Consider the following 56,056-nt stretch of genomic DNA (forward strand, 5'->3'; position numbering starts at 1 on the left):
GTCAGATACCGTTAGAACGGCAATATTTGCAGGTTGGAATTTGCTTTCAGCGTGACCCATTTGTTCACCTATTCTCTTAATTAGCTTTGATACGCTTGGTATCGATTCGGAAAAAGTTAGAGCCAGCTTATCAGTGAACTCGCTCTAAAAATTGAATGAAGTTAGCCGCCGATAGACGCGAGGTGTGGCGTCATACCAGTATTGCCATCATGCAAGAAATGGCTTACCGACTTGGTTTGTAACTGCGCCTGGATACGTTCAATAAGCTCACTCTCTTGCTCATCACGTTCCAAAAGATCACGCAATTCTACACCGTGGTCTCCAAACAGACATAGGTGCAGCTTACCCATCGCAGAAACGCGCAGTCGGTTGCAGCTTTCACAAAAGTCTTTTTCATAAGGCATGATAAGACCTATTTCACCCTTGTAATCAGGATGAACAAATACTTGCGCAGGACCATCATTATGCGAGCGCACTTTCAGCAACCAACCATTTGCAATTAGCTGGTTACGAATTGCCACTCCGGATACATGGTGCTTATTAAATAGCTCATCCATCTCACCCGTTTGCATCAACTCAATGAAACGCAGTTGGATTGGACGATCTTTTATCCAGTTAAGAAACGCTGGCAGCTCGTGATGGTTCAGATCTTTCATCAACACCACATTAACTTTTACTTGCTCATAACCGACCTCGAACGCACGTTCGATACCATTCATGACTTCAGTAAACTTATTTTCACCTGTGATTTGACGAAACATACGCGGGTCAAGGCTATCCACACTGACATTAATGTGGGTTAAACCCGCTTCACGCCAATCTGCGACTTGTTTTGCCATGCGATAGCCATTGGTTGTCGTTGCAACTTTTTGAATGCCAGGCGTCGCCACTACTGAATGGATAATGTCGGTAAAATCTTTGCGTAAGCTAGGCTCACCACCAGTGATGCGCACTTTTGACGTGCCACAATCAGCGAATGCTTTTACGACCCGTTTGATTTCAGGGAGAGATAAAAAAGACGAGTTTTTATTGCCCGAAGGCTTATAGCCATCAGGAAGGCAATAGGTACATTTGAAATTACATACGTCGGTCACAGACAGACGCAAGTAATAAAACTTACGATGAAATTTGTCTTCGAATTGTTGCGCCACGGAACACCTTTCCAAACACGGGAGGCATGGCCATTTCCAATCATGCCCTTGTGACAGTATGCCACTGGCTCAAAACGCCTATCCAAGGACTTAGCAATAGTGAGCTCGGAGTTATGGCAACCAGAGATATGAAATCTCTGATAGCTTTGCGGTGTAAAATACTTAATATTTGTAATGGAATCCAGACTTGAGTGATAAAAAACTCTCTAGAGACACAATTTACCGCTAAGTGAGTACCTTTAAGACACTCCTTAAGATAAATTGTAGCCGTTTTTTATTAGATTATTAGAAGAACATAATGAATATCTACACAGATAAAAAAGTGGTCGCTGTTGGCGGTGGTCATGGCTTAGGTCGAATGCTGGCCGCATTACGAGATTTTGGCAGCAATGCAACTGGGATTGTTGCCACGACTGACAATGGTGGTTCAACAGGAAGAATTCGTCACTGCCAAGGAGGAATCGCTTGGGGAGACACACGTAACTGTATTAATCAGCTCATTACAGAGCCTTCAATCAGTTCGATGATGTTTGAATATCGCTTCAAAGGCACTGGCGAACTTGATGGTCATAATCTTGGTAATTTGATGCTTACTGCACTCGATAACTTATCGGTCAGGCCTTTAGATGCCATTAATCTGATTCGCAATATGTTAAAAGTCGACGTTAACATCCTTCCTATGTCCGAACACCCTTCGGATCTTTCCGCGTTATCCGTAGATGGGAAGTGGGTTACGGGAGAAACAAATGTCGACGAAATGAAAGCAGACTTGCGACGTTTGGATCTTTCACCAGAAGTGCCTGCTACCAAAGAAGCCATCACAGCTTTGGCGGAAGCGGACGCGATTATTCTTGGCCCTGGCAGTTTTTTAACTAGTATCATGCCTCCTTTATTGCTGCCTGAACTCGGCAAAGCGATTGCAGCAAACACAAAAGCAAAAGTCATTTTTGTTGCTAACCTGAGTCCAGAATACGGCCCAGCGGGCCGAATGACGATGGCTCAAAAATTAGAATGGTGTGAACGTGCCTGTCAAGGAAGAAAAATAGACGTGGTTCTAGCAGAGAAAACCGAGCAAGACGTCTTAAGTCAATGGAATGTAGTGACGGAGTCACTCGCCTCCTCTAACCGAGACTGGCGTCACGATAGAAACAAGCTCAAACTAGCGATTGAAAGTCAGCTACAACTTTCTATTTAAGAGCACGTTACCTGGCTAGCGCCCTCTTTTAAGGTGTTTATTGATAATGAAAACCCTTCTGTCATCGAAGGGTTTTAGTTCAGGCATCCAGTAAGAACAGATGTTTACTAAGAAAAAATGGTTAATAGGAATAAATAGTTACTGTCGCCAAGAGCGATAAGCATCTCGAGTTTCGTGCAAAAGATCGAACATAACCTCTAACACCTCAGACTCAGCAGTTAACTCACCGGCTTTCGCTTTTTTGTCTATGGACATCGCCAGTTCACAAAGGCGATCTGCCCCAAAGCTCGCAGCACTACTTTTCAACGCGTGGCTGATTTCTTTTGAGTAAGCTAATCGCTCTGCCCCCTGCAGTTGGGATAAGTTCTCGATATAGGTATCCATTTCTCCTAGGAAGATATCGAACAGTACAGGTACGTTGTCACTGCCAATTTCCATCGACAGTTCATCTATTTTTTGCTGATTTAATACATTTACACTCATACTTTTTGCCGCTCTTCCTTGCCGTTCCATGCCTGTAACTTGCGGTAAATCGTCGACGGACTGACATCAAGGTATCCCGCCGCTCGAGGAATATTGCCATCACATGCTTCAATCGCTTGCTCGATTGCCATTTTTTCCGTCATCCATAATGGCATAATCTCAGATGCGGTCATCGCTTTCGGCTCAATTAATTTAGCCACAGACGACGGACGGTCAAGCGGTTGATTCAACGGTGGCGGTAACATGTCCAACGTAATCTCTTTACCGTTGTTTAGAACAACGATATTGCGTAGCACGTTTTGTAACTGACGAACGTTACCCGGCCACTCATAGCTGTTGAATCGCTCGATGACATCAGGCGCAAAACGTATGAAGCTTTTTCCTTCTTCGTGTGACATGTAACCTAGCAGTGAGTATGCAATTTCAATAACATCTTCGCCTCGTTCGCGTAAAGGCGGTAAATGCAAAGGAATGACATACAAACGATAGTACAAATCTTCACGGAATCGACCTTCTTGTACCTCTTTCCAGGGATCACGGTTAGTGGCACAAACAAAGCGCACATCCACGCTCTTCATTTTTGAGGAACCCACTTTTTGGAATGTGCCCGTTTGAATAAATCGTAGCAACTTGGTTTGTAAATCCAAGTCCATCTCACAAAGCTCATCTAGAAAAAGTGTGCCGCCATCCGCTAACTCAGCTGCCCCTTGACGATCATTCGCAGCGCCAGTAAAGGCCCCTTTTACGTGACCAAACAGTTCACTCTCAATCAAATCTTTTGGAATTGCAGCACAGTTAATTGCAATAAAAGGTTTGTCACCACGTTTACTTGCTGCGTGAATAGCCTCAGCACATACCTCTTTACCAGTACCACTTTCACCTGTGATAAAAATACTCGCTTTACTGCTCGCCGCTGAATCTATCGTACGGTAAACCTGCTGCATGGTTTGGCTACTGCCGATAAACCCCTGATAGCTCTGATTGCCTGGATTATCGGCTTCATTTTTTAGCTTGGTCGCTTTACGAATTGCATTGTTAACCGTGACACGTAAACGGTCTGCTTCACACGGTTTAATTAGAAAGTCTTGTGAGCCATGACGCATGGCCTCGACCGCGGTATCGATAGAACCATGCGCTGTCATAAAGATTATAGGTACGTCGGGATGACTCTTTTTAACGGCATGTAAAACGTCCATCCCCGTCATATCTGGCAGACGGAGATCGAGTAAAATAAGATCTGGAATTCGATGATTTAGGCTCTCAATGGCATCCCTACCTGTGCCGACAATATTGATATCTATGCCAAGCGGTGTCAGGTATGAGCGGTACAGAGCCGCAACAGATGCGGTGTCCTCGACCATTAAAAGGTAACGAGACTTTGGGCCTTCGGGTTTTTGTTGCATAACCTAGCTATTATTTTGTTGTGTTTTAAACAATAATCGCATTACGCTTTGCATTTTGCAAATAACATTAGCTAAATTATGGGCAAAGGAAAAAATTCAAAAATAATATCAATTATTTAAAAAGTGGCACAAACCATGCTGTAACCATAGTGACCCCTCGGGTCACCTAGCCAACTGACGTTGTTAGTGAACGATATGTTCACAAAACAAGCCAATAGACCCGACTGCCTATTGGCTTCTTTTTTTTACAAGCGACCTAAAATACTTAGATAGTTAAATCGGTAAGTTTGTTCAACTATTTGCGATGAACTGCGCTCGTAGTTTTTCAATCTCGTCACGCTTTTGTGCCGCTAACTCAAATTCTAAATCTTGCGCATGCTGATACATCGCTGCCTCCAGTCGACTGATTTCTTTTTCTAGCTGCTGAGGGGACAGTGCCTCGTAAGTTTGCGAAGGCTCCGCCACTTTCGATAATGGTACCTGTTTAGTGTTACGCTGGCGTTTAGACTTAGTGATATCGCCAAGTTCCATGATGTCTTTGATATTTCGTTTGAGCGCTTGTGGCGAAATACCCATTTCTTCGTTGTACGCTTCCTGCTTCTCGCGACGACGGTTAGTTTCATCCATCGCCTTTTTCATTGAGTTGGTGATTCGGTCAGCGTATAAAATCGCCTTACCTTCGATGTTTCGTGCAGCACGACCAATGGTCTGAATGAGTGAGCGTTCAGACCGCAAGAAGCCCTCTTTATCCGCATCCAAAATTGCAACTAACGAGACCTCTGGCATATCCAGGCCCTCTCTCAATAAGTTTATTCCCACCAGCACGTCAAATTCCCCAAGACGAAGGTCACGGATAATTTCCACACGCTCAACAGTATCAATGTCTGAGTGTAAATAACGTACCTTAACATCATGTTCGTGAAGGTATTCGGTGAGATCTTCAGCCATTCGTTTGGTCAGTGTTGTAACCAGAACTCGTTCATCTTTAGCAGCGCGAATACGGATCTCAGACAATAGGTCGTCGACTTGGGTCGCTACTGGGCGAACCTCCAACTCAGGGTCAAGCAAGCCTGTTGGACGAACGACTTGATCCGCCACATCACCCGCCGATTTTTCTAGTTCGTAATTTCCGGGCGTAGCAGAGACGAAAATCGTTTGTGGCGCTAGTGCTTCAAACTCCTCAAACTTCAGTGGACGATTATCCAAAGCTGAAGGTAACCGGAAACCAAACTCCACCAGCGTTTCTTTACGCGAACGGTCACCTTTATACATGGCACCTATCTGCGGTACTGTCACGTGAGATTCATCGATGATCAACAAGCCATCATGAGGTAAATAGTCAAACAGGGTTGGTGGCGGCTCACCTTCCGAGCGTCCACTGAGATAACGAGAATAGTTTTCGATACCGGAGCAAAAGCCCAACTCATTCATCATTTCGATATCGAATTGAGTGCGCTGGCTAATTCGCTGCTCTTCCAGTAGCTTGTTGTTATCTAGGAGCTGCTTTTTGCGCACTTCTAGTTCGACTTTAATATTTTCAATCGCTTCAAGAATGCGATCTCTTGGCGTCACATAGTGAGTCTTGGGATAGATGGTATAGCGCGGCAAGTCTCGTTGTTTGACCACGCCTGTCAATGGGTCGAACACACTGATGCAATCCACCTCATCGTCAAACATCTCAACGCGTACAGCGTCTTGGTCTGATTCAGCAGGGAATATATCAATCACCTCGCCACGGACACGGAACTGCCCTCGCTCAAAAGCAACATCATTGCGCGAGTATTGGAGCTCCGCTAGGCGACGAAGCATATCACGCTGATCAATCACATCTCCACGTCGCAAATGAAGCATCATTTGTAAGTAGGATTCCGGATCACCCAAACCATAGATAGCTGAAACCGAAGCAACGATAATAGCGTCTTTCCGTTCCAATAAAGCTTTAGTGGCAGACAGTCGCATTTGCTCAATGTGGGCGTTAACCGAAGCGTCCTTTTCAATGAAAGTATCTGTTGTGGGAACATATGCTTCAGGTTGGTAGTAATCATAGTAAGAAACAAAATACTCAACCGCATTATTAGGAAAGAATGACTTCATCTCACCATATAACTGAGCAGCAAGCGTTTTGTTTGGCGCAAGTAATATTGCAGGTCGTTGGGCTTGAGCAATCACATTCGCTAGTGTGAAGGTTTTACCTGAGCCTGTGACCCCCAACAAGGTTTGATGTGCTAGCCCAGCATCGAGCCCCTCAAGCAACTGATTGATCGCTCCTGGTTGATCGCCCGACGGCTGATAATCGGAGACCAATTCATAGACTTTACTCATACCCTTCCTCAATTTTACTGCGCTTTGGCTGTATATATATACACCTTAGCTAATGAAATCTACGTCTATCGAGAATTTAACCATCATTGTTAATAAATTTTCTTGTTTGTCTAGAATGCTATAGCCATACAAAAGTGACTCTGATATAGTACTTCGCCCTAGTTGAAGAGCTACACACATTCTTCACATTATAGTTTCCACAACTTTTCCCCAAAAACTAGCTTAAAACTTTCTTATCCCCAAAAGATTGATTTTCATCCACTTTGAATACCTTTTGATTAACATCGATAAATCTCTGTTTTATTTGCTTATTTTACGCATAATTCCGACTAAAAACTCATTAAATAAAAACTTAGTTGCATATCAATTTTCTTTGCCCAGATCTCATCAACATACTTATCCACAAATTTAGTGGATAACTAACCTCGAGCCTTTACTGGCAAGCCATACAGAAAAGTAAAGCCCTTAACTCAATATTTTTTGCTAAAAATGTATTTTTTTACTGTTGACAGTAGTTTGAGTGCTCGGTAAGATTCTTCCCGCTTTCAAGCAAAGCAATTCCTCCTTAGCTCAGTTGGTAGAGCGACGGACTGTTAATCCGCAGGTCGCTGGTTCGAGCCCAGCAGGAGGAGCCAGATTATAGAAAAGCCGTGTCGCAAGACACGGCTTTTTTTGTATCTTAATCGCCATGAAATCTAAGCCAATCTAGGCGTCATAAAATCACACCGAAATAAGTTCAAATTACAGAACTCATAACATTGTCATAGATAGTGTTCTCACAGCACCACACATTTAATTCTGTCTCTTTTCTAGCAAAACACAATCATAACTAGTTGAATCTATTATTAATGCAATTTAATCATTGAAAAAATGAAAAGCATTCATTTTACTCATAACAAATAAATCCATACGATTAAAAGGGTTAAGAATGGTTCCGTCCTACTCGTCGCCTCCATTCTAATTATCAATAACTTAGGGATTTACTTATGACTATTCCGACAACTGACATGCTAGATGCATGGGCTGGATTTACTGCTGGTGAATGGCAAAACTCTGTCAACACTCGTGACTTCATCCAAAAAAACTATACACCCTATGAGGGAGACGAGTCTTTCTTAGCCGAGGTTAGCAAATCCACTTCAGCATTATGGAACCAAGTGCTTGAAGGCATAAAACAAGAAAGCCGCACACACGCCCCTATTGATTTTGACACAGACTTGCCCTCAACAATCACTTCCCACGATGCAGGCTACATCAACAAAGATCTGGAAAAGATCGTTGGCTTACAAACTGATCAACCGCTAAAACGTGCAATCATCGCCAATGGCGGGATTCGCATGGTCAAAAACTCTTGCGAAGTTTATGGCCGCGAGCTGGATCCAACGGTTGAAAAAATCTTCACTGAATACCGTAAAACTCACAACAAAGCGTGTTTCGACCTTTACACCAAAGAAATCCTAGCGTGTCGTAAATCCGGCATCATTACGGGTCTTCCTGATGCCTATGGCCGTGGTCGTATCATTGGTGACTATCGCCGTCTCGCCCTATACGGTATCGACTTCTTAAAAGCAGACAAAAAAGAACAATACAATTCAACACAAACGTTCTTAGAACAAGGCAACGATCTTGAGAAAACACTTCGTCTTCGCGAAGAAATAGCCGATCAAGTTCAAGCACTTGAAGACATTCGTCAAATGGGTCTGAAATACGGCATTGATATGTCGCTACCTGCAAAAACAGCACAAGAAGCGATCCAATTTACCTACTTTGGCTACCTAGCGGCGGTTAAATCGCAAAACGGCGCAGCAATGTCACTGGGCCGTACTTCGACTTTCCTAGACGTCTATCTAGAACGCGATATCGCAAACGGTTTGATTGATGAGTCACAAGCGCAAGAAATGATTGACCACTTCATCATGAAGCTACGCATGGTTCGCTTCCTACGCACACCAGAATACGATTCATTGTTCTCTGGCGACCCAATCTGGGCAACCGAAGCCATGGCTGGTATGGGCGTTGATGGCCGTACGCTAGTATCTAAAACGACATTCCGGTACTTACATACACTACATACTATGGGCCCTGCTCCTGAGCCAAACATGACGATTCTTTGGTCAGAGCAATTACCTGAAGCGTTCAAGCAATACGCTGCAAAAGTGTCGATTGATACCTCTTCGGTTCAATACGAAAACGACGATCTAATGCGTCCTGATTTCAACAATGACGACTACGCGATTGCATGTTGTGTGAGCCCGCAAATTGTTGGTCAGCACATGCAATTCTTTGGTGCACGTGCCAACCTTGCAAAAGCGCTGCTTTACACCATCAATGGTGGTATCGATGAAAAATCGAAAGCGCAAGTGGGTCCGGTAGTGGACAAAGTTCAAGATGAAATTCTCGACTTTGACGCTTTGATGCCTCGTTTCGACAACATGTTGGAATGGTTAGCAACGCAATACGTCACAGCGTTGAACATCATCCATTACTCACATGACCGTTACAGCTACGAAGCGTCACTGATGGCATTGATGGATCGCGACGTGCACCGCACGATGGCGTGTGGTATTGCAGGTCTGTCTGTTGTTGCAGACTCTTTAGCAGCAATTAAATACGCAACCGTGAAACCCGTTCGTGATGAAGATGGCATCGCCGTTGATTTTAAAATCGAAGGTGATTATCCAAAATTTGGTAACAACGATGCCCGTGTTGATGACATCGCTTGTGATCTAGTTGAGCGCTTCATGAAGAAAATTCAGAAGATGCACACCTACCGCGAAGCAGTGCCAACTCAATCGATTTTAACAATCACATCTAACGTGGTTTACGGTAAAAAAACGGGTAATACACCTGATGGCCGTCGCGCAGGTATGCCTTTTGGACCGGGTGCAAACCCAATGCACGGTCGTGATGAAAAAGGGGCGGTTGCGTCTCTGGCATCGGTTTCTAAATTACCGTTTGCTTACGCTAAAGATGGTATTTCTTACACTTTCTCAATTGTGCCGAGCGCATTGGGTAAAGATGACTTGAGTCAGAAGAAGAACCTAGCTGCGCTAATGGATGGTTACTTCCATCACGAAGCAAGCAACGAGGGCATTGCGATTGAAGGTGGTCAACACCTTAACGTCAACGTTCTAGACCGAGAGATGTTATTGGATGCGGTTGAACATCCAGAGAAATACCCTCAGTTGACGATTCGAGTGTCTGGTTATGCGGTACGTTTTAACTCTCTAACGACAGAGCAACAGCAAGACGTCATCACTCGTACTTTCACAAGTAAGATATAAACATAGTCCATCAAGCACTCAGAAGATTTAAATAATTAGCTTGTAAATATGCATTGCCTGCCTCTCTTTTCTACCTGGGAGAGGCGGGCTTTTTTTAAAATCACACATTAGATGAAAATTAATAGGTAGTATCCTCTCGCTAACAATACATTCAGCAAACGATTCAATTTCTTATTGATTCATCAAAATAGATCAAATAGACGACTATTTTTCCATCGTGTATGTAAAACCACATCGTTCACTGGTTGTTATTGGTGTCACAAAACACGATAATATCAAGATCGGATTTTAAGAACGTAATAACTATGACCGAATATGTTTTGTTGTTGGTCGGCACTGTGCTGGTGAACAACTTTGTACTGGTGAAGTTTTTGGGCCTATGTCCTTTCATGGGTGTGTCCAAAAAACTGGAAACAGCAATAGGTATGGGCTTAGCGACAACTTTTGTGCTAACGCTCGCGTCAGTGTGTGCGTATTTAGTGGAAAGCTACATCCTTCGTCCACTAGGTATTGAGTACCTTCGAACCATGAGTTTTATTTTGGTGATAGCCGTTGTGGTGCAGTTCACCGAAATGGTTGTGCACAAAACCAGCCCGACGCTTTATCGCTTGCTTGGCATTTTCTTACCGCTGATCACAACAAACTGCGCAGTATTGGGCGTGGCACTTCTTAACATTAATGAAAACCATAACTTTATTGAATCGATCATCTACGGCTTCGGCGCCGCTGTTGGTTTCTCATTGGTGTTGATACTTTTTGCATCCATGCGAGAGCGCATAGCCGCCGCCGACGTTCCTGTACCTTTTAAAGGTGCATCAATAGCAATGATTACAGCAGGTTTAATGTCACTCGCCTTTATGGGCTTTACAGGTTTGGTGAAGTAAGCGATGAGTACGATTTTAATTGCGATTATCGCGTTAGCGGTTCTGGCTGCGATTTTCGGCGCGATACTTGGTTTTGCTTCTATTCGCTTTAAAGTTGAAGCGGACCCTATTGTGGATCAAATCGACGCCATTTTACCGCAAACTCAATGCGGTCAATGTGGCTACCCTGGTTGCCGCCCTTATGCTGAAGCAATTGCAAATGGCGACCACATAAACAAATGTCCCCCTGGTGGTCAGGCAACAATCGAAAAGCTCGCCGACTTAATGGGTGTTGAGCCAGAAGAATCTGCGCACGATCTCGACAGCAAAATTCCAACCGTTGCGTTTATTCATGAAGACATGTGTATTGGCTGCACTAAGTGTATTCAGGCGTGTCCGGTGGATGCAATTGTAGGCGGAACAAAGGCGGTCCATACCGTAATCAAAGACGAATGTACGGGCTGTGACTTGTGTGTTGCCCCATGTCCGACTGATTGTATTGAAATGATTCCTGTGGCAACGACCACAGAAAGCTGGAAGTGGCAACTTCACTCCATTCCGGTACTTAACATTACGGATGCTGCCGACAATGCAGCGAACGTGAAAGATTCAATTAAGTAAGGTTTCACATGTTGTCTTTGATTGAACAAATTCGTACAGGCGCGCTTTGGGATTTCCCAGGTGGTGTGCATCCGGCAGAAAATAAAAAGCAGTCCAACAAAACTGAACTCGCTCATGCAGCTATCCCGTCAGAAATTGTATTGCCGCTAAAACAGCACATTGGTAAAGCGGGTAACCTACTGGTTTCCGAAGGTGACTACGTATTAAAAGGTCAGCCATTAACGCAATCGGAGACCGGCTTTACGGTTCCAGTGCATGCTCCAACATCAGGTACGCTCACCGCGATTGAGCCACGAACTGTCGCGCACCCTTCTGGGTTAAGTGAATTGTGCGCTGTCATCACGCCTGATGGTAACGATGCATGGTGTGAAAGAAACCCCGTCGCAGATTACCAACAAGAAACCTCTGACGCACTGATTGATGTTATTCGTCTCGCTGGTATTTCTGGTATGGGTGGCGCAGGCTTCCCTACTGCAAAAAAAATCCAATCAGGTTTTGCTCGTACCGAGATTCTTATCGTTAATGCAGCAGAGTGCGAGCCATACATCACGTCTGATGACAAGCTCATGCAAGAACATGCCGAAGAGCTTATTCAAGGTATCGAAATTGTCGAACATATCCTGACACCAAAGCTCACGATTATTGGCATTGAAGACAACAAACCAGAAGCAATCAAAGCGCTAGAAGCTGCGGCTATAAACAAAGATATCGTTATTCGCGTTATCCCAACTAAATACCCTTCTGGCGGTGAAAAACAGCTGATCAAAATTTTAACCAATAAAGAAGTGCCAAGTGGCGCGATTCCAGCCGATATTGGTATTTTGGTCCAGAATGTTGGTTCTCTTTACGCTATAAAACGCGCAGTCATCGACGGTGAGCCGATGATAAAACGCATCGTGACTCTCACTGGTAAAACCTTCAAACAACCACGCAACGTTTGGGCATTATTAGGGACACCAGTACAAGCACTGTTGGATGAGTTTGGCTATAAAGCAGATAAGAAGTTACAGCGTTTAATTATGGGTGGGCCAATGATGGGCTTTACCCTTCCTCACTCCCAAGTGCCGATTACCAAGACAGCAAACTGTATCCTTGCTCCGACTCGTCGTGAGATCTCTCCGCACCAGTATGAGATGGAATGTATTCGCTGTAGCCAATGTGCCGAAGCATGCCCTGCTTCGCTGCTGCCTCAACAACTGCAATGGCATGCGAAAGCTGAAGAGTATGACAAACTCGAAGAATTAAACTTAAAGGATTGTATCGAGTGCGGCGCTTGTGCGTTTGTATGTCCAAGTGAAATTCCGCTTGTACAGTACTACCGCCAAGCGAAAGCAGAAATTAGAACTAGAACACAAGAAGCGGAAGCTGCAGAGCGAGCAAAACTGCGTTTTGAAGAGAAAAAAGCGCGTATGGAACGCGAAAAAGCAGAACGTGAAAATCGCTTCAAGAAAGCTGCCGATCAACGCCGAAAAGAGATGAAGTCTTCTGGTAGCGATGATGCGATAGCAGCAGCGATCGCACGAGTGAAAGCTCAAAAGACAGAAACCACTGAAAAAGCAGAGCCAGCAGTAAAACCAGCCGTAGCGGCAGCCATTGCCAAAGCGAAGGCTAAACAAGCGGCAGCAGCTAAAGCAGGCTCTAGTGAACCTGATAACTCAGAAATGGCAAAACTGCGCGAAGAACGCAAACGTCTTGCTCGCGAACGTAAAGCGCAAAAAGAACAAGGCGAAACGCCAGACAATAACGCTGATGATAAAAAATCGGCAGTTGCGGCCGCCATCGCCCGAGCTAAAGCGAAAAAAGCACAACAAGAAGATTCAACTGAATCTGTAGAATCGGAAACGTCTGCGCAGCAAGACGGCGATCCGAAAAAAGCCGCGGTTGCTGCTGCCATTGCACGTGCCAAAGCACGTAAAGCGAAGCAAGCAGACTCAACTGAAGCGGAAGAAGCTGACGCACCTGCTGAGCAAACCGACGATCCGAAAAAAGCCGCAGTTGCCGCTGCAATTGCTCGAGCCAAAGCGCGCAAAGCGAAGCAAGCAGACTCAACCGAAGCGGAAGAAGCTGACGCACCTGCCGAGCAAACCGAAGATCCGAAAAAAGCCGCCGTGGCTGCTGCGATTGCACGTGCCAAAGCACGAAAAGCGAAGCAAGCAGACTCAATTGAAGCGGAAGAAGCCGAAGCACCTGCCGAGCAAACCGAAGATCCGAAAAAAGCCGCCGTGGCTGCCGCGATTGCACGTGCCAAAGCACGTAAAGCGAAACAAGCAGACTCAACTGAAGCGGAAGAAGCTGAAGCACCAGCCGAGCAAACCGACGATCCGAAGAAAGCCGCAGTGGCTGCTGCCATTGCACGTGCCAAAGCGCGTAAAGCGAAACAAGCAGACTCAACTGAAGCGGAAGAAGCTGACGCACCTGCCGAGCAAACCGAAGATCCGAAAAAAGCCGCCGTGGCTGCTGCCATCGCTCGAGCCAAAGCGCGCAAAGCGAAGCAAGAAACGCAAACAGAGCCTGTTGAAGAAGCAACCTCCGAAGAACCAGAAGTGGATCCGAAGAAAGCCGCGGTTGCCGCAGCAATTGCGCGCGCGAAGGCACGCAAAGCGCAACAAGAAGCTAATAAAAATAATACTGAGGAGAACGAGTAGTGTCGTTTTTTATTGCCAGTTCACCGCATACCCACAGTCGTCGTAGTACGCCAGATTTAATGAAATGGGTGGCACTTTGCGCACTTCCAGGTTTAGTAGCTCAAACCTACTTCTTTGGCTGGGGTACGCTTATTCAGCTGATTTTTGCCATTGCAGTCGCTGTATCCCTTGAAGCCTTAGTCATGATCTGTCGTAAACGCTCACCAATGAGAGCGCTACGTGATAACAGTGCAATAGTTACCGCTTGGTTGTTAGCCGTTGCTATACCACCATGGTCTCCGTGGTGGATTATGGTGATCGGGCTTATTTTTGCGATAGTAATCGCTAAACACCTCTATGGTGGCCTTGGACAAAACTTATTCAACCCTGCAATGGTCGCTTATGTGGTCTTGTTGATCTCTTTCCCAGTACAAATGACGAGTTGGAGTGCACCGACATCACTCATACCTGATCATGTAAATTTTGCAGATACACTCTCTTTAATTTTTACGGGCTATGATTACGACGGCTTATCACTTCAGCAAGTTCGCTCAGGTGTTGACGGCGTGACAATGGCGACACCACTTGATGCATTTAAGACTGGCATTCTTACAGGTGCCACTCCAAGCGAAGTAATGTCGCAGCCAATATTTGATGGCTTAGGTGGTATTGGTTGGCAATGGGTAAACCTTGCTTACCTTCTTGGCGGCATAGTCATGATCAAAAAGCGTATCATCCAATGGTATATTCCAGCAGGTTTCCTTGCGAGTCTGACTCTGTTTAGCCTAGTGTTCACGTTGCTGACGCCAGGGGAAACTGCGTCGCCAATTTTACACTTGTTATCTGGTGCAACCATGCTTGGCGCATTCTTTATTGCAACCGATCCCGTTTCGGCGTCTACCACCGTCAAAGGACGTTTAATCTTCGGTGCGCTTATTGGTGCTTTGGTTTTTATCATTCGCAGTTGGGGCGGTTTCCCAGATGGTGTTGCATTTGCAGTGTTGCTTGCAAATATGTGTGTGCCACTGATCGATTACTACACCAAACCTAGAACTTACGGTCACTGAGGTAAACATGTTAACCGCTATTAGAAAAAATGGTCTGACACTCGCGATATTTGCATGTGCAACAACCGGATTAGTCGCCCTTACTCAGTACCTAACAAAAGACCAAATCAAGGTACAAGAGCAAAAACAATTACTTTCTGTTTTGAATCAAGTCATTCCAGAAAACATGCATGACAACGCACTCACGCAAGCTTGTACAATGGTCACGTCTCCAGATCTGGGGACATTACGTGCGATGCCAGCCTACCTCGCCACGAAGAATGGTGAACCAACAGCAATCGCAATAGAATCTATCGCGCCAGATGGCTACAATGGTGAGATAAAAGTGATTACTGGGATTGATAATCAGGGCAATATTTTGGGGACACGCGTCCTAAACCACCAAGAAACCCCTGGTCTGGGCGATAAAATCGATCTTCGTGTCACCGACTGGATCCTGAGCTTTACAGGAAAACAAGTCACGGAAAACAATTGGAATTCGTGGAAAGTTCGTAAAGATGGCGGCGATTTCGATCAATTTACTGGTGCAACGATCACGCCAAGAGCCGTCGTAAAAGTGGTGCGAAATACCGTTAACTACGTAAACCAATCTCGTGAAGACATTCTTAGCCAGCCGTTAGGCTGTGAAGGAGAGCAGTAATGAATGAGAATAAATTACTGATGAAAAACGGTATGTGGAGTAATAACCCCGCTCTCGTACAACTGCTGGGCTTATGTCCACTGCTAGCGGTTTCTTCCACGATAACCAATGCATTAGGTCTTGGTATTGCAACCTTACTCGTGCTAGTTGGATCCAACGTAACAGTTTCTCTTATCCGTAACTATGTGCCAAAAGAGATCCGTATACCTGTATTCGTTATGATCATTGCCTCACTCGTTACCTGCGTTCAGTTGTTAATGAATGCCTATGCGTACGGTTTGTACCTGTCTCTAGGTATCTTTATTCCTCTGATTGTAACGAACTGCATTATTATTGGCCGAGCAGAAGCTTACGCGTCAAAAAATGATGTTGCACCCGCTGCGCTAGATGGTTTGTGGATGGGCCTTGGTATGACGAGCGTCTTGGTTGTTTTAGGTGCCATGCGCGAATTAATTGGTAATGGCACACTATTCGACGGAGCAGACCTTCTCCTAGGAGACTGGGCTTCAGCTCTACGGATTCAAGTTTTCCAATTTGACAATAGCTTCCTGTTAGCGCTTCTCCCACCTGGTGCATTTATCGGTGTTGGGCTGTTGATAGCGCTCAAAAATGTCATAGATAATTCAATTCAGGCACGTCAACCAAAAGAAGAAAAACCAACCATAGAACGTGCTCGCGTCACTAACGCATAACAAGATAAGGCTCTGTCATAGGAGCCTTTTTCATAAACCGCAGAGACGGTATTGGAAGTCAGCAATGAACAAAATAAAAAGAATCGAAATTCTTGAGCGATTACGAGAAAACAATCCGAATCCTCAAACTGAGCTTAACTGGAGCTCCCCTTTTGAGCTGCTAATCGCTGTATTACTATCAGCTCAAGCAACCGATGTAAGCGTCAATAAAGCCACCGACAAGCTTTTCCCTGTAGCGAATACACCTCAAAGCATTCTTGATTTGGGAGTCGATGGCTTAAAAGAATACATAAAGACCATCGGTTTGTTTAACTCAAAGGCAGAAAACACAATCAAGACTTGTAAGATCTTGTTGGAAAAACACAATGGTGAAGTTCCTGAAGATCGTGCAGCGTTAGAAGCGCTACCAGGCGTAGGTCGCAAGACCGCAAACGTCGTGCTCAACACCGCTTTTGGTTGGCCAACTATTGCCGTCGATACGCACATTTATCGCGTGTCGAATCGCACTAAATTTGCGATGGGAAAAACGGTTGATGATGTCGAGCAGAAGCTATTAAAAGTTGTGCCAAAAGAATTCAAACTCGATGTGCACCACTGGCTCATTCTTCATGGTCGTTATACGTGCGTAGCAAGAAAGCCTCGCTGCGGTAGCTGCATTATCGAAGATTTGTGCGAATATAAAGAGAAAGTATACCCAGATAGCTAACGCTATTTGTAAATCAAAGCTAGGAGCAAAAAATGTCAAATGGTCGAATTCTCCACACTATGCTTCGCGTAGGTGATCTAGACAAATCCATCAAGTTTTACACTGAAGTTATGGGCATGCAGCTGCTTCGTACTAACGAAAATAAAGAGTACGAATACACGCTAGCGTTTCTTGGTTATGGTGACGAATCCCAAGGTGCAGTGATCGAACTGACTTACAACTGGGGTAAAACTGAGTATGACTTAGGTACCGCTTTTGGTCATATCGCCATTGGTGTTGATGATATCTACACAACTTGCGACGCTATCAAAGCGGCGGGCGGTAATGTGACTCGTGAGCCAGGTCCAGTAAAAGGCGGAAGCACGCACATTGCATTCGTAAAAGACCCAGATGGTTACATGATTGAGCTTATTCAAAACAAGCAAGCTTCAGCAGGTCTTGAAGGCTAAGCGGCACTTCTAATAATCACTTGTACTGCAAGTTGAACTCCGATTACAGGCAGGTCTGCGATCTGCCTGTCCTTTTATAAACAAAACTCTTTACTTGATAATAGTTATCGTTTAGATTTATCCGCAACTTCGATATGCGGGATTACGATAATGATCAGTGAATGGGAAAAACACACACTTCTAGCCGATACGGCACTTCAACTAGATGACCCTGTTCGCAGCATTCTTCATTACCAGCAAGCCCTAAGCCTGAGTGAAGATATCAGCGAATGTGTGGAAATTGAGGCGGACGAGCGATTATTAATTTCTGTGATTTCTTGTCATAACTTAGCTCAGTTCTGGCGTTGGGCTGGAGATACTGACTATGAACTCAAATACCTTCAACTGGCCTCTGAGAAAGTCTTAACACTTATCCCACAATGCCCAAATAAAGAGTGTGCAAGCTTTATCGACTCGATAGGATGCTGTACTAAGGCGTTGATAGACTTTATGAAGCGTCACCCTAATCCGGCTATTGCCAAACAGGTTGAAAAAATAGATACCGCAACCAATTGCGAAGTCATTGCCAAATTCCGCTTAAACTAACATTCAAATTATACAGCAAGAATCACCGAAAGGTGCTTGGCAAAATACCACTAAAATATTATTAACAACGTCAGTAAATCAAAAACGCCGAAGCTTTCAGCTTCGGCGTTTTTATATGCATCACACTTGGGTTCGCCCTAGAGATATCACGACTCGGCGGTTTTTGTCTTTTCCTATTGGCGAACCGTTATCTGCAATAGGACGACGCTTGCCGTACCCTTGCACTTGAATTCGATCTTCCGGTAGCCCTAGAGACTGAAAGTAATCACGAAGTGACTCTGCACGTCGCTCTGATAAACTTTGACTCGCACTTTTACCATCGGTTGAATCTGTGTACGTCGCCACCAGCACGAGATCGATATCTTGATTATGTCGGATATAATCTGCAATTTGTGATAAACGCTTTTTAGAAGCCTTGGTTAACTGATCACCTTGTCTTTCGTAGTGCAAAATCGTAAAAGCAATGTCCTCGAAACTGTATTTCAATAAGTTGGAAATACAGTCGCTAAACGCGTTGTACTTGTTTTGAAATAGTACTGATGACAATGCGACTTCAATTCTCTGATCTCGGCTCTGCCAATCTTGGTAACTAAAGGTCGGATAACGGCCTTTTTCCAGCTCAGACAAAATGCCCCATGCTGTTTGCCCTCCGACATAACCATCAAACTGTTTAAAAAACTTTAGGTTTGTAATTCGATCGGCGTGTTCACCTGGTCGCCAAGGTGGCGGCATAGAAATGAGACTGACGTTACGTGTTTCTCCCATCGGGCGACGCATTTTTAACTCAAAGTCTAAATTGATTTTTTTATTCGCACGAGATGAAAATACCGCATCTCCAAAGCTTGGAATGGGGTGTACAAGCTGACATTCTAATGGTGTATTGACCACCATTTCCCATTGAGATTGCTGTGGAGTTGCAGCATAACGTTTGCCCATCAAAGCGAAGCTGCTTGTGCTAAACAACGAAAATACAACACCACTGGTAATCAGCCATTTCTTCATCTAATACTGTCTCTTAAACGGCAGTCTGTTGCCGTCAATTTGCATCAATAAAACCACTTCAACCGGCATGCAAAAATCTCGCCAATATAGGGTTATCTGTCACACTGCCATTAATGTGAGCCACCGTGTTCCAATCACCTTAACCGCCACTTAGCGTTTTACTTACTCATGTTTTATCGGTTTACATGATGCAAAGTATGGCGAATAAACGTCTACATAATATGCAATACAAACTTATTGATTGGATGCAAAATAGAATTCCGGTTTTCTCTTAAATTGCGGTTTTTCTCATCGGTATAATCTGCAATAATGCAGCCTTCGTCACACAAAAATAAGCCAACATGACACTAGAAAATGAAGCTCTAACCTTGAAAAAACGCTTTCGTGGTTATTTCCCTGTGGTAGTAGACGTTGAGACCGCTGGTTTCAATGCTCAAACTGATGCACTTTTAGAAATCTGTGCCGTTACGTTGAAAATGGACGAACATGGCGTGTTGCATCCGGCCTCCACCATTCATTTTCATGTGGAACCATTTGAAGGCGCTAACTTAGAAAAAGAAGCGCTTGAATTCAATGGTATTCGTGACCCTTTCAGCCCTCTTCGTGGTGCTGTTTCTGAGCAAGAGGCGCTAAAGGAAATTTATAAGCTTATTCGCAAAGAACAAAAAGCCGCAGATTGCTCACGTGCAATTATGGTTGCTCATAACGCAGCATTCGACTTGGGTTTTGTAAACGCAGCAAATGAACGCTGTAAACTAAAAAGAGTCCCTTTTCATCCCTTTGCTACTTTTGATACGGCTACATTAAGTGGCCTTGCTTATGGCCAAACAGTTCTCGCTAAAGCATGCAAAACAGCCGGGATGGAATTTGATAACCGTGAAGCACACTCTGCGCTTTACGATACACAAAAAACAGCAGAATTATTCTGCGGAATTGTCAACAAATGGAAGGCCCTCGGCGGTTGGCCGCTTGTCGACGAAGAATAATAAGTAAACACAACATATTAGGAAAAGTATGAATCCTGTCGTTATATCAGTGTGCGTCATGCTCGTGTTAGCATTGATGCGCGTAAACGTGGTGGTTGCCCTCACGTTTAGTGCCATCGTAGGCGGCCTAGTCGCAGGCATGAGCCTTGGGGATACGGTTGCCGCATTTGAAAGTGGTCTAGGTGGCGGTGCAACTATCGCGCTAAGCTACGCCATGTTAGGTACTTTCGCTGTTGCCATCTCGAAATCAGGCATCACGGATCTACTGGCCAAAAGTGTTATCAAGCGCTTAAATGGTAAAGAAAACTCGGCGTCAACTACCGGGTTAAAGTACGCCGTGTTGGTGGCATTAGTGCTTGTCACGATGTCATCTCAGAACGTAATTCCGGTCCATATCGCCTTTATTCCAATTTTGATTCCACCTCTTTTGGGCGTATTCGCGAAACTTAAGCTCGACCGACGTTTGGTCGCGTGTGTTCTTACCTTCGGTTTGATCACACCTTACATGATCTTACCTGTTGGTTTCGGCGGTATTTTCTTAAACAACATTCTATTAAAGAACCTACATGACAACGGTTTGGAGAATGTGGTTGCAAGCCAAGTCCCAACCGCCATGTTACTGCCAGGTGCAGGGATGCTGTTTGGTCTATTACTGGCTATCTTTGTGAGCTATCGTAAACCGCGTGTCTACAAAGAAACTGAGTTGACTGTCGTTGACGAAACCGATCACGTCATTAATAAAAAGCACATCTTAGTTGCGGCACTTGGTATTGTCGCTGCTTTGGGTGTTCAGCTTTACACGGGTTCAATGATTATCGGTGCTCTAGCTGGCTTTATGGTGTTCACTTTCGGCGGCGTTATTGCATGGAAAGAGACGCACGACGTATTCACTAAAGGTGTACACATGATGGCAATGATTGGCTTCATCATGATTGCAGCGGCAGGTTTTGCAGCAGTAATGAAGCAAACTGGCGGTGTTGAAACACTAGTACAATCGCTATCAACCAGCATCGGTGACAATAAGCCTTTAGCTGCACTACTGATGCTGATCGTTGGCCTATTAGTAACAATGGGCATTGGTTCATCGTTCTCTACGATTCCAATCCTTGCAACTATCTATGTTCCTCTTGCGCTAGCATTCGGTTTCTCGCCGATGGCAACGATTGCACTGGTAGGCACTGCAGCGGCGTTAGGTGATGCAGGCTCTCCAGCTTCTGACTCTACATTAGGCCCTACATCTGGTCTAAATGCCGACGGTCAACATGAGCACATTTGGGAAACAGTCGTTCCAACCTTTATCCATTACAATATCCCTCTAATCATCTTTGGTTGGATTGCAGCAATGGTGCTTTAATACTATTGTTTGGATGGATGTACATTAGTTACGAAAAAGCCGCTCAATGAGCGGCTTTTTGTTATTCATAACTGTGGTTATTGCGCTGGCATATTGTCAATAATACGCTCACGAATCAGCTTCAAGGTTGGTTCTGTCGACAGGTAATCGATGGCAATCGGAAAATAAGCGTCGTTAATTTTAAGAACCAAGCTAGGGTAAGAGCTCACACCTAGGCTCTTTGCAAGGCTCAATTGATCTTCGAACACACCTTCTAAGAAAGAGCCATCCATGTCATTCTTGAATTGCTGAACATTCAAGCCAATTTCTCTCGCTAGTTGCAAGTGAGTGGCTTCTTCATGAGGAGGCATCGCACGTAAGTAATACGCATGCTGAATCGCTTCTAGCATCTGCTCATAAGAGTCTTGAAAGCCCGCTGCAAGAACCGCACGACAAGATTGGTAAGTGCTTCTTACTGGCGTACAAAGCTTCCAGAAATCGTAGTTAAACTTAGTGCCTAACTGGCGCTCAATCTGCTTCCAAATACCTTCGAGTTTTTGTTGCATCTCGGGCGGCATCGGTAAATTAGTATCTGGCGCAAGACCACCAACCACATACTCAAACTGAATCACACCTGGCAGTTGCTGTTTTAGTTTATCCAGCGTTGGTTTGTAACCCCAACACCAACTGCACATTGGGTCATGCACGTAGTAAAGCTTTATATCCACTTTAATTTTTTAACCTATAAAATCAATTAGTTAAATGAAACAAGAATAATAAATGGCGATAAAGTGGCGACACATTTAAATCTTATTGCTTGGTTTCTGCTTAAGAGTTAACGAGTTTTGCTTGTAACCCTGATAACAATATAGGTCCAGCACTCACTCGTTCCCCTCTTCTTCATCAACACGTAAACAGCGGTTTTGTCCCGTTAACTGCACAGTGATTTTGACATCTGAGTTTAATTATACCGTCTCATAAATTGAAAAACTGCTTTATCTTAATAATTCGCTCTAAAGCCTTATAGAGTAAGGCTCTATGCCCTCTTAATCAGATCTTATCTTCGCTCACCTGATCATCTATATTTCTCACAAAATTCTGAACAACACTTATTTTTCATGTACTTGCAAAAGTCATCTTGATCTTTCCAGATCATTAAAATTGGAATTTACTGAAAATATTTTCAATCTTTGAAATTTTCAAAACACTCTCAGTCTAGGCTCTAAGTAGCTCTATTCTCTCGCAAGCCCCGCTATATATATGGTTTCCCACGAGACACTCTAGGAACTCTCCCCACTAAATTTCAGTACACAAAAACTGAAAAAAAACTGATCGAAAAACCTCGCAGGCGGGTGAGGAGAGTGCGGATTTTGTCATCCGCTCAGTGTGTTTCGTGAGTCTACAACTACTCTTCGAGACACATCATTCAGTTAAAAGTTTAATTCGAGAGAAACAGAAAAAGCACAGCTGTATAGCTGCGCTAGAAAATTCAAAAGAAAACAATTAATTAGATTTCAACGCTTATTCGAAGTTATGTAGCATACTGCTTTAACGTTAATGGGGTTCTTTACCCTTTGAGTTTCTCCTGAGTAAAGTACGATTCGATTATATGAATTACAGTCTAATAGTTTTCCCCAGTGTATTTTTACATCAATGTCATCTGATCTGTTATTAGTAACCTCATACTTAAAGTCATCACCTTGAACTTCTACAAACCGATGTTTGATGTTCTTACATGCGTTCCCCTTGCAGTCAACATCAGCATATGTATAGCTAGACAGTAAGAGTAAAGATAGTATAGTTAACATAGGTAACTTTTTATTCATAATAACTCTCCTAGCTTTGCTTAATCACAACGCTTCCAGTTTAAGCTATACCTCCAATCCAAAGCTTCAGATGAGTAAAACTCTTCAATATAATTGGAGTTGGCTGTAAGCTCATATTTACCTACAGATTTTTTATGCCATTTTAAGTCACTCGTTGAAGTCAAACGAGAGTAGTCCTCTACCGTAATATGGTATGTACAGCGTTGTGAGCTAGAGTTCTCAATAATTAACCGTCCAATATCACCATCAGGTATAAGCTTTACACTTGAGAAGCATTGAGTGCTTAGTAACAAGCTTGAAAGTAACAATATGTGCTTCATCATAAACACCTCCGTGTTAAATATAGTTATGAGCATGAGTGAATCGCACTATTAATTATATGCCCTCAATTTCACATCGTTTTTTATTTGGATGACAATATTTTGATCATAATCAAAACGCATCCATTTATTGTTATATCGCTTTGAATAGCTCTGCCTACGTTTTCTCAAAGTTTTCTCCCACACTTAGCAATACTAAAAAGCCTTATTCAAAATGACTAATTCGAGAGCCCAAGTGACACATCTCAATATTTATATAATTTTATGAATAGCTTAATAAAATAGGGGGTTAAGTTGTTTCGGAGATTCTAAAGAGCGGAACTGTGACTAACTAGACATAGTTAAGGTTCTAAGTGGTTAACCTTCGTACTAACTTGTGCGAAAAATTAGGTACAATTAACTACTTTCAGCATGTATAGGAGATAATTATGCGTTTTTTTAGTTTCGAAAATGTCCACGGTACCACTATCAGCGTTAATATTGCGTTCATTGAGTCTGTAACAAAGAGTAAAGATAATCAGTACTTTATTCGTATGGCAAGTGGTGAAAAGCACTATGTGGAAGGCCAATACGCAAGAGCGATGAACGAGATCCGTGGTCAATAATCGAGCCTATTTAACTTAAGGGGCTTTAGCCCCTTTTCTAATGTTCAATTTAACACTTGAGCCTTATTAACAACCTACCGAACTAAGCACATCAATAACCAGCTAGTATATTGTTGCAAGTTAACCTTCCATGCTGGATACCTAAATTGTTTGTGTTATCACATCAAGCCTGCCCTTCAACTTCTCACTATCCTCCCCATGACCAGTAATATCATTCGCTTGCACTGGTGTTTTGGTACTTGCTCGTCCTGGTGCTATACCGCTGTGTGTATGCGTTGCTAAAGTGTCGGCCAATTCTTTAACCACCTGCATTAGCTCCGATAAAAGAATCAACACATTCTCTTGCTTAGAGCCTATCCAAGTCTTAGGTGATTGAAGCCATTGGTGCTCAGCGGCAATACTTCGGCGAAATTTTCCGATGGTCTCAATCAGTTCGCCAGCGGTAGCCGTTTGCATGTTACCCAAGCTTCCTAACACCAGATCATCTCCTGACAACAAATTAATAGCGCCAAGCGCTTCAATGAGCTTCTTACCATTCACTTCTTCAGTGCTGTGCTCATTTACAAAAAGCTGATGCTGGCCAAACTCACCTTTATACCGTTCAAATTGGTCTAACTTACCAAACGCTCTCTGATTTTGAGTTTGGTCAGTCTGCAGTGTTGTATTTCCTGCGGCATCGACTCGATAACTCACTTCTTCACGTTGCTGTTGTAGTTGTTCACCAGGCTCTATTGAGGGAAGCGCATATTCACGTCCATAAACGCCACGTATGATGGGTCTATCGCTTCGACCATAAGCGAAAGCAATTTCAACCAATGTCCCTTCTAATGGATACGCTAACAATCCGGACTCATGTCCGCTCATGTTAACTGGCAGTGGAATCGAGCGATAAACCGGTACGTTACTATCTGGTTGCAAATTCTCATCTAGAACTTGCACATCAACAGAGAGTCTTGGCCGAAATGGGTCAGATACTTTACCCGCCGTCGCACTGTCTCTGACCATTTCGACTCGCCCGAACTTTGGCAAGTGAAAGCCTGCTGCTAATTCAGGAAAATGCTGTAGTGTTTCTCGCTTTTTAGGTATGACTTCAGACTGTTCAGCTTTCCAATACGCCGTCATATCATCCTGTATTAAGTCAACCCGATTGACTCGCTTACCATTCACAACCCGACCTGGTCTAAGCATAGGAAACGGAACAAAGGTGACACTGTTACCATTTTGACGACTCGTAAACTCTTCAGGTAGTGGCATTGGTTTGTCGTTGAAATGGCTATCTTGATAGGAGCCAAAATAAACCACCTGGTCAGTATGTTGAAACCAAACACAGTCAGGAATAGAAAAAGCCTTAGCGACCTGATCTAAACATTGATAACCCGTTCCCTGGCAAACAAAGTTTGGGATCGCGGTCTTCATGTATTCTTTATTGGGTAGATTAAACTCGAGACCAGTAAGGTGAGAGAGCGCATCAATAACTTGCTCGGCATTTGGATGCTCTAAACTGAGAGACCAACGTTTACTCAAAATACCTGTCAGTTCTTTTACTGTGATTTTTTGGTAGCCATTGACTGTAGATTGGATTTTATCAACATAGCCCTCAAACCAAGGCGACGTTTTGTTTTCATATCCAATATCAAAACGCACCGGCTCGAATAATTTCAAGGGTTGTGTAGCTTCAATTTCAAAGATGGCCACACTACCCAAAGAAAGCTTTAAGCTCACCATGTTACTTGCCAATTTGACTTCTTCGCCGCTTATATACAAGCGCTTATCTAACTTCATTGAGTCGCCTCCTCTGCGGTGATGAGTGCCTGTTTCAACCGAGTGTTCTCTCGCTGCTCTGGCTTGCTTTGCGCTTTAATCCGCTGCTCTTTTTGCTCGGCGACACTGTTGTACTCCCGAAGCTCAAAAGATACATTCCAAGCCTGTAGAGTTTCATGTTCTCTTGCTTGAATACGTCCAGTGAACTTCACATTGCGAATTTTAAGTGCGAGCGCAATGTCATTGCCGATTCGATAAATACGCCTAGCATTCGACTCATCTTTATCTGAAGCAAACGCATAAAGTTGGGTCAGTGTTTCTATACGAATGAAAGGAACACGACCACTAAAGGTAAGCTTTTTGCCTTTGTCACCCTGCTCTGCCACATCAGTACCAGAAGACTGCCCACTCATGTCCTGGTCTTTAAACTCCATGGACATTTCAACGGTCATTGAGTCTAAGTTAATTGGCACACCATCTAGAGCTAGCATAATAGCTCCTCAAAAAACGTCATAGGTTCATAGCTAAGCAATAAGCTTGCTAATGTAAATTGATGATTGTTGGGCGTTCCCACTTGATTCAATCGTGTCGCTATACTTTCCGCATTGCCCTCCACGGAGAATGCATAGATACTTCTTTTCAAGTTCTTCAGGGCGTTGAGCTGAGCCTTGATTTCTTCCATCTTTTTATTGCGTTTCGCTGCTAGTAACTGCAACTTGTCAATTACGTGATGGTCATCGTCTGCTAATGACTCAAGCGTAGCTACTTGGGCACCTTGCCAATGTAAAGCATCATGTAATGGGTTAGCGTTGAGTAAAGCCATCGGCTTAAAGCGTGGTAGAGCGATCGCTGCAGGTTGATGGAACTTATCAACGTCATTGGTATTTAAAGCATGACTTTGCCTAGCTACTTGGCACCACTCAGGCATTGGAAACAATGATGTAAGCTCAATGAGCTGCCGAGAAAATTGATTCAATTGAGAGGCCGTTACCATTATCGCAATGCCATGAAGATGGCCATTTGGTCGGTGCCTATCAGCGTAATCCCGCAGCTTATTAGATAACGTTTTAATTGCAGTACTAGGATTGAGATAACACCCCGAGTCCAAACGGGTCCCCACTTGAAACTGATATGGCGACACTGTAAGTACGGTTCCTGAGACAAGTAAGGATTGAAGTTCACTACGCAGCTTAAGCAAAGCGCTCGCCTCTTCACTTAAAGAGTGACGCCCGTAATTGGCGTCACTTGTATGGTTGGTTAACCGGTTAATCGCTTCATTCATTACGGCGCCGACTGCGTCTGTCACTGACTCAGTCTTGGTTTGAATGCTCTGCGAGTAACTTGGCCAATTTAATGGGGATAAGTACCAAGTCATAAGCGGCCTTCAATTGTCATGGAGTTCTCTGTAGGGCGTTGTGGTCGAATGGCCATCGTTACTACACCATCCTTTACATAGTCGCGCAGCGCTCTCCGGTAACTTCTCCAAACTGAAGCAGTTAGCGTAGAACGAGGATCGGAGTCTTCATGTAATGTGACTTGTCTATCCACATATACCATTTCATGTGCCACCCACTGATTCTCTGCTTCAGCAAAAATGGCTGGCTCTTCTCTACCAGAAACTGCATCTGGATATGTCCATATGCCATTTGATTGCAAGACAGCGGGCAACTTTTCGGGTGGTGAAGGGATCTCTATCCATCCATGCGGAGGGGTACCTCCGATAACTTGAAAGCACCCCGTTCCCACTAATCCATATATTTTCTCTTTATCCATGCCTTACACCTTAACGCCCACAATCTTTCTCAAATAATGCTGACCTGAATAGGCGGTCACACCATAGTATTTTAGAGAAGTACCACCTCTAACTGATTGAACTTCTTTACATGTCAAGGTAAACCCGTACTTGCCATCACTCTGCAAGATGACATAAAACTGGCCCAGCTCCATTGCTAATTGAACATCAACAATCGCGCTCAGACTTAGCCCTGACGCTGCTGCATAACCACCTTCGGCTGTCACTATCAAGAAGTCGAAGTTTGTAATAGGCTCTGACGTTTTTAGCTTCGTATTACCTGGCGCTCTTCCATTCCACAAAATTGACCGCTTTGTATTTGATTTACTACTGAGTGCTTCTTGTAAACCTCTAATAGTAGAAATCGCTTGAGTGCCCGTATGATTAGCTCGGTTCTTTAAATGTGCGTCTGTTTGATTTTTCGTAGCTTGAGTGGCAACTCCATCGAGCTTTTTCTTATCTGCTGCCGTCATTACCCCTGCATGAGATGCCGTCACGGCACTTAAAACCGCATCTTTACCTGTAGAACTCTTGATCGTTTGAGTTGTGGCATTGCGAGATGCCGTCAAGTTAGTTGCGATATTCGCTTGCGCTCCAGCTTGTATGCCATCCAGCTTCTTCTTGTCTGCTGCGGTCATCACCCCGGCGCTCGATGTTGTTGCGGCACTTAAAGTGGCATCTTTACCCGTAGAGCTATTAACCGTTTGAGAATTGGCGTTGCGAGACACGCTCAAGTTAGTTGCTACATTGACTTGAGCCCCACTCTGAATCCCGTCTAATTTTTTCTTATCGCTTGCACTCATCCAACCGGAGGCTGTTTTAGTGGCATTCTTAACATTCTTGTTGATGTATGACGCGACAGACTGAAAGACTCGTTTTGCACTCCATAGGCTACGGTGTTCATCCTCACCAGCTTCAGCTTGTTGCTGAGTGATAACATCCCACACGCGCCAATCAGTAACATTGCCATGAGAATCAATGCCAGCAAGTCGGGCGATGTAATGCTGTTGACCGTTTTCATCAACGTAATTACTGAGTTCTGTTTTTGAGCTTTTTACCGTTGCTATGTTTTCCCAACGAGAGAGTGCGCTGCCTTGGCGTACCACATCTAAGTACAAGCCGCAGGGAACGCCATCACTGACCACCACCTCTTTTTTTGACAGCTCAACACGTAACCCTGAGACATAAACAACTCCGGGACTAACAACAAACGTGTTTGACTTTCCTTTAGCGACGACCGAGCAGCCACGAACAAAGGCCGAATGGCCATAATGGTCGAGATTCGCCAAACGTAAATCATCATCAATGCCCATTAAGCGCCCATGAAAATCTATCTGCCAAGTTCCTGGATCAACATGAATATTTGCTATCGCTGCAGCGCCACTGTACTCCTGCGCGACGGACTTAATAGTGGTCATGTTTTCTTCTTTAGTTTCCGTGTTCTTATACACGATCAAGCCACAGGAGTTCTCAACATGCTTGTCATGGAGGTAAATCGCATTGAACTTAAAACTCGGTGTGGTTGACTGAAGAATGACGGAATACACCAACGTATTACTATTAAGTCGCGCAGCCTGGTCCACTTTTTGACGATGCACGATATACGCTTCACTAGGCAGACCTAGGGCACGGTCAATCGGTGATTCAGCGTCTAAGTTAGGAATATGAGCAAACACAAACTCGTTCATGTCTGTCGTACTACCCGCTGTAATTTTATCCACTAAATAGCGCTCAAACTGAGCAGGGATAATGGTTTGGCTCATACTGTATTATTCCTCTAGTTTTGCACTAAATAGCTGCTGACTTTGGCTGAAACAGGCCGTACGAATGTGCACCTGAATGGGATAAACAACTTCAAATCGATATCGACGGCAAGTTCTCCCATACTGCTCTATGAGCACTTGAACCAACTTGCTGTTTTGCGAGATATCGCCATCACTTAGCTCAATAGTACAAACGTCCCACTGAACTTCGCTTTGACGCTCTTTGAACTTAACGATGCCAATGCCTAGCCTTTCAAAAATCCGCTTGAAACCCGCTACGCTACCTGCGTCTTTGGCGTTCACTTCTGCGTATTTCACTCGCTTTCGAAACAGTGAAAGTGGCTCACTCTCAAACCTTTTGATATCTCTATCCCATGCCATTAATTCCAATGCTTTTTCGTTACAGGTCAACGCATCCATTTGGCGAAGCGGAAATAGCAGACTGCTCCAAACTATCTGGAAGAATGAAAAAACGCCTTTAGATAAAAAGTGAGGTTCTTTGACTTCATCCGCCGTCGTTCTTCCGTCCTGCCACCATGGGATCACAATTTCTGGTAAGCGAGGGGAATGTCGGCTTTGGTCGTAATTTCGAGACTCAGACATCCACGAGTTCCTTAACTGTGAGTGATTTCAAGCGAGGCTGTTCTAGCTTGCTGATAATGTCTTTTTGGACTTTTCCGTCTACGGTAAACCTTACCGATTCAACTTCCGTCATGTTGGTATGTATCTCAGTACCAAGCAAAGATAAGCTAAAACGATGCTCAGGTTTCGCGCGTGTCATTTCTGGATAAGCTGCTGTTTCTCGAAAAGCCGCTCTAATCCTCTCTTCCACTTCAAGAAGTTCATTCACTTTGGTGGCGCTGTCTAAGTTCTCAGCTAAGACGACATCCGCCGTGATCTCATGTTTCGTATCGGGAATGGCTTTACAGGTAAGTACATCACCGTGACCGTGATGCCCTTTAGACATTATGTGCTCATTTAGCTGTTCAAGAACGGTTAGCGGGGTTGGTCCCACTTCCATCAAAATCAATGCTTCTGCTGAACCAGGGGTTATGTCCCCTGTATTTCTAAAATAGATGTTATCACTTCGGATCCCCGCTACGCTGGCGATGATAGAGCGATACACATCATCGATGTGCCATTCACCAGAGCTAGTAAAGGCATTTTGAATACGAAGCGCTAACTCTTCATCAGTCTCTGCGTCAGCACCGAGTACAGAGAGCCAGTCAGGTTCATTCACCGCATCAACAATGCCCGGTATCGCTTCAGGAATAATGTTGAAATACCCCGCCGGCAAGTTAAACGCGGAGCCCGCTTCAAGTGCTTCGACAAGCACCTCACCCTTTAAGTGACCAGCCTCGATGATTCCAGGCTCAATAACTTGAACTTTATACATAACGCCATCTATAGGTAGCGTTTGAATAACCGCCCCTTTCTCAATCGTCACCGCATCAGCAGCATTTGCTTTAGTTAGTGTGATGTAGCCTTGTGCTCTTTGAGCTACTTTCGGCGCGATATTGTGCTCCCATGCTTTTAGGTCCAGAGCCCAACGCTCAGCGGTTGCCACGAACATATTGGGCATAACGTGCTGAGCCAATAGATGTCTAATCAGCCAAACACATGGCGTGACCACTGCAGCGCGAACCCAACTCCAAAACGGTGACATTTCGGAGTCATTCGAAACCTTACTACCAGCCCCCACGACTTCTTGTTTTAGTTTGGTTTCAAAGTCCTTTTCGGTAACTGGCACACCCGATTCACTTAGCACCTGAACAAAATCCGTACTTGGTCGTTTACTCATACTTTCACCTCAAGTTCCCCATATTCATAAGCCTTAGCGGTTAAGGTGATATCACCAGTTTCTGTTTCTCTTGCTGTCGCTGAACCCGGTACCATTCTTACATCTCTCTCAGAAAGTTGCTCAATTTGCACCATTACATCAGCGCGTAACGCTGGGTTTCTTTCTGCAACCAATTGGCGAGCCAATCCTGATTCCATGATCGCGTGCTTAATGTCCTGCGCGATGCTGTATAAATCACTGCACTCTTTAGGCTGTTGGCCTGCGTCCATATCCCAGCCACCCTCGACCACTTTGATATCGTTGTAGCGCTTGCGTTCTGTTAAGTCGTTACCCCACATTGAGCTCATCCCACTCGGCTAATTGGTCTGGTGTTATTCCGTTAGGGGCAGTGATATACACGTCGCCAAAAGAGCTAACTCGACTAGCATCACTGTGATTGGTTGTTTTCATATTGTTCACCACTTGAGGAGGCAATCGTGGCTCGTTGCTCTTCCCTTTATATTCGATAAACGGTTGAGGCGATTGAGTATCTAGATTTGGAGCTTCAACGTTGATGCTTGGCTGAGAAATGACCTGGCTTTCTGCAATTTTGAACGGCGCCATTTGCTCTGGCTTATATCCATAAACGTCTTGGTTCGTCGCTATCGCAGACTCGTAACTCATTTGAGGTTGAAGTAGTTCTAATTGCTTAACTTCTGACGCATCACCCGGAGTTAGGTTCTGTGATATAGGAGTACTGTGTTCATCTTGGACGGCCGTTGCCATCTCTAGCGTTTCAATTTGGCTCCCCAGTTCAATATCAACACCTGGGAGCATATTGAGTAAATCAACGAGCCCTTCGATAGCATGAGCAATAACATCAAACCAAGCCGTATCTTTAAACGCGGAGGTTAAGTCGTCCCACCAATAGATTGCCGCAGCAATACCACCTATAAGCAGCGCTATACCAGCGACAACCCAAGTTAACGGGTTGGCCCAAAGCGCGGCGTTAAATAGCCATGCAGCAGCAGTACTCGCCAGCGTACTAATACGCAGTAGTTTCATGATGCTATTTAAACTCGTCATGGTAACCGTCCAACCAGCAGACATCATTTGCCCGATCCCCATGGCAAGCGACAATGTTGCAATCACCCCGCCAAGAGACAGGCCTGCGATGGCGACATAGCCAAGAATTTCAGCAAGCCAAGGAAATTGGTCCGTCCAACCAACAAGCACCATTAAGCCGTCAGCCATGGTGCCTACAACCGAATTGATTGAAGGAAGAATCGCACCAAATACCGCAGCACGAACCGCAAACCATGCCGCTTCTAACCGTTCCCACTGATCTGTCATGGTGCTGGCCATTTGCTCAGCCTTCGACATTCCCTCGATTTGACCAAGTTGGTCAATACTGCCTGCGAGTCCTTCGGTATCAGCCATTAATAACTTAATCATGCTAACGGCTTCTTCTGAGCCGAATGCCTTTTTCAAATCAGCCGCTTCAGCAACACTTAAGGTGTCACCATATTTACCTTTCAATTGTTCAAGAATATCTAGCATAGGCAGCATCTGACCTTGGCTATCGGTAAACGACAAATTGAGCTTATCTTGAGCGTTGGCCACACCCGCTAAGAATGCTTTGTATTTGGTACCCGCTTCGCTGCCACTCATGGTTGATTGAAGAGTGCCTAAAATCGCCATCTGCTCTTCGATAGCAACTCCTGCACTGGTCGCATTCGCTCCGATGCTAGTAAAAGCACTACTCATGCCTGCGCCTGTAGTCTTAAACATTTCAACAGATTGCGCGGTCATGCCGGCAATTTGTTTGGACCAAATGCCAACCCCAATTTCATCAGCTTGATTTTTGAAAACACCATACATGGTGCCCATATAATCCGTAATGGTTGCAGTATCAGCCTTAGTCGCAGCGGCTAAAACGGCAGAGCTTTTGGTGATGTCAGAAAGGCTATCTCCATCAATATCACCAAATGCTGACTTGATATCATATGAGGCGCCGACAATATCTGTGGCAGACTTCCCGTACTGTGCCGATGTCCAAAGTGCGGTCTTTGAAAGCTTCGTGAGATCCTCATCCAGAACCCCTAACGACTTCACTTCGCCTAGCTTTCTATCCATTTCAATCGCTGGCATCAGCGCATTTTGAATAGCAAAGCCCGTGGCGACTAAACCCGCACCACCTGCCGCCATGTTTTGCATGCCTTGCTTACCAGCATCCATCGAAGCTTGTACTTCTTTAGTAATCCCCTGCAGCGGCTTGGTGACTTGATCAACCAACGCTATGTGCACCAACAGTTTTTCCATGCTCATCGCGTAATACTCACTCGCTCTTTATGTCTGTTAATGACTAAACAGTCGGCTGATAGCACTCATTACCGCTCTTTCTTCGCGTTCGAACTGATGTTTGTCCAGCCAGATAGCGCGACTTAAACTTCTTTCGTCGTCTGGTTCACTCGGCAAAAAATGACGACGAAGGGCAAAGGCTTGTTCCAAAGGATTATCTTCAATCCTCTTTGCCCTATCTGTTATTTTTTTAGTGTGATTTCGATACCACCTTTAGAAGCGTTACTTACCGTGGCATAAAGCTCGATAGTTAAGCCGGGAACGCTATCAAGTAACTCAGTGAGCTCATCTTTTTGCTCTGGGTTCACGGTACGCGTTAAGTACGTATAGGCAGGCGCGACTTTGTTGTTAGGCATCATGTCATTGGTATAGTTATTTGCATCCTGTACCGTTGGCGTAAATACGAAGTCAGTGCCACCGATAGCGACTACGACAGGTTTTGATGTAAAGGTAGGTTTAGTCATTCTTACTTCTCTTCTTGTTTTCGTGCTTAGCACGCCACTGCAAATAATCTTCAATCTGGTTATCACACTCAGTCAGTGCGTTTTTCAACTTGGGAATGTCGTCGGTAACCACTTCCGGCCATGTCCCTTGAACTTGTGGTTTTGAACAGGGCACCAACATTCCAGCAGGTGGTAATTTCATGAACACCTGCATTGCGACGGTTTCAGTAGGGTTCGCGCAGGCGGTCAGTAACAGTGGCAGGGATATGGCACTGAACGTTTGCCAGCTCTGTTTCAAGTGCTGCCAGGTCTGCATTGAGTTTTTCCTTTGCTGCTATGTGTTGCCGTTGCCGCTGAACTAACATGTTGTTAGCTTGCTCACTTTCACCCTTCAAAAATTCAATGGTGGTTAAGTTGATTTGGTTGTCTGCTTCTGCCTTGGTGAGCTTTTCACTTAATGTGGTTTTCTCTGCTTTGACGGTATGAAGCTGCTGCTTCAGCACCGCGATGGTCGTCACCAACACCGCAATACCAATCCACTTAATCCATTTCCATGCAGCGATCACGTTCTAATCCTCTTCGAGTGACGAGTCCTTTAAGTACAACACCCTGACTCTTTACCCACTCCGTAATGTGACCGCAGGCTTTGGGATAATTGCCATGTTTGATTGCTGCGTAAATCCGAGTGTCAGAGCCGTCCTTATTTTTGCGAAACTTGGTACACCCGAAGTTGAAAACAAAGCTGGTAAATGCGTCAAATTGACCCGTGCTCATTTGCGCTCCTGAAATCCTTGCTGCATTGGTCACACATCGTTCGGCCGATTGAATATTTTTCACCCAGTCGATCGCGACTTGCTCCAATGTGATTGGCGTATCTGGCACACCATGAGTATTCCCAATTCCATTCGTAGGAATACCTCCCGGACAAACGTAAGGGTTCTGCCGGCATCCCTCTGCATCACCAATCAACTTCAGTCCTTTAGGGGTGATGCGCAGCGTTCCTAAGTCTCGTTCCGATACCACAACTTGCCCAATGGGCTGCGTCAATTCAGGTCCATAAACAGCCGTACCACCTGTTACCAAGCCGATCACAGCGACGACAGAACAAATGATGCTCTTAGTCAGTTTCACTCAGTGCTACTCCTTTTTCGCTAGCAATACGTTGCATTGCTCGCTTGTGCCAATAGTTCAATCCCAGTGCTGCAAGGCCAATCACTAGTGATAAAATGAAATACCACTGTTCAAATGTCAGCTTGCTGAAAGTCATTCCTGCCAATGACACAAGGTAAGCAACTCCACTGGTTAATTTGTCGAACCAATCTTTCATATCGTTACTCCAAATTAGCCTGGCAAGGGGCGCAAAACTGGCACCCCGCTATCGCTATCTGACGCCCTTCAGGGATAGGGTCACCACACTCAAGACATTCTTTTGCACTCTCTCGTTCGCTTGTCTTCATAGACTGTTTAAGCTGGTTTGCGATTGCCATTTCAGTAAACTTGGTTTCGTTACTACTAGCATGGTCGATAAAGTCAGGCATTCGTTCTCTCTCTGATAGGCTTAAAGCAAACCGCGGGTATCATCATTACTTAGGTATGAGATGCCATTAATGCGAACAAAGTGAGGGCTCGTCACAAAGCCTTTAAGCTTGCGCTTGGTTTTATCACTGCTGTTTGGATCAACACTAAGTAAATCTGAGATTTGAAGCTTCACACCAAACAGCTCTACTTTGTCTTCATCATCGCCAGTATTTGCATAGAACATACAGTCGTGTGGCTTAATACCGCGCCAACTGCCAGCTTCGCGAGCTTTTTGCTGAAGCTTACGGAAGTTGTTCAAGTCCAGCTCATACTCAACATCACAACTCACAGCTCCATGAGTAAATCCAGTGGGAATGCCGCGCTCTTTATCAACAGCAGACTCATCATTGATGGTTGCTGTAGCCGACTCCACATGAACCAAAATCCCCAGCATGTTTATGTCGAAGCTTCGCCCTGTATAACGAGAATTCATTGTTTACTCCCCTAGTCGTTGATTGAGCATGATGCCGATGGTGATTTTCACTGGGCACTCGTAAGGTGTCACAGCGAGTAGAATTTCAACTTCTTCACTATTAACCCATGTAATGGTGATGTCATCGTCTTGAGGTGGTTTGATTTCACCAGGGAACTCGTAATCACCAATTTTTTTCACTACCGCCATTTCACGGAGGTCTTGAGTAAAATACAGTTTTGCGCTGGCTTCACTGCCTGGTGTGGAATTGAATTCTCGATCAGCAATTCGTGCAATTGCTCGTACCCGCACTTTACGTGCTGCTTTCATGGCGACGCGAATGTGACGAATATCTTGATAATCACCACCAGGGACATCTAGCGTACGTCCAGTTGTCCAATATTGTCCCGGATAGTCTGGATACCACATCGGCACAGCGATTCGAGCTGCTTCTAGTGCTTTAAGTGTTGCTAGCTCTAATGGCTTTCCATCCTTATCTTTTGCTAATTTTATACTGCCCAGAATGCTGCCTGTTTTTACTCGTGCCGGTGAATCAGCAATAGATACTTCTTGATTGGCCAACCGACCTGCATAAATGCCAACTGTAGAGTTTCCTTCGTGTACTTGTGGCACTACGGTGATGTATTCACTTGCAATGCTCTTTGGCACATTCACCGTTTGCGCTAACCACTCGGCCCATGTTTCACCGTCCTCGGAATCATTAATTCCTGGTAAGGAACAGATCATGAAAACTTCTCGGCCAAGCTTGGCTTTAAGTTCATGGCGAAATGCGACTGCATCTTCAAGAGTGGACGCTCCAGTATTTGGCTTATCCAACACAACAGCTTCAAAGCTTGATGTCTCATTGGCTTTAAAAACCGCAGCCTGCCAACTATCTGATGGGTTTAAAACGATCACACCGGCAGTCCAGTTCTGTTTCCCATTTAACTGAGCAGCTTTTAGCGTGAGCATGTGTACAGGGTCGATGTTATCGAACGTGCTGTCTGAAAAATCCGTGGTGTTATCCACCATAATTAGGTTGCGCTCTGTTCCTGCAACTGTGCCGTACACAACAAACAGAAAGTGAAATTCAACGCCCGGGATCGGTCCGCGCATCATGTTCAGAATGTTAATAATGACGGTAGGCCATGCCATGTTTAGTTGCTCCTATTTCGATTCATTTCCCGCTTGATAATCATTGCTGCCCGTTTCGGACTAATGCCTATCAATCGGCGTTCTGGGCGATCTACTTCCCACTTACGTGATGGCGTTTTATTTTCCAGATCACTAATCAGTTTTGCGGCTTCAGCGACGGTCATATTCTGAGTAATGAATTTGAGCGTTGGCTTTTTGCCTCTTTTCTGCCTGCCTTGGGGCGGAAGTCTGTAACCTAAATCGCGTAACTCTTTTGCTTGCTCTCTCGTTGCCGGGTCGGTTTTCTTTGGTTCTTTCGCTTTCTTGGCTTGCTTGAATCGCTGCTGCAATCCGCTTTCCTCTGCTTCACCTGTATGGTGAGCTAGTGCAACGGTTCCTCGTCTTGATGGCCAACCAACAACCAAAACCCGGTTATTGTCTTTTTGAAAATGCTTTAGCTTCTTAGTGAAACCTCCAAGCATTTTTCGCCTGCCGTTTTTGCGCTTTGACCACGCTTTACCGTCTGGGTCACGCTGTGCTCGAATGTTTTTTTTGGTCGTTTTGGTGATGTATTTACCAAGCTCTTTCAGCACTCGGGCTCTGGCTTTTTTCTCAAGCTTTAGCAGCTCGAATTGCTCTTTAACTCGCAAATAACTGCGCTTATCGGCCCGTATCTCATACATTGCGGAGAACTACATGTGATAGCCTTTCCGCCTGCCAAATCTCGTACTCTTCAATCTTCCAGCGTTGACCATTCCAATAGATTGGCCCGTCGGGGTCTGCAGCCACTTTGACGGGTTCTTCAAACATGACTGAGACCAACACTTCGGCGTTTTTCTCATCTTCCAGTACTACGTCTACGTATGGGTCGTCTAAGTCTTCGATGCGGAAACGGTCAGAATCGTTGTCCATCAACCACGCTCCAACATTAGCGAACAGCACCGCTGGGTCGTATTCTTTGAAAGGGAATTTGTCGAAGTAGAAGTCAGCAACATAACGCTGATACAGCAGGTCAAAACCATGACCCATGTGCTTGGTTTCTAGTTTCAACTCAACCTTGCCCATTTCACATTCCATGCGCTTGGCTATCTTGTCGCCCACAACGCTGATTAAAAATGCGTTTAGGTCACGCAGCTTGTAACCTGCTTGGTATTGCGTTCTCATAGCAAATCCACCGATGAACGGTTCAGCCCTTTCATATTTCTAATAATGCGCTGGCTTTCTGAAAGTAATTCAGTGCGCACCTCTACGCTTCTGTCTGCGATGTGATCGCCCTTGTCCTTGGTATGAACAGTTGCAATGTCCGGCAGCAAATCAGCTTTGGCTCTCGCAAATACTGCTGATTCGTATTGATATACAACACGGTTTTTATCATTCATTTTCGGAAATGTAGGAACATCGCCAGCAGTTGCATGCCCCTCTTCCTGATACTTAGCTTTTAAGTCTTCGAGTTGCTGATTAACTTCCGAAACAGCATTAACTAGAGCGATAGCAATACGTTCTGAGTCTTGAGCAGCAGGAATACCGCGACGCTTTTCAAAATCACCGGCATTGATGTTCGGCCAAAAACCGTCATTAGTGATTTCTGTCGCTTGATAATCCGAACCGGAAGATCCCGTAAACATCGTTATTCCTCTTTTAATAAGTGAGCCTCTAGCCACTGGGTCGACGGTATTGAGTTAGCCTTATTGGCACTCTTACCTCACCAGCCGAGGCTCGGCGGCGTAGGAGCTGTTACAAGTTTTTGTTGTCTTTAATCGCTCGAATACGTTGTTCTACCTGACCAATTTTGGTTTTCACCCCAATTTTGGCGTACTTCTCATGAGCACACTGCAGTAGCAACAAGGCCTTTTCCAAGGTATCTAAACAACCGATAGACGTCGGTTGCGGTTGTCCTTCTTCATTTCGAAGTAAGTGCAACCCAGCAAATCGATACCACTTGGCATGCACTTCTTCGTGTAGTCGCCATTCACTCTCAACCTTTTCAAAAACCACGCTGAAATAAGGCTCGATAGAATGTCCTCTGCCAGACTCTTTTTCCGCCCAAGCTAAAACTTCATCGGCGCACACGGTTGGCCAGTCACGTCGGAAGTTATCTGGTGTAGGTAAATCAAGCGCGATGGCTTTGAAGCACCAATCAATCGCGGTTTCCATGTCGTTGACATCGAACAACCAGATAACCATATTGGTGAAAATTGGGTTCTCGAATACTTCGCCTTTTGCTAGGTAAGCTTCCACGTACGGTTTGTACTTGGGCACCAAAACATCACGCTTATGTTTCACCTTGTCTTCGATAGCATTGAGCTGTTTTAGATACTTGCGGTCTTCTTCAAAATCGATCAGCTTGATGTGCAGGCTTTCGGTATTTGCACTAGCACTCAACTTCGATGCAGAATGACTGACTTGATTTTCTAGAAGCTGACGACGCTGCCTTGCTAAAGGACTAGCCATTCATCACCTCTGCAACGGCTGATTCGACGACTGAAACAGATTCGATAGCAGCGAACTTTTTAAGATTTCCCACAGCGTAACCTTCCATACGGATATGGTTTTGCTTGAAACGAAGCTCATCTTCATCGTTTTTCTGCTTACGCCACTGAGTGCCTTCTTGCGTCAGAATCTGTAGGTTCTTGGTATTGGTAACCCAAAGTTGGTCAGCCGGGAAAAATGGTGGTGTGTAAGCCTTTTTGCCAGCAATTGTCTTGGCTAGGCTTTGGGCTGCTTTATGCTCTGTTGGACTATCGGCAGCCTCAAGTAAGCGGTGCTGCTCAGCCGCGACTAGATTCGACCCAACTAAAACAACGAGATCTGGGTCTTGACGATGTTCGGGAGCAATCGTCGTGTTGATTAGATCTTGCGTAAGTGAATCAAGATTCTTGTATGAATCAGTCGCAGTGCCTGTTGGGTCAAGCTTTGCTGATGCGAGTACCTGGCTAGATCTCTTCTCTTTAACAATCGTGAGCCAGCCTTTATTTACATCCTGGCCTAATGGATTTTTAATCGGATCCGTATTAGTTGCGATAGACGTACCGTTAAAACCGACACGCAACATATCCAATGCAAAACGACGAGAAATCGCGCTTTTCATCATGCTCAACCAGTGACCTTTAGAGCCAGAGTTTGCCCATTGAGTCATAGTTTCCCAAAGGATGTGTGCTCCTGAATCTGTCTTTGTAAGCTCGTAGGTATTACCACTTTGGCCCACTTCCACGCTAAAACGTCCCGAACCAGAGCGACCGGTCGAAAGGCCATCATCACCAACATCAACAACCTGACCTTTGATTTGCTGAACTGGCAGCAATGAAACCATGCCTAGGAAAGCATCCGATTCCATAATTGCTTGACGTAGCTTAGTTTCCATTGGGGGCGTCAAGTTAAACGACTGTGTACCTTGCGGAGCATTTGCGGCGGATAACGTCGCTGTACAAAACTCTTGTAAATAACTGGTAGATAGTGCGTTCAGCATTAAAACATCTCCTTAGATGAGAAAGATTCACTAGCACCTGATGGATCTGGTTCCTGGTCAGGGACTTCTTGTGATAGTTCAGCAAACTTAGTTTCTAGTCCGTTCACTTTCTCAAACAACGGATTTAGCTTTTCTTCCAGCGCAGCGGAAAACTGCTCGACCGTCGCATCTTTGGTTGCTACTTCTGGTGTTTCTGGTTGATCGGGTGTGTTCTGCAAATTGAACTCTTCTTTTAGTTCTTGCTTAAACTCACCTTTGAAAGCAGAAAACTGCTCTTTTAGTGCGACTTTTAATTGTTTTTCGGTCACGTTGGTGCCCTCTGCTGTTGATAGCGTTTCTGGCTCTTCATCGTCAGAAGAGAAAAATTCATTGAATGCCGCAAAAAAGCGGTCTTTGCGAGTAAAGCAATCTGAAAAGTCCACCTCTTCTAAATGGCTTGCTTTGATCTCGGTGGTTTCCCCATGAACACGAGAGAATTGAAGGAGCGATGTTCCTGTGGAGGCTGGGGAGTCAGTCGCAGCTAGGCCCATTAGATAGCAACGCCCTTCCCCCTTGTAGTCGGGATTAGGCTCAATAGATGTGAATAGTTTTTGTTTTTTACGGTTGGCTTCAAGCAGATAGTCATTCGGCTCTAGCTTGGCGAACAGACGTAATTTCCCGCCTTGTTCCTCCGCTTTTACTTCAACCACTCGGCCCCAGTTTTCACCATAACCGTAAAATCGACGATGCTCAGGCCAAATTAGTGCGGTGTACTCATCCATCGAATAACTAGCGGCCATTTGCTCAATCCAATCACGGGTTATTTTACGCCCGTCGACGGTCGGTCCTTCTGTCGCGATGATTTTCCACTCACTAATCTTTGGCATTTTTGTACTCAAACTTGTCAATCACATACGGTTCGAGCAAACAATACGCCTTTGAATGTGTCGTTTCAGCTACTTCAATTCCTTGTAATTCGGATACATTTACTATCCGAATTCATCCGAACTTTGCTTAGTCATCTGCAAGTTTTCGGCGCGTATGATGCGCTTATGGCATATTCTCCAGAAATACGACAAGCCGCCCGAGCTCTCTATTTGAAAGCTTGGACGCCACGTGAAATCGCTACCGAACTGAACCTGAATAATGAGCGCATCATTTATTACTGGGCAGACAAATTCGGTTGGCGCGATATGTTGCGTGAACAAACCATTGATGAAGCGATAGCAAATCGAATTCAAACACTGCTTGAACTTGTTGACCCCACTAAAAACCAACTAGACATGCTCGATCGGCTTATCAAGCATCACGCTGCATTAAAGAAACAAAGGGCACAAGAAAAGCAGCAAGGTGAGCAACCTTTAAATACAGGGAATAAAAAGCACGACGGTACAAATAGCCGTAACAGCCAGAAATCTAGCAGTAATTCAAAATCGACCAAGAAACGTAAAAGTAAAAAGAATGACATCAGCGAACTGAGTGAAGAGGACTTTGTCACATGGCACGATTCCCTGTTTGACTATCAGCATGTAATGCGCAACAACATAAAACAGCGTATTCGAAACATTCTTAAATCCCGCCAAATTGGTGCAACTTACTACTTCAGTGGCGAAGCGTTAGAAGATGCGATTCTGACCGGCGATAACCAGATTTTTTTGTCAGCATCACGAGCTCAAGCAGAAGTATTCCGCAGCTACATCATTGCTATTGCAAAAGAGTTCTTAGACATAGAGCTGACTGGAAACCCGATCATTCTCTCCAATGGCGCTGAACTTCGCTTTTTATCTACCAATAGTAAAACCGCGCAGAGTTACCACGGCCATGTCTATGTTGATGAGTATTTCTGGATACCGAAGTTTGACGAACTAAACAAACTCGCTTCAGCAATGGCTACCCATAAAAAATGGCGTAAAACCTACTTTTCGACACCATCATCGAAAATGCACCAGGCATATCCATTTTGGACGGGCGACCAATGGCGAAAAGGCAGAGACTCACGCGCCAAAATTGAGTTTCCAACGTTCGATGAATATCGCGATGGTGGTGTACTTTGCCCTGATAAGCAGTGGCGATATGTCGTCACTATTGAAGACGCTGCAGCAGGCGGCTGTGAACTATTTGATATTGAAGAACTGAAGGACGAATACAGTAAAGACGATTTCGATAACCTGTTTATGTGTATCTTCGTCGACGGCTCTTTGTCTGTATTCAAATTCTCTGACCTCGAAAAAGGCATGATTGACTCTGCCCACTGGCAGGACTTCAAGCCGAAAACCAAATCACCGTTTGCCGGGCGTGAAGTATGGCTGGGTTATGACCCTAGCCGAACGCGAGACAATGCTTGCTTAGTAGTAATAGCTCCGCCGGCAGTTGCAGGTGAAAAGTTTCGTGTCTTAGAGAAGCACTACTGGAAAGGGCTTAACTTCCAATACCACGTGAGTGAAATTGAAAAGGTATTTCAACGCTACAAAGTCACTTACATAGGCGTTGATACTACAGGCATTGGCGGCGGTGTTTGGGACTTAATTAAGAAAAAGCACCCTCGTGAAGCCCACGCCATACATTACAGCAACGAAAACAAGAATCGCCTAGTAATGAAGATGATCGATATCGTAGAAGCAAAACGACTGCAGTTTGATGCCGAACACAAAGACATTGCGATGGCATTCATGGCGATTAAACGAGTGCCTACCAATAGCGGTAACGCTATGACCTTTAAAGCAGAGCGAAGTGAAACAACAGGCCACGCCGATGCGTTTTGGGCCATTTCACACGCCATTATCAATGAGCCGCTAGACCACAACACACCAACGAAATCAACCTGGGCGACTGCAGCATGATCAATCAAAAAGACAAACTAGTACAACAGGAGCAACATGCGGAATCTGTTTATCACCTTGACACAACACCTGAGGCAATTGACTCAACCAGTTGGATGACTTCATATTCTGAGCTTTTCTATAACGACACTGATGGTTACTGGGAGCCTCCAATTTCACGCCAAGGCTTAGCAGAAACTTCACGTGCAAACGCCTATCACGGTTCTTTACTTAAAGCTCGAGCAAATTATGTTGCTGCCCGTTTTATTTCAGGTGGCGGTTCAAGACGTCGGCAGATTCAATCTTTTTGTAATAACTACTTCACGTTTGGTGATGCCGCATTTTTAAAAATCCGCGACCACTTCAAACGTGTTGTGCGCTTGTTTCCTCTACCGACCATGTATCTACGTAGACGTAAAAATGGGGACTTCGTTTTGCTAGAGCGAGAAAACAAGCAACGAGTATACAAAGAGAATGACATCATTTTTTTGCCTCAAGAAGACCTACAACAGCAAGTTTATGGCCTACCTGATTATCTAGGTAGTTTACAAAGCAGCTTACTAAATCGAGATGCAACGCTATTTCGTCGTCGCTATTACAAGAACGGTGCACACATGGGATTCATTTTTTACGCCACGGATCCAAACCTTAGTGATGACGATGAACAAATGCTGAAAGAAAAAATCGCGAGTTCTAAAGGGGTGGGTAATTTTAGAAGTATGTTTGTTAACATTCCAGGCGGTGCAGAAAAAGGGATTCAGCTGATCCCGGTGGGCGATATAGCGACAAAAGATGAATTTGAACGAATCAAAAACATCACTGCGCAAGATATTCTCGTAGGCCATCGCTTCCCTATAGGAAAAGCAGGAATAATTCCCCAGGGAACGACTAATCTGGGTGACCCCGTCAAAATTGGCAGTGAGTATGCCAAAGACGAAATCATACCTGTATGCGAGTTAATTATGGATGAAGTTAACAACGATCCAGAGATAAGAAATATCAAAAATCTACATTTAAAATTTGATACTACGTTTGGAGAAAGCTCATAAACCTGTACAAAAACACAGCCCTTTGACGTATCATTATTTGGTCAGTCAATAAGTTAGGTGCTTGTATGAGAGTATTGTGTCCGGAGTGTGGTTGTAAAAGCCGAATTCAAAAATCCAATCGACTATCCAATAGTCATGCCGATTTATATTGCAGTTGTAGTGACCCAGAATGCGGGCATAGTTTTGTGATGAACTTGTCTTATAGTCACACTTTAAGCCCATCGGCAAAAACAACTAGTCAAATGGCTTTTGATTTATGTAAGGCGTTGCCGCCAGAGGCACGACAACAGCTCAAACATCAACTCTCGATACTATAGTGAATCTTGTATAAACGCCGTGCTATCTACTTCAGAAGCCATCTCGACAATGCTCAAGATGGCTTTTTGTTTTTCGGAGTCCAGCTGCCCTTTTGTATCAGCCAGTATTAAGCCAGCAATATATGCACCTGCCGCTCTAGTCCTCTCTGTTGCCTCACTATTAGCCACACCATCAATGACGATTTCTAAAGCAGACAACAAGATATCGTTTTGATTTTTATTCGACATATCAACACCCTTACCAATCATCAGTGAAATATACTGTATATCCATACAGTTTTCCACAGTGGTTTTTAGATACAATTCACTCATTAAGAATTTTCCTTTGCTAGCACAATTCCATAGCAATAAGGCTACCGCATCTTTAAATTCCCAAACCGTCAAAAAAGAAGAGCCAAACAAAAATCTCTGCTTCGAAAAAATATACGGTATAACGCTTAGTAAAAAGCCTAAGTTTAAGAGTTAGAGCACAAAAGGAGTGAGTCAGATCCGGGTGAAAACGAAGGAAACCGATATTTACTGATATGTAACGTTACTTTATAGTAAATATCACATATTCGATTGACCTATTGGTCAGAATGGTTAAGAATTATACCTGAAAGTACGCATTGCGTACCTCTTCTCCACACATAACGCAGCTGTCGCTGCAAGGAAATGCCAAATGAAAACTGAAAGTAAGTCGCCAAGACGTATCGTCTTTACGGATGCTGAACGTATGCTGGCTTTCAACACATTAGAACAATCTCGCGCTCGACGTGCAGAAAGATCACCTCGCAGAAAAAGGAATAGTGGTTCAAATGAAGCTCAAGGTTGTCGTTGATAGAGACTTGCTACCATTAAATCAGCAACAAACGCTTCTTAAAGACGAATTTGAAACCTATAAGAGATTGAGCTTATCTCAAAGCCCTAAAAATTTCATCACTCCATCTATTGGTGATCAAATGGCTATGCCTTCGGATCACCCGTCGTTTGGTCGAGATACTGAGTTCGAAAGACCCGAGTCTTTAATAACCGATATTCACAAGTATCGATTGACCAAAGTTCACGTAGATACAAAAGCAGCTTGGAAACCGTACAAGAAACAATGGTACTGTACAAGTAACGAAAGTATTGTTTATTCAGGCTTCGTAACGCCTGATGATACTTACATTTTCGTAATTATTGAATTTCTAACTGCTGAAAACGCTACTAACCCAGAAGACTTCGACGCACATAAAAGCTATACCGCTAAAGATGTAGATGGATTTTTGGATATTGCCGCTGAGAATGAAGAAGACTTTCTTAAAGGTTTAGATCACGACGACTCTGAACCACCCGTAGCAAGTTAATTCTAGAGATTGGCAAATTTAACACCCACTTAATTTTACCAATTCAATTCAACGGCCAATCATCTTCCATCTCTGGGAAGAACGACAGGTCTGGTTGTTGATACTCTTGCTGTTCTGGCTGGACTAATACCTGGTCCCAACCTTCAAAATTCATCCAACTATTGTTTTTCTGCAGGTGTGCGGGTAACTTCAACCAGCTGAGCTGGACGAGCGTTGCCGTACTCATCGACCTCCGCTGCGCGGATTTGGATACTAGTCTCATTATCAATGCGTAAACTGCTGCCTTTTAACAGTGCGGCCTGTGCCGGTTCATCAATATTCGCGGATTATTCGCCCGACTATTCACAGGGTCTAAAACTCTGGTTAGCTGATCGCAGGCCTGTACCTCGTGATACTCCGTACAGTTATTGACAGAACTCCGAGAATTAAACCCTAGGTTTCTAATATTGAATATAAGCAGAGCTCTCGCTCTGCTTTCTTTGCGGAAGGGTTGTTTAAAATCAGGTTATTCGTTAACTGAATGGATCTGTCAGATTAGAAGAGAATACGAGCCCATTAAGCTGGTTTTGTTCACACATAGCCTTGAGCCTCTCTGTACAATATAAGTTGCTAGCCCCTTCTAATCTTGATTTAAAGATCACTTTATCTTTCACATCATCATCAATGAATGCAAGAACCTCTAACCCATCAGGGCTTCCATATGAGATCTTCTCTACACACTTTTGTCTATCTTCTTTTCCAAAAGTCAGCGATGTATATAAATACCATTGTTCACCTTGATAGTTGACAGGTAAAAAATCCCCGCTTTCAGATAAGCAACTATTTAGAGCTTCATATGCCCTCGGAGATAAAACAAGATATGTTCGTAACCATAAGCTAATATCAGGTAATACAGAGTTATCGGTTAATACATCTTCAAACTCGACCTCCGCAGGCTTCCAAATATCTTTCAGAGATTTATTTTCAACAGCCTGCAATAAGATTCTCTCAAAATAGTCGAAATCCCCCAACTGGGTAGCGATTTCATCTGGGCCAGAACATACCGACTGAAACTTAGTTAAATCATCTGTAATTTTATAAACCGTCATCATCCTTTCCAAACTTCATTCTTAGCTTCCAAGACCTCTTTAGGGTAGGTGCCACTCTTTAACTCCATTTTGACCCGAAGTAAGTTAGCCTCAAAGTGCTGTTTACTCGGAATACCCTTCGAAAATTTGGAACTAATCCAAGTTTCATAATTAAATGTATGGATCGAACGGTGAGCCGGAGACTTAGGTGCTTCCCAGTTAAAGTCCGTATGCTTCGCATAATTTGTTAACCAAACACCATTTACGGGCGCATTTATGCCAATTTTATGCATGTGCAAATTTAATCTTGCGGCTCTCATTTCTGCTTTTCTAAACCTTCCCGAGCCAGGAATGATATGGTGAGGCTCATGGTTTTTAGTTGGTTTAGGCTCTCCTGCAGCGGTTAGATTATTAGCTAGTTTCGTCGTCGGATGATGCTTTTCAACGAACAACTCTTTCGCATTTTTTTTTAAGTTTTCTGCAGAGTACGATTGCAACTTAGCTTGCATATCTTCAACTCGAGCATGAGCAATGAGTTCAATCCTCATTTTTTTCAAAAACCTCAAGTCTTGTGCTTCAAACTGCAATCGTTTTGCTCTTTGCTGTTCAGTTTCACTCGCAGGTGGAGCCACACGATACTTGCTATAGAAATCGTCGACTAACGCATCAAAACGATCTAAGGCCAACTCAGCTGCAGTTGGATTACTAGGACGATTCGTTTTTCGTCCAACTATACTCAAATTATGCTTCATACTCGTATCCCTCGAACAAACAAAGCCGTTGGATAACATTCACATAACTGACGAGCAAATAATCAATAGCCTTTATGTGGCCTACAGCTCAGATTTTTATGCAAGCAATAGCACTTTAAATCAACTTTAAGAAATAGCGGTTCACTACTCTAACCTTTAAGTTCTTATGACGACACAAACCGGACTAACTCAATATTGGAAAAAGCCGCCCCTCAAGATAATCTGCCGTAATGCTATGCCAATAAGAAAGCTCACTTTCATCAACTTCCATGTGTGGTATAGATTCATGTAATAGTGATTGCCAATAGGACTGATTCTCCTTAAATCGCTGATATTCAGATTGATAAAAGTGACTCGCGTCTTGTTTTATATCGCTCAGGTCCAAATCCCTGCAGTTCAATGACCACCCTCTTGCACCAGCAGCCCAAACCATAAACTTGTCTACTTTATCCTTAGCCAGTTCTCCTTCAAACGTAATGCAGAAGCGATTGCTCGTATTCACGTGCACTCCTCTGCTATGCAAGTTCTGACTCAGCTTTTCGGCCTGCTTTTCCAAACGGATGATTCTCTGATAAAGCTTGTTCTGATATTCCTCAGATTTCTGCTGCTTTTTGGCGATCGCTTTGGCCTTGATGGTTTGCTCTTTGGCATTTCGTAGCTTACGGATTTGCCGCTTGATTGGCTTTTTCCATTGCTCAAGTTTGTATCCCAACTCCTTAATTATTGCGGTCATATTGCCAGCTTCAAACGAAGCAAGAGTTTCCCAGGCAGGAGCTCTTGAGCACTTCGCGATATTGTATCGATTTCCCTTGATTAGCCCTTGGTCAGCATTTTCACCTTTAGCGGCATAACCGACTGCTTTGATAATGTAAGAACCGGCGGCTTTTGGCTTTTTGATTCGCTCTAATTTCGCAAACCCGTGCCCCCATATCTTTTCAAGTCGCTTAGCCCAAGAACTAAAGAGATGCTCTGGTACTGTCCAACGCAGCAAAATATGAACGTGTGGATTAGGCTCTCCATCTTCATTGGCTGGACACTCGGCTACCCATATGTAATGGAAATCAGCAGGCAAGTTAGTCGGGCCAATATCGCTGGGTTGAGCATGTTTAGCAACTTTCTCCTGGGATAAGTCGCAATACTTTCGTCCACTATCTTTGTCAACTTGGATGGTATGATCCGCAACCCAGCCGCGTTGATACATTTTCTTTGCGCCATCAAGAAAACGAGAGACTTCTTTACCTATCGTTGTCTCTAAGGTTTTTTCCATCGAGAACTCTTGCTTGGGCTTTTGTTTAAGATCGCAATACGGCCCGGCTATGACACTGCCCTGGTTCATAGCTTTAACACGCTTACTATCTAAGGTTGGAAACAGCCAGTATTCTCCACCAATATCCGTGATTGGTTGGTCAACTTTCTTTTCACCACGCTTAGGATGTACTGTCACCATGTTGCGCTTATAGATTATTGGATGATGCGACCCCATGCTGACACACTCACTTCCATCCAACATTCCACCGAATATGGCCATTCGTTGTGCCTTGGTGAAAGTCAGCGTGAGAAAAGTAGAGAAACCACCATGGCAAGCTGCAGTGTAAGCCCCTGCCTCAAAGATTTTAGAAACAGAACGGGACGTCAGCTTTTCCGAGAACCTCTCACCACTGTTTTCCAAAGGCGCAGCACTAGATGGCGTTTCGGTTACCGCCTGAAACTTATAAGTTTCATTCCAAGACCGGTGCATTAGATGCATTGAAATAGGAATCTTTTTAGGTTCGCCTTGTCCTCGTTTTCCATTCTGATTGAGAATGGCAGGTTTGGAGCGCTCGTTCGTTTCATACAAAGCATCATGGCTAAAGTTGGCGTCGGCATTGCTGATGATACTTTTAGGGCGTAGAGACTTGCTCAGGCTCATCAACTGCTTAATTTGCTTGTCTTTTCTGTGGCGAAATTTCTCTGTCGGACTTTTGCGCCCTTTGACTAGCCTATACTCTTCGGCGATTCTCGCCGCCGCTTCGCGGTCGTGTTTCGAGCAATAATTTACAGATTTATAGAAGTCAGTTCGCTCTTGAAGATCTCGTTCGCGCTTAGACTTTCGATTGGGAACACGGTCATATATCGCTATTTTTTTGACCATGCCACTATCTAGAAGTGCTTGTTCTTGGTCTGAGTAAATTTTGGAACCTAAAAAACCAGCATTATAGCTGGCGTCATTATTTTTGATTCGGTCGAGGGGCATCACTGCCCCACCAATATATAGAAGATCAGACTGATTCATAATCTATCCGCAGTTTGTCTTTACCTACAGAGAAAACGGTAAACTTTTGGTGCGTCATACCGACTCCAGTTCCTGAGTCGTCACTAGCATGAAACCACCTTTCATGTTGCCTTTGCTCAATACTCCTTTGCTTAGATGAGTACAACTAAGGGAAACACACGCTTGTTCGATGGCTTGGTCTAGTGAGTCGAAGTCGCCAACCATTACATTGGCGACTTCTTTCGTGTCTTCATGGCGGATGATGCCGCCATCTGGGCAAAGCATTATTGCGGCGTATTGCATGACGCACGCTCCTGTTCTTCTAAGAAGCTACTAGCCTCATCAATAAAAGAGCGCCCGCCTTCCACCGTTAACTCTGCATCAATAGTCGTGTATCCGGCAGAACGCGTAATCTCATAGCCAGCTTCGATGCAGTCACAACACTCTTCCAATCGGTCTTTCAACATTTCAATTAACTGGTTGGCTTCACTCGAACTATTACTCATGCTGCATCCTCCGATTCAGCTTGATCGCGGCGAACGGCAATGCGTTCAATTAGGTCGTCTTCAATGTTCAGTAGTTCTTCTAGCGCACATTCCTTATCAATCAACACAACGTTGTGGGCGTGGTTAGTCGTGTTCTCATCAAACACAATCACGTTCAGAAGGCTCATTTTTGATGAGTACTCGATACGAATACTGATGACATCTGAGCTATCCAACGCCAAAGCGAACAGACTATTAATAGTTGTTTGGATCGCGAGTTTGTTTGCGACTTCATTTAGATTCATCTTTTATGCTCCTACGCTAAGACGAAAAAAGCCCCCTGTTACAGGGGCAGAGGCTTGGAGAATTAATGCGTACCACTGAATTGGTAATGCTTGAGGCGTCGAACGTCACCAAGATTGCGATCGAACAACGTTGCGATTTCTTTAATCTGTTGCATGCCGTTACGGATTTTTTGAAGCTCCAAATCATTAAAGCTTTCAAACTCTCGCACATGCTCCGAGGCTTTCAGATCACCGGCGACTAAAACCATACCGCGAAAGCGTGGTGGCATCGCGTTCCACAACTGCTTCAACTTGCCGCGTGTAGCGGAACCATTGAACAAAGCTTTACAAGCGGCAATGCTCTCGTTGGCGTTGGGTATTTGCTTTTGTTGTTCCTGTTGAATAGCTAACTGACTCATTGGCTCTCCTTAGGCTAAGCCCGGAAGTGGCGCACCGTTGGCGAGTAAATCTGTGCCCATTTGCATGAGTGGCTGAAAGCCGGTGGTGCGATTTTCTAAATCGTTGACGAACAAAACTAAGTTGCCGATGGCCGCTTGAACCTTGGCAATGGTTTTGCGTTTTTGACTGCGAGGTAAACGGTCTGCACTGCACATGTGCATTGCATCGCTAGACAGCTCACCTGAATATTGGTTGTTAAGTAACGTGCGCTCTAAAAGGTTCTTATCTTCCCCATCTTGAGGTAACTGAACCGTCACGACACCTAGGTCAGCAAAGAGTGTGTTCACAATGGTGTAATCGCCGGATTCTTTACTCAGCAATGCCAAATCCACTGGGTCCAGCTTGTGCGGCTGTTCTGGGTTGAGCTTGTTACGCAACATTCTCCCAGTCAGGCCAATGCGTGGAGCCAGCTTTTCCATATTGTGATTGATGGCGAAGTCGCAGCATGCAGCGTTAAAAGATTGCTGTTTGCGTTCGCGGAATCCGCACATAGCGATATTTGCGTCCATGATCCACACTCTTACATGAAAGGGGGTACGAGAATGACAACCAACGCGAACACATTTAGCCACATTGGGCAGTGCGTTTTAGTTGGAATAAGAGAGGAAAAGCCCATTACTTACCCAAGCGCAGCAATGGCTTCTCGTGCCGCCATTTCGTGCATAGCAACCATGTTAATCAGTGGCTTATCACGACGTTTGTCTTTTGGCTTGATGATCACGCGACCTTCAGTCACGTATTGCTTGATGGTACCCATAGGCAAACCAGTAAGGCGGGAGTATTCTTCGTAAGTCACATATGGACTTAGTGGAGGTATCTTGTACGTTAACATGGTGATATCCTTGTATTTATATCTATCTTCTTCGGTTGTCTCTTGCTTTGGTCGGCGTAACATCCGAAAACAAGTTTAGTATTGATCCGATTTTTCGTACGGTCAACGTATTTTCGTACAAAATTGAAATCAATCACATAATGGTGAACGATTATGAGTGCAGAATTGGCTATTTTTGATTACATCAAAGGCGAGGCATTCACTGATAAACTAAAAGAAATCAATGGCGTAAATTCTCTTGGAGAACTGGCGCAGATATATGGTGTACCTAAAACCACTTTTAGTACTTGGAACTCACACAACAGAAACTCACACGAACTAGTTGTAAGAACTCATTTACGTACAGGCATCCCGGTTAAAGAGCTGATTCTTCCCAACGACTATCCTGAGACCGAACTACACCACTCTTTTTGGGGCAATCAAAAAGCACCTGAAGCTGAGGTGACTTCATCTAGTCCAGAGTTACAGAACCCTCAGTTAGCCATCTTCGCGATTAAGAGTTTCTGCCTCACGAACGGTCAACTTGTGCCAACTGGGGAAATCCCATATGCACAACGTATGTTTAACTCTTGGGATTTAGAAGCCAGCAACACCATTGAAATCGAGACGAACGACGGCCGCTTTCTGGTGGATAAAAAACAGAACGATGCAGTGAGTGGCGAGTATTTAATTGATATGAATGGGCGTCTGTCCATCAACCACATTCAACGATTACCAAACAAACTAGCCGTCGTGTTTGGCAACTCGACGGTTGAAGTATCAGAAGAAGATATAAAAGTAATTGGCCGCGTGGCGGTATCGTTGGAGAAGAACTAGTTGGCTAACAATGTGACTTTTGACAATAACGGCTCGATTGCCCGTTTAAAAAGTATGGCAGAGCCTTTAACTCAAGACGACATTCGCAATGCCGTGAAGCAGTACCTAAAAAAAGATCGCGTCATAAACACTTATTCAGACTCTACAACTTATGATCTTATCGTAGATGGCGAGCCTTACCCACCAAAGGCTATCTTTGGTTTAGCCATGAGTAAGCTACTTGGGATCGAAGTGAAATCCACTCATTTCTCTGCTGGCCTGAAGAGCCCCTGTTTTACTACGTTTGAGAACCTGGGTTTTGAGATTCGTTCCAAAGAAAACTCTCAAACCACTGGAGCGAAAAAGAATACAAGTGCTCTATGGACTGAGAACGAGTTGTCAAAGGCTATTGATGCTTATCTTGAAATGCTCGAAAAGAGTAAACAGGGCGTCAAATACTCGAAGACGAACTATTACAGAATGCTATCTGAAGAGTTTGGACGTTCGCATAAAGCCTATGGCCGTAGAATGTCTAATATCAGCTACATTATGACTTTGATGGGACTGCCAATAGAACAAGGTTTGGCTCCTCTTTCAAATGTAGGCCCAACCCAAACACCTGTTATAGAGCGATTAATTTCCGAGAAACTTAATCGCCCCTACTTGGGGCTTGGGATTGCCGCAGCAGAGGAAACTTCGACAATCACAAGTAAGACAGTTCCCGAGAGACCTGCCGGAGAAGAGAACCCTGAATCAGTGGAAACGACGACAACTGTTTATAAACGTTCAGGTAGAGTAAAAGGTTGGGTCATCCGTCGTTCCAACGGGTATTGTGAGCTGTGTGAAAAAGAAGCTCCATTTACTAAGGACGATGGAACTCCTTTCTTAGAAGTCCATCATCTTACTCGTATGATAGATGGTGGTCCCGATACCGTTCAGAACTGTGTCGCACTATGTCCAAATTGCCATAGAAAACTACACCATAGTGCAGACCGTATGAATCTAACAGAGGAACTTCGCAATAAAGTCCTTAAAAAAGAAAGCGGCTTATAGCCGCTTTATTTATGAGTAACGTAATCAGTATTAATCCTACTCACCTGCTTTAAGGAACATTTTTTGCTTTAAACCTGGGAATTTCGGCTCCCAACAACAGTCTTGGGAGTCTCCTTCATACTTATATTCAGTCGTAGAAAACACCACTTGTAAAGAGTATTGTTTGCATAGTTTCTTTAACGTAATCATAAAGTTGTCTAGATCATTATCGTGAATTTCATGCTGCTTCGGTGTATCAAGAATAATAAAATCTAGCGTAACATTTTCAGATTCTAGGAGTAACTCAATGAGTGCCGCATGATAGGCTAGAACCACACGAGCTCTAGTACTTCCTTTCAACTGTTCAATAGACTCAACACCAAAAAGAGGAACAAAATCTTTTTTCCACTTAATATCTAAGTTTACATTTATAGTGCCAATAGATTCCAACCACTTTATTAATAATTGTTTAAACCTAGATTTTAATTGAATTATTTCTGGTACACTATTTCGGCTTGAAGATAGTGACGCAACTCTATCCACGGCTCTTCGCTGATCTGAGAGCAAGTCAAAGTATATATCTGAAAGTCTATCTAGATTAGACAGCTTTTCTTGTTGCACTTGCAAATCAAATAATTGGTTTTTAATCTCAGATATAGCCTCAACCAGAGCAGATGCCTCTGTTCTTTCGATTGCATTATTTCGCTCTTCAACAATTTGACGAGTTAGTTCTTCGACGGCGGTTCGACGACGCTTCAGTTCATCAATCCTAGATAGATCGCTTTCTGCATTCCTTTCTAGATCTTTAATTTGGTCTCTTAAATATAATAGATTCTTACTATAGCTATCAGAGCTACTAGAAAATAGTTGGCAGTTGGATGATCCACACAAATCTGAAGACCTAACAAATACTCTTCGCGCTTCTTCATTTAAGTTAAGAGTATCAACCTCCGTGTTAATTTCTGCGATGATACTTTCAACACCTTTAGTTCTATAATGCAACTCTCGAATATCTTCATCAATGTTATGAATGGTTCTTTTATGAGAACTAATAATTTTATCTAAAGCATTCAACGAGTCATCGTGGTTGGAGTGAAAACTCTTTAAGTTATCAAGCTCCTTATCTAGCGTCTCAATTTCTTCATAAATCTCTTCTGAAGTTTTGTTGATGTCAGATACTAACTCTTTCTGGTTTTCATATCTTCTACTTGCTAAATGAACTGATTTATCAAGTTGTGCTAACTTTTCTTTCTCTATTATTGCTTGTTTCTTCTTATTAAATGAGTTTTTAGGCGGCAACTTGAATAAAAGCCTAATCATTTCTTCAAATTGGTCTTTGATGAAATTAAATTTTGAATAATAATGTCCCCTATATCCGTCATCCTGATCCAGATAAACTAATGGTAGCAAAGTAGATAAATATGGTTTTGTGGACTTATTACTTGTTGATATAATATCAGGCCGTTCAAGGGAAAATAACTCAAAGAGATACTCTGAGTATTCATCATCATTATAGAAATTTTGAGGAGCACTTGTTCCTTCTACAACTTCGATATCAACTTCCGTTCCAACTACTCTTGTGATTGAAAGTCGCTTTCCTTGAACTTCTACATTCAAAACAGCGTAATTAACATGATCGTAGATGTCCTGTCGAAAAACACATGGGAAACCTAAACAAAAAGCAATAGACTGTACGATTGGTGTTTTACCACAGCCATTAGGCCCCCATAAATGAGTTATATGCTCGCCAAAATGAAGTTCCTCCGAACTCCACCCTTGCTTACCTTTACCCACTAGTTGCAAACTGACTAATTTCATTCTAGCTCCAAATCCAGCTGACGTGCTACGCAAATATTCCTATACGACTTACTTATTTCAAGCAGTGTATAAGCAAGGTTATCTTCTTCTTTAAGAGCAGAACCAATTAGGCTCTTCCCCTTCAGGGTAATTTCCAGTTTAC

The 56,056-nt window shown here is 44.1% G+C and carries 64 protein-coding genes, 1 tRNA gene and 1 riboswitch (1 of these 66 cut by a window edge); of the genes, 22 read left to right on the forward strand and 43 right to left on the reverse strand.

Translation table 11 applies throughout. The features are described 5' to 3' along the window. Positions 1–161: 161 nt before the first annotated feature. Positions 162–1,151 (reverse strand): GTP 3',8-cyclase MoaA, encoded by a 990-nt coding sequence (gene moaA, locus R7E42_RS13660; RefSeq protein WP_165439101.1) that lies wholly within the window; start codon positions 1,149–1,151, stop codon positions 162–164. Beyond that, positions 1,140–1,274: riboswitch (molybdenum cofactor riboswitch) on the reverse strand. (Overlaps the previous gene by 12 nt.) A 175-nt stretch (positions 1,275–1,449) precedes the next feature. On the opposite strand from moaA, the gene R7E42_RS13665 reads away from it, so the two are divergent. Then, positions 1,450–2,346, forward strand: a complete 897-nt coding sequence (locus R7E42_RS13665; RefSeq protein ID WP_025767209.1) for a YvcK family protein — start codon at positions 1,450–1,452, stop codon at positions 2,344–2,346. A 138-nt stretch (positions 2,347–2,484) separates the two neighbouring features. Here the strand turns inward: R7E42_RS13665 and luxU are convergent, their stop codons facing one another. From luxU to uvrB, 3 genes are all read right to left on the reverse strand, one after another. Continuing rightward, positions 2,485–2,829: a quorum-sensing phosphorelay protein LuxU gene (luxU, locus tag R7E42_RS13670; RefSeq protein ID WP_005380770.1), complete on the reverse strand. Its 345-nt coding sequence runs from the start codon at positions 2,827–2,829 to the stop codon at positions 2,485–2,487. Next, positions 2,826–4,232: a quorum-sensing sigma-54 dependent transcriptional regulator LuxO gene (luxO, locus tag R7E42_RS13675; RefSeq protein ID WP_005380768.1), complete on the reverse strand. Its 1,407-nt coding sequence runs from the start codon at positions 4,230–4,232 to the stop codon at positions 2,826–2,828. Before luxO ends, luxU begins: the two co-directional genes overlap by 4 nt. A gap of 291 nt (positions 4,233–4,523) precedes the next feature. Further along, positions 4,524–6,554, reverse strand: a complete 2,031-nt coding sequence (gene uvrB, locus R7E42_RS13680; protein WP_017636056.1) for an excinuclease ABC subunit UvrB — start codon at positions 6,552–6,554, stop codon at positions 4,524–4,526. 559 nt (positions 6,555–7,113) lie between these two features. On the opposite strand from uvrB, the gene R7E42_RS13685 reads away from it, so the two are divergent. From R7E42_RS13685 to R7E42_RS13735, 11 genes are all read left to right on the forward strand, one after another. Beyond that, a tRNA-Asn gene (locus R7E42_RS13685) sits at positions 7,114–7,189 on the forward strand. A gap of 351 nt (positions 7,190–7,540) precedes the next feature. Further along, positions 7,541–9,838: a formate C-acetyltransferase gene (gene pflB / locus R7E42_RS13690; RefSeq protein ID WP_213866426.1), complete on the forward strand. Its 2,298-nt coding sequence runs from the start codon at positions 7,541–7,543 to the stop codon at positions 9,836–9,838. Between the two features lie 305 nt (positions 9,839–10,143). Then, positions 10,144–10,722: an electron transport complex subunit RsxA gene (rsxA, locus tag R7E42_RS13695; protein ID WP_005380762.1), complete on the forward strand. Its 579-nt coding sequence runs from the start codon at positions 10,144–10,146 to the stop codon at positions 10,720–10,722. A gap of 3 nt (positions 10,723–10,725) precedes the next feature. Further along, positions 10,726–11,322 carry an electron transport complex subunit RsxB gene (rsxB, locus tag R7E42_RS13700; RefSeq protein ID WP_005380760.1) on the forward strand — a complete coding sequence of 199 codons (597 nt, stop codon included), beginning with the start codon at positions 10,726–10,728 and terminating at the stop codon, positions 11,320–11,322. Between the two features lie 8 nt (positions 11,323–11,330). After that, positions 11,331–13,967, forward strand: a complete 2,637-nt coding sequence (gene rsxC, locus R7E42_RS13705; protein ID WP_213874812.1) for an electron transport complex subunit RsxC — start codon at positions 11,331–11,333, stop codon at positions 13,965–13,967. Further along, positions 13,967–15,013 carry an electron transport complex subunit RsxD gene (gene rsxD / locus R7E42_RS13710; RefSeq protein ID WP_005380749.1) on the forward strand — a complete coding sequence of 349 codons (1,047 nt, stop codon included), beginning with the start codon at positions 13,967–13,969 and terminating at the stop codon, positions 15,011–15,013. Before rsxC ends, rsxD begins: the two co-directional genes overlap by 1 nt. Positions 15,014–15,020: 7 nt before the next feature. Next, positions 15,021–15,653 (forward strand): electron transport complex subunit RsxG, encoded by a 633-nt coding sequence (gene rsxG / locus R7E42_RS13715; protein WP_005380747.1) that lies wholly within the window; start codon positions 15,021–15,023, stop codon positions 15,651–15,653. Next, positions 15,653–16,345 (forward strand): electron transport complex subunit E, encoded by a 693-nt coding sequence (locus R7E42_RS13720; protein ID WP_005380745.1) that lies wholly within the window; start codon positions 15,653–15,655, stop codon positions 16,343–16,345. The genes rsxG and R7E42_RS13720 overlap by 1 nt, the downstream gene beginning before the upstream one ends. A 64-nt stretch (positions 16,346–16,409) precedes the next feature. Continuing rightward, positions 16,410–17,051: an endonuclease III gene (gene nth, locus R7E42_RS13725; RefSeq protein WP_005380743.1), complete on the forward strand. Its 642-nt coding sequence runs from the start codon at positions 16,410–16,412 to the stop codon at positions 17,049–17,051. A 32-nt stretch (positions 17,052–17,083) separates the two neighbouring features. After that, positions 17,084–17,500 carry a lactoylglutathione lyase gene (gloA, locus tag R7E42_RS13730; protein WP_005380739.1) on the forward strand — a complete coding sequence of 139 codons (417 nt, stop codon included), beginning with the start codon at positions 17,084–17,086 and terminating at the stop codon, positions 17,498–17,500. Between the two features lie 150 nt (positions 17,501–17,650). After that, on the forward strand, positions 17,651–18,085 hold the full coding sequence (locus R7E42_RS13735; protein ID WP_005384886.1) for a DUF2753 domain-containing protein: 435 nt from the start codon (positions 17,651–17,653) through the stop codon (positions 18,083–18,085). A 120-nt stretch (positions 18,086–18,205) separates the two neighbouring features. Here the strand turns inward: R7E42_RS13735 and motY are convergent, their stop codons facing one another. Further along, positions 18,206–19,087, reverse strand: a complete 882-nt coding sequence (gene motY / locus R7E42_RS13740) for a flagellar protein MotY (RefSeq protein ID WP_005384887.1) — start codon at positions 19,085–19,087, stop codon at positions 18,206–18,208. 341 nt (positions 19,088–19,428) lie between these two features. Here motY and rnt point away from each other — a divergent pair, with 341 nt between their 5' ends. Both rnt and R7E42_RS13750 read left to right on the forward strand, forming a co-directional pair. Then, on the forward strand, positions 19,429–20,073 hold the full coding sequence (gene rnt, locus R7E42_RS13745) for a ribonuclease T (RefSeq protein WP_005384888.1): 645 nt from the start codon (positions 19,429–19,431) through the stop codon (positions 20,071–20,073). Between the two features lie 28 nt (positions 20,074–20,101). Continuing rightward, positions 20,102–21,427 carry a Na+/H+ antiporter family protein gene (locus tag R7E42_RS13750; protein ID WP_017821192.1) on the forward strand — a complete coding sequence of 442 codons (1,326 nt, stop codon included), beginning with the start codon at positions 20,102–20,104 and terminating at the stop codon, positions 21,425–21,427. 77 nt (positions 21,428–21,504) lie between these two features. On the opposite strand, the gene R7E42_RS13755 is transcribed toward R7E42_RS13750, so the two are convergent. Further along, complete coding sequence (locus tag R7E42_RS13755) at positions 21,505–22,134, reverse strand: DsbA family protein (RefSeq protein WP_262639471.1); 630 nt, start codon at positions 22,132–22,134, stop codon at positions 21,505–21,507. Positions 22,135–23,980: 1,846 nt separating this feature from the next. Between R7E42_RS13755 and R7E42_RS13760 the strand changes: the two genes are divergently transcribed. Then, positions 23,981–24,157 carry a hypothetical protein gene (locus tag R7E42_RS13760; protein ID WP_213917064.1) on the forward strand — a complete coding sequence of 59 codons (177 nt, stop codon included), beginning with the start codon at positions 23,981–23,983 and terminating at the stop codon, positions 24,155–24,157. Between the two features lie 141 nt (positions 24,158–24,298). Here R7E42_RS13760 and R7E42_RS13765 read toward each other — a convergent pair whose 3' ends face one another. The 24 genes from R7E42_RS13765 to R7E42_RS13875 form a co-directional block, all read right to left on the reverse strand. Further along, the gene (locus R7E42_RS13765; protein WP_318072757.1) at positions 24,299–25,939 is read right to left on the reverse strand and encodes a hypothetical protein; all 1,641 of its coding nucleotides are present in this window, start codon (positions 25,937–25,939) and stop codon (positions 24,299–24,301) included. Beyond that, on the reverse strand, positions 25,936–26,409 hold the full coding sequence (locus R7E42_RS13770) for a hypothetical protein (protein WP_048625787.1): 474 nt from the start codon (positions 26,407–26,409) through the stop codon (positions 25,936–25,938). The genes R7E42_RS13765 and R7E42_RS13770 overlap by 4 nt, the downstream gene beginning before the upstream one ends. Continuing rightward, positions 26,403–27,293, reverse strand: a complete 891-nt coding sequence (locus R7E42_RS13775) for a hypothetical protein (RefSeq protein ID WP_318072758.1) — start codon at positions 27,291–27,293, stop codon at positions 26,403–26,405. Before R7E42_RS13775 ends, R7E42_RS13770 begins: the two co-directional genes overlap by 7 nt. Next, positions 27,290–27,691 (reverse strand): hypothetical protein, encoded by a 402-nt coding sequence (locus tag R7E42_RS13780; protein WP_048625789.1) that lies wholly within the window; start codon positions 27,689–27,691, stop codon positions 27,290–27,292. The genes R7E42_RS13775 and R7E42_RS13780 overlap by 4 nt, the downstream gene beginning before the upstream one ends. Positions 27,692–27,694: 3 nt before the next feature. Further along, complete coding sequence (locus R7E42_RS13785; protein WP_104974969.1) at positions 27,695–29,473, reverse strand: phage tail protein; 1,779 nt, start codon at positions 29,471–29,473, stop codon at positions 27,695–27,697. A 6-nt stretch (positions 29,474–29,479) separates the two neighbouring features. Further along, on the reverse strand, positions 29,480–30,076 hold the full coding sequence (locus tag R7E42_RS13790; protein ID WP_017635434.1) for a phage tail protein: 597 nt from the start codon (positions 30,074–30,076) through the stop codon (positions 29,480–29,482). Next, positions 30,069–31,274: a baseplate J/gp47 family protein gene (locus R7E42_RS13795; RefSeq protein ID WP_258673118.1), complete on the reverse strand. Its 1,206-nt coding sequence runs from the start codon at positions 31,272–31,274 to the stop codon at positions 30,069–30,071. The genes R7E42_RS13790 and R7E42_RS13795 overlap by 8 nt, the downstream gene beginning before the upstream one ends. Then, positions 31,271–31,612, reverse strand: a complete 342-nt coding sequence (locus R7E42_RS13800) for a DUF2590 family protein (RefSeq protein ID WP_258673161.1) — start codon at positions 31,610–31,612, stop codon at positions 31,271–31,273. The genes R7E42_RS13795 and R7E42_RS13800 overlap by 4 nt, the downstream gene beginning before the upstream one ends. Continuing rightward, positions 31,602–33,581: a phage tail tape measure protein gene (locus R7E42_RS13805; protein WP_318072759.1), complete on the reverse strand. Its 1,980-nt coding sequence runs from the start codon at positions 33,579–33,581 to the stop codon at positions 31,602–31,604. The genes R7E42_RS13800 and R7E42_RS13805 overlap by 11 nt, the downstream gene beginning before the upstream one ends. A 30-nt stretch (positions 33,582–33,611) precedes the next feature. Continuing rightward, on the reverse strand, positions 33,612–33,764 hold the full coding sequence (locus R7E42_RS25945; RefSeq protein WP_017821181.1) for a DUF6890 family protein: 153 nt from the start codon (positions 33,762–33,764) through the stop codon (positions 33,612–33,614). A 32-nt stretch (positions 33,765–33,796) separates the two neighbouring features. After that, on the reverse strand, positions 33,797–34,078 hold the full coding sequence (locus R7E42_RS13810) for a putative phage tail assembly chaperone (RefSeq protein ID WP_017821180.1): 282 nt from the start codon (positions 34,076–34,078) through the stop codon (positions 33,797–33,799). Then, positions 34,071–34,259, reverse strand: a complete 189-nt coding sequence (locus R7E42_RS13815; RefSeq protein ID WP_017635439.1) for a hypothetical protein — start codon at positions 34,257–34,259, stop codon at positions 34,071–34,073. Before R7E42_RS13815 ends, R7E42_RS13810 begins: the two co-directional genes overlap by 8 nt. A gap of 22 nt (positions 34,260–34,281) precedes the next feature. Beyond that, positions 34,282–34,623 carry a hypothetical protein gene (locus tag R7E42_RS13820; RefSeq protein ID WP_318072760.1) on the reverse strand — a complete coding sequence of 114 codons (342 nt, stop codon included), beginning with the start codon at positions 34,621–34,623 and terminating at the stop codon, positions 34,282–34,284. Further along, entirely contained in the window at positions 34,598–35,188 is a 591-nt protein-coding gene (locus tag R7E42_RS13825) for a lysozyme (protein WP_318072761.1), read from the reverse strand. The genes R7E42_RS13820 and R7E42_RS13825 overlap by 26 nt, the downstream gene beginning before the upstream one ends. Further along, the gene (locus tag R7E42_RS13830; protein WP_017635442.1) at positions 35,175–35,384 is read right to left on the reverse strand and encodes an HP1 family phage holin; all 210 of its coding nucleotides are present in this window, start codon (positions 35,382–35,384) and stop codon (positions 35,175–35,177) included. The genes R7E42_RS13825 and R7E42_RS13830 overlap by 14 nt, the downstream gene beginning before the upstream one ends. Positions 35,385–35,388: 4 nt before the next feature. Then, the gene (locus tag R7E42_RS13835; RefSeq protein WP_047010078.1) at positions 35,389–35,595 is read right to left on the reverse strand and encodes a TraR/DksA C4-type zinc finger protein; all 207 of its coding nucleotides are present in this window, start codon (positions 35,593–35,595) and stop codon (positions 35,389–35,391) included. A 20-nt stretch (positions 35,596–35,615) separates the two neighbouring features. Next, the gene (locus R7E42_RS13840; RefSeq protein ID WP_017821175.1) at positions 35,616–36,068 is read right to left on the reverse strand and encodes a phage protein; all 453 of its coding nucleotides are present in this window, start codon (positions 36,066–36,068) and stop codon (positions 35,616–35,618) included. A 3-nt stretch (positions 36,069–36,071) separates the two neighbouring features. Beyond that, on the reverse strand, positions 36,072–37,202 hold the full coding sequence (locus tag R7E42_RS13845) for a DUF2586 domain-containing protein (RefSeq protein WP_318072762.1): 1,131 nt from the start codon (positions 37,200–37,202) through the stop codon (positions 36,072–36,074). A gap of 2 nt (positions 37,203–37,204) precedes the next feature. After that, a complete protein-coding gene (locus R7E42_RS13850) occupies positions 37,205–37,864 on the reverse strand; it encodes a phage virion morphogenesis protein (protein WP_258673125.1) in 660 nt (219 codons plus the stop codon). Then, positions 37,857–38,345: a phage tail protein gene (locus R7E42_RS13855; RefSeq protein WP_042522477.1), complete on the reverse strand. Its 489-nt coding sequence runs from the start codon at positions 38,343–38,345 to the stop codon at positions 37,857–37,859. Before R7E42_RS13855 ends, R7E42_RS13850 begins: the two co-directional genes overlap by 8 nt. Next, positions 38,342–38,806, reverse strand: a complete 465-nt coding sequence (locus R7E42_RS13860) for a head completion/stabilization protein (RefSeq protein ID WP_104974964.1) — start codon at positions 38,804–38,806, stop codon at positions 38,342–38,344. The genes R7E42_RS13855 and R7E42_RS13860 overlap by 4 nt, the downstream gene beginning before the upstream one ends. A 109-nt stretch (positions 38,807–38,915) precedes the next feature. Continuing rightward, a complete protein-coding gene (gene gpM, locus R7E42_RS13865) occupies positions 38,916–39,632 on the reverse strand; it encodes a phage terminase small subunit (protein WP_318072763.1) in 717 nt (238 codons plus the stop codon). Further along, the gene (locus R7E42_RS13870) at positions 39,625–40,647 is read right to left on the reverse strand and encodes a phage major capsid protein, P2 family (protein WP_104974962.1); all 1,023 of its coding nucleotides are present in this window, start codon (positions 40,645–40,647) and stop codon (positions 39,625–39,627) included. Before R7E42_RS13870 ends, gpM begins: the two co-directional genes overlap by 8 nt. After that, positions 40,647–41,513 carry a GPO family capsid scaffolding protein gene (locus R7E42_RS13875; protein WP_318072764.1) on the reverse strand — a complete coding sequence of 289 codons (867 nt, stop codon included), beginning with the start codon at positions 41,511–41,513 and terminating at the stop codon, positions 40,647–40,649. The genes R7E42_RS13870 and R7E42_RS13875 overlap by 1 nt, the downstream gene beginning before the upstream one ends. Positions 41,514–41,678: 165 nt before the next feature. Here R7E42_RS13875 and R7E42_RS13880 point away from each other — a divergent pair, with 165 nt between their 5' ends. The 3 genes from R7E42_RS13880 to R7E42_RS13890 all read left to right on the forward strand — a co-directional run bounded on the left by R7E42_RS13880 (position 41,679) and on the right by R7E42_RS13890 (position 44,811). Then, positions 41,679–43,466 (forward strand): terminase large subunit domain-containing protein, encoded by a 1,788-nt coding sequence (locus R7E42_RS13880; protein ID WP_213917074.1) that lies wholly within the window; start codon positions 41,679–41,681, stop codon positions 43,464–43,466. Next, positions 43,463–44,494, forward strand: a complete 1,032-nt coding sequence (locus tag R7E42_RS13885) for a phage portal protein (protein WP_213917075.1) — start codon at positions 43,463–43,465, stop codon at positions 44,492–44,494. The genes R7E42_RS13880 and R7E42_RS13885 overlap by 4 nt, the downstream gene beginning before the upstream one ends. A 65-nt stretch (positions 44,495–44,559) precedes the next feature. Next, positions 44,560–44,811, forward strand: a complete 252-nt coding sequence (locus tag R7E42_RS13890) for an ogr/Delta-like zinc finger family protein (protein WP_080773762.1) — start codon at positions 44,560–44,562, stop codon at positions 44,809–44,811. Here the strand turns inward: R7E42_RS13890 and R7E42_RS13895 are convergent. Continuing rightward, positions 44,806–45,213 (reverse strand): hypothetical protein, encoded by a 408-nt coding sequence (locus R7E42_RS13895; protein ID WP_306431717.1) that lies wholly within the window; start codon positions 45,211–45,213, stop codon positions 44,806–44,808. The genes R7E42_RS13890 and R7E42_RS13895 overlap by 6 nt on opposite strands. A 259-nt stretch (positions 45,214–45,472) precedes the next feature. Here R7E42_RS13895 and R7E42_RS13900 point away from each other — a divergent pair, with 259 nt between their 5' ends. Next, on the forward strand, positions 45,473–45,631 hold the full coding sequence (locus tag R7E42_RS13900) for a hypothetical protein (protein WP_206225608.1): 159 nt from the start codon (positions 45,473–45,475) through the stop codon (positions 45,629–45,631). Next, positions 45,609–46,139, forward strand: a complete 531-nt coding sequence (locus R7E42_RS13905; protein ID WP_213908081.1) for a type II toxin-antitoxin system YafO family toxin — start codon at positions 45,609–45,611, stop codon at positions 46,137–46,139. The genes R7E42_RS13900 and R7E42_RS13905 overlap by 23 nt, the downstream gene beginning before the upstream one ends. A 43-nt stretch (positions 46,140–46,182) precedes the next feature. Here the strand turns inward: R7E42_RS13905 and R7E42_RS25950 are convergent, their stop codons facing one another. The 10 genes from R7E42_RS25950 to R7E42_RS13955 all read right to left on the reverse strand — a co-directional run bounded on the left by R7E42_RS25950 (position 46,183) and on the right by R7E42_RS13955 (position 52,269). After that, the gene (locus R7E42_RS25950) at positions 46,183–46,365 is read right to left on the reverse strand and encodes a hypothetical protein (protein ID WP_411978975.1); all 183 of its coding nucleotides are present in this window, start codon (positions 46,363–46,365) and stop codon (positions 46,183–46,185) included. Positions 46,366–46,651: 286 nt separating this feature from the next. Then, complete coding sequence (locus R7E42_RS13915) at positions 46,652–47,227, reverse strand: hypothetical protein (protein ID WP_025605273.1); 576 nt, start codon at positions 47,225–47,227, stop codon at positions 46,652–46,654. Then, positions 47,227–47,958, reverse strand: a complete 732-nt coding sequence (locus R7E42_RS13920; RefSeq protein ID WP_025605275.1) for an AHH domain-containing protein — start codon at positions 47,956–47,958, stop codon at positions 47,227–47,229. Before R7E42_RS13920 ends, R7E42_RS13915 begins: the two co-directional genes overlap by 1 nt. A gap of 184 nt (positions 47,959–48,142) precedes the next feature. Next, the gene (locus R7E42_RS13925) at positions 48,143–50,230 is read right to left on the reverse strand and encodes a hypothetical protein (RefSeq protein ID WP_318072765.1); all 2,088 of its coding nucleotides are present in this window, start codon (positions 50,228–50,230) and stop codon (positions 48,143–48,145) included. Positions 50,231–50,284: 54 nt separating this feature from the next. Beyond that, positions 50,285–50,512: a hypothetical protein gene (locus tag R7E42_RS13930; protein ID WP_104971991.1), complete on the reverse strand. Its 228-nt coding sequence runs from the start codon at positions 50,510–50,512 to the stop codon at positions 50,285–50,287. Then, positions 50,494–50,715, reverse strand: coding sequence for a hypothetical protein (locus R7E42_RS13935; protein WP_208623535.1), 222 nt, complete (start codon positions 50,713–50,715; stop codon positions 50,494–50,496). Before R7E42_RS13935 ends, R7E42_RS13930 begins: the two co-directional genes overlap by 19 nt. Next, positions 50,712–50,999, reverse strand: coding sequence for a hypothetical protein (locus R7E42_RS13940; RefSeq protein ID WP_104971992.1), 288 nt, complete (start codon positions 50,997–50,999; stop codon positions 50,712–50,714). Before R7E42_RS13940 ends, R7E42_RS13935 begins: the two co-directional genes overlap by 4 nt. Positions 51,000–51,061: 62 nt before the next feature. After that, positions 51,062–51,397: a hypothetical protein gene (locus R7E42_RS13945; RefSeq protein WP_213909913.1), complete on the reverse strand. Its 336-nt coding sequence runs from the start codon at positions 51,395–51,397 to the stop codon at positions 51,062–51,064. Positions 51,398–51,406: 9 nt separating this feature from the next. Then, entirely contained in the window at positions 51,407–51,946 is a 540-nt protein-coding gene (locus R7E42_RS13950) for a phage regulatory CII family protein (RefSeq protein WP_318072766.1), read from the reverse strand. 110 nt (positions 51,947–52,056) lie between these two features. After that, a complete protein-coding gene (locus R7E42_RS13955) occupies positions 52,057–52,269 on the reverse strand; it encodes a hypothetical protein (protein ID WP_017821157.1) in 213 nt (70 codons plus the stop codon). A 153-nt stretch (positions 52,270–52,422) separates the two neighbouring features. Between R7E42_RS13955 and R7E42_RS13960 the strand changes: the two genes are divergently transcribed. Together R7E42_RS13960 and R7E42_RS13965 are read left to right on the forward strand one after the other, a co-directional pair. Beyond that, complete coding sequence (locus tag R7E42_RS13960; protein ID WP_318072767.1) at positions 52,423–53,085, forward strand: helix-turn-helix domain-containing protein; 663 nt, start codon at positions 52,423–52,425, stop codon at positions 53,083–53,085. Then, positions 53,086–54,117, forward strand: a complete 1,032-nt coding sequence (locus R7E42_RS13965) for an HNH endonuclease signature motif containing protein (protein WP_318072768.1) — start codon at positions 53,086–53,088, stop codon at positions 54,115–54,117. A gap of 36 nt (positions 54,118–54,153) precedes the next feature. Here R7E42_RS13965 and R7E42_RS13970 read toward each other — a convergent pair whose 3' ends face one another. Both R7E42_RS13970 and R7E42_RS13975 read right to left on the reverse strand, forming a co-directional pair. Next, positions 54,154–55,914, reverse strand: coding sequence for an AAA family ATPase (locus R7E42_RS13970; protein ID WP_318072769.1), 1,761 nt, complete (start codon positions 55,912–55,914; stop codon positions 54,154–54,156). Continuing rightward, positions 55,911–56,056, reverse strand: the 3' portion of a protein-coding gene (locus R7E42_RS13975; RefSeq protein ID WP_213908086.1) for a hypothetical protein. It continues 334 nt past the right edge of the window; the window shows 146 of its 480 coding nt (coding positions 335–480); the start codon falls outside the window, past its right edge; its stop codon occupies positions 55,911–55,913. Before R7E42_RS13975 ends, R7E42_RS13970 begins: the two co-directional genes overlap by 4 nt.

The sequence above is a fragment of the Vibrio sp. Vb1337 genome, from assembly GCF_033338715.1.
In the GTDB taxonomy this organism is placed as follows: Bacteria; Pseudomonadota; Gammaproteobacteria; order Enterobacterales; family Vibrionaceae; genus Vibrio; species Vibrio alginolyticus.

Bases quoted from the DNA above. Each gene is read 5' to 3' on its own strand.
- R7E42_RS13665 (WP_025767209.1), top strand. From the start codon at position 1,450: ATGAATATCTACACAGATAAAAAAGTGGTCGCTGTTGGCGGTGGTCAT.
- luxU (WP_005380770.1), bottom strand. From the start codon at position 2,829: ATGAGTGTAAATGTATTAAATCAGCAAAAAATAGATGAACTGTCGATG.
- luxO (WP_005380768.1), bottom strand. From the start codon at position 4,232: ATGCAACAAAAACCCGAAGGCCCAAAGTCTCGTTACCTTTTAATGGTC.
- uvrB (WP_017636056.1), bottom strand. From the start codon at position 6,554: ATGAGTAAAGTCTATGAATTGGTCTCCGATTATCAGCCGTCGGGCGAT.
- pflB (WP_213866426.1), top strand. From the start codon at position 7,541: ATGACTATTCCGACAACTGACATGCTAGATGCATGGGCTGGATTTACT.
- rsxA (WP_005380762.1), top strand. From the start codon at position 10,144: ATGACCGAATATGTTTTGTTGTTGGTCGGCACTGTGCTGGTGAACAAC.
- rsxB (WP_005380760.1), top strand. From the start codon at position 10,726: ATGAGTACGATTTTAATTGCGATTATCGCGTTAGCGGTTCTGGCTGCG.
- rsxC (WP_213874812.1), top strand. From the start codon at position 11,331: ATGTTGTCTTTGATTGAACAAATTCGTACAGGCGCGCTTTGGGATTTC.
- rsxG (WP_005380747.1), top strand. From the start codon at position 15,021: ATGTTAACCGCTATTAGAAAAAATGGTCTGACACTCGCGATATTTGCA.
- R7E42_RS13720 (WP_005380745.1), top strand. From the start codon at position 15,653: ATGAATGAGAATAAATTACTGATGAAAAACGGTATGTGGAGTAATAAC.
- nth (WP_005380743.1), top strand. From the start codon at position 16,410: ATGAACAAAATAAAAAGAATCGAAATTCTTGAGCGATTACGAGAAAAC.
- gloA (WP_005380739.1), top strand. From the start codon at position 17,084: ATGTCAAATGGTCGAATTCTCCACACTATGCTTCGCGTAGGTGATCTA.
- R7E42_RS13735 (WP_005384886.1), top strand. From the start codon at position 17,651: ATGATCAGTGAATGGGAAAAACACACACTTCTAGCCGATACGGCACTT.
- motY (WP_005384887.1), bottom strand. From the start codon at position 19,087: ATGAAGAAATGGCTGATTACCAGTGGTGTTGTATTTTCGTTGTTTAGC.
- rnt (WP_005384888.1), top strand. From the start codon at position 19,429: ATGACACTAGAAAATGAAGCTCTAACCTTGAAAAAACGCTTTCGTGGT.
- R7E42_RS13750 (WP_017821192.1), top strand. From the start codon at position 20,102: ATGAATCCTGTCGTTATATCAGTGTGCGTCATGCTCGTGTTAGCATTG.
- R7E42_RS13760 (WP_213917064.1), top strand. From the start codon at position 23,981: ATGCGTTTTTTTAGTTTCGAAAATGTCCACGGTACCACTATCAGCGTT.
- R7E42_RS13765 (WP_318072757.1), bottom strand. From the start codon at position 25,939: ATGAAGTTAGATAAGCGCTTGTATATAAGCGGCGAAGAAGTCAAATTG.
- R7E42_RS13770 (WP_048625787.1), bottom strand. From the start codon at position 26,409: ATGCTAGCTCTAGATGGTGTGCCAATTAACTTAGACTCAATGACCGTT.
- R7E42_RS13775 (WP_318072758.1), bottom strand. From the start codon at position 27,293: ATGACTTGGTACTTATCCCCATTAAATTGGCCAAGTTACTCGCAGAGC.
- R7E42_RS13780 (WP_048625789.1), bottom strand. From the start codon at position 27,691: ATGGATAAAGAGAAAATATATGGATTAGTGGGAACGGGGTGCTTTCAA.
- R7E42_RS13785 (WP_104974969.1), bottom strand. From the start codon at position 29,473: ATGAGCCAAACCATTATCCCTGCTCAGTTTGAGCGCTATTTAGTGGAT.
- R7E42_RS13790 (WP_017635434.1), bottom strand. From the start codon at position 30,076: ATGTCTGAGTCTCGAAATTACGACCAAAGCCGACATTCCCCTCGCTTA.
- R7E42_RS13795 (WP_258673118.1), bottom strand. From the start codon at position 31,274: ATGAGTAAACGACCAAGTACGGATTTTGTTCAGGTGCTAAGTGAATCG.
- R7E42_RS13800 (WP_258673161.1), bottom strand. From the start codon at position 31,612: ATGTGGGGTAACGACTTAACAGAACGCAAGCGCTACAACGATATCAAA.
- R7E42_RS13805 (WP_318072759.1), bottom strand. From the start codon at position 33,581: ATGAGCATGGAAAAACTGTTGGTGCACATAGCGTTGGTTGATCAAGTC.
- R7E42_RS13810 (WP_017821180.1), bottom strand. From the start codon at position 34,078: ATGACTAAACCTACCTTTACATCAAAACCTGTCGTAGTCGCTATCGGT.
- R7E42_RS13815 (WP_017635439.1), bottom strand. From the start codon at position 34,259: ATGAAATTACCACCTGCTGGAATGTTGGTGCCCTGTTCAAAACCACAA.
- R7E42_RS13830 (WP_017635442.1), bottom strand. From the start codon at position 35,384: ATGAAAGATTGGTTCGACAAATTAACCAGTGGAGTTGCTTACCTTGTG.
- R7E42_RS13835 (WP_047010078.1), bottom strand. From the start codon at position 35,595: ATGCCTGACTTTATCGACCATGCTAGTAGTAACGAAACCAAGTTTACT.
- R7E42_RS13840 (WP_017821175.1), bottom strand. From the start codon at position 36,068: ATGAATTCTCGTTATACAGGGCGAAGCTTCGACATAAACATGCTGGGG.
- R7E42_RS13845 (WP_318072762.1), bottom strand. From the start codon at position 37,202: ATGGCATGGCCTACCGTCATTATTAACATTCTGAACATGATGCGCGGA.
- R7E42_RS13850 (WP_258673125.1), bottom strand. From the start codon at position 37,864: ATGTATGAGATACGGGCCGATAAGCGCAGTTATTTGCGAGTTAAAGAG.
- R7E42_RS13855 (WP_042522477.1), bottom strand. From the start codon at position 38,345: ATGAGAACGCAATACCAAGCAGGTTACAAGCTGCGTGACCTAAACGCA.
- R7E42_RS13860 (WP_104974964.1), bottom strand. From the start codon at position 38,806: ATGTTTACGGGATCTTCCGGTTCGGATTATCAAGCGACAGAAATCACT.
- gpM (WP_318072763.1), bottom strand. From the start codon at position 39,632: ATGGCTAGTCCTTTAGCAAGGCAGCGTCGTCAGCTTCTAGAAAATCAA.
- R7E42_RS13870 (WP_104974962.1), bottom strand. From the start codon at position 40,647: ATGCTGAACGCACTATCTACCAGTTATTTACAAGAGTTTTGTACAGCG.
- R7E42_RS13875 (WP_318072764.1), bottom strand. From the start codon at position 41,513: ATGCCAAAGATTAGTGAGTGGAAAATCATCGCGACAGAAGGACCGACC.
- R7E42_RS13880 (WP_213917074.1), top strand. From the start codon at position 41,679: ATGGCATATTCTCCAGAAATACGACAAGCCGCCCGAGCTCTCTATTTG.
- R7E42_RS13885 (WP_213917075.1), top strand. From the start codon at position 43,463: ATGATCAATCAAAAAGACAAACTAGTACAACAGGAGCAACATGCGGAA.
- R7E42_RS13890 (WP_080773762.1), top strand. From the start codon at position 44,560: ATGAGAGTATTGTGTCCGGAGTGTGGTTGTAAAAGCCGAATTCAAAAA.
- R7E42_RS13900 (WP_206225608.1), top strand. From the start codon at position 45,473: ATGAAAACTGAAAGTAAGTCGCCAAGACGTATCGTCTTTACGGATGCT.
- R7E42_RS13905 (WP_213908081.1), top strand. From the start codon at position 45,609: ATGAAGCTCAAGGTTGTCGTTGATAGAGACTTGCTACCATTAAATCAG.
- R7E42_RS25950 (WP_411978975.1), bottom strand. From the start codon at position 46,365: ATGAGTACGGCAACGCTCGTCCAGCTCAGCTGGTTGAAGTTACCCGCA.
- R7E42_RS13915 (WP_025605273.1), bottom strand. From the start codon at position 47,227: ATGACGGTTTATAAAATTACAGATGATTTAACTAAGTTTCAGTCGGTA.
- R7E42_RS13920 (WP_025605275.1), bottom strand. From the start codon at position 47,958: ATGAAGCATAATTTGAGTATAGTTGGACGAAAAACGAATCGTCCTAGT.
- R7E42_RS13925 (WP_318072765.1), bottom strand. From the start codon at position 50,230: ATGAATCAGTCTGATCTTCTATATATTGGTGGGGCAGTGATGCCCCTC.
- R7E42_RS13930 (WP_104971991.1), bottom strand. From the start codon at position 50,512: ATGCAATACGCCGCAATAATGCTTTGCCCAGATGGCGGCATCATCCGC.
- R7E42_RS13935 (WP_208623535.1), bottom strand. From the start codon at position 50,715: ATGAGTAATAGTTCGAGTGAAGCCAACCAGTTAATTGAAATGTTGAAA.
- R7E42_RS13940 (WP_104971992.1), bottom strand. From the start codon at position 50,999: ATGAATCTAAATGAAGTCGCAAACAAACTCGCGATCCAAACAACTATT.
- R7E42_RS13945 (WP_213909913.1), bottom strand. From the start codon at position 51,397: ATGAGTCAGTTAGCTATTCAACAGGAACAACAAAAGCAAATACCCAAC.
- R7E42_RS13950 (WP_318072766.1), bottom strand. From the start codon at position 51,946: ATGGACGCAAATATCGCTATGTGCGGATTCCGCGAACGCAAACAGCAA.
- R7E42_RS13955 (WP_017821157.1), bottom strand. From the start codon at position 52,269: ATGTTAACGTACAAGATACCTCCACTAAGTCCATATGTGACTTACGAA.
- R7E42_RS13960 (WP_318072767.1), top strand. From the start codon at position 52,423: ATGAGTGCAGAATTGGCTATTTTTGATTACATCAAAGGCGAGGCATTC.
- R7E42_RS13970 (WP_318072769.1), bottom strand. From the start codon at position 55,914: ATGAAATTAGTCAGTTTGCAACTAGTGGGTAAAGGTAAGCAAGGGTGG.